46 protein-coding genes, 1 riboswitch and 2 other annotated features (1 of these 49 running past the window's edge) are annotated in these 57,671 nt (G+C 37.2%); of the genes, 44 read left to right on the top strand and 2 right to left on the bottom strand.

Annotated features, from left to right (window positions below):
- The 18 genes from JT739_RS07850 to JT739_RS07770 all read left to right on the top strand — a co-directional run.
- A protein-coding gene (locus JT739_RS07850; protein WP_237660555.1) for a response regulator crosses the window boundary here: on the top strand, positions 1–612 show its 3' end. Its footprint begins 996 nt before the window's first position; only the last 612 of its 1,608 coding nucleotides appear in the window; the start codon falls outside the window, past its left edge; its stop codon occupies positions 610–612.
- The gene (locus JT739_RS07845) at positions 587–1,672 is read left to right on the top strand and encodes a sensor histidine kinase (RefSeq protein WP_237660554.1); all 1,086 of its coding nucleotides are present in this window, start codon (positions 587–589) and stop codon (positions 1,670–1,672) included. Before JT739_RS07850 ends, JT739_RS07845 begins: the two co-directional genes overlap by 26 nt.
- The gene (locus JT739_RS07840; RefSeq protein ID WP_237660553.1) at positions 1,653–3,101 is read left to right on the top strand and encodes an ATP-binding cassette domain-containing protein; all 1,449 of its coding nucleotides are present in this window, start codon (positions 1,653–1,655) and stop codon (positions 3,099–3,101) included. The genes JT739_RS07845 and JT739_RS07840 overlap by 20 nt, the downstream gene beginning before the upstream one ends.
- 179 nt (positions 3,102–3,280) lie before the next feature.
- Positions 3,281–4,774, top strand: coding sequence for a sugar ABC transporter ATP-binding protein (locus JT739_RS07835; protein ID WP_237660552.1), 1,494 nt, complete (start codon positions 3,281–3,283; stop codon positions 4,772–4,774).
- A 52-nt stretch (positions 4,775–4,826) separates the two neighbouring features.
- Complete coding sequence (locus JT739_RS07830; RefSeq protein ID WP_237660551.1) at positions 4,827–5,864, top strand: ABC transporter permease; 1,038 nt, start codon at positions 4,827–4,829, stop codon at positions 5,862–5,864.
- A gap of 47 nt (positions 5,865–5,911) precedes the next feature.
- Complete coding sequence (locus JT739_RS07825; RefSeq protein WP_237660550.1) at positions 5,912–6,877, top strand: ABC transporter substrate-binding protein; 966 nt, start codon at positions 5,912–5,914, stop codon at positions 6,875–6,877.
- Between the two features lie 385 nt (positions 6,878–7,262).
- Positions 7,263–8,279, top strand: coding sequence for an S-layer homology domain-containing protein (locus JT739_RS07820; RefSeq protein ID WP_237660549.1), 1,017 nt, complete (start codon positions 7,263–7,265; stop codon positions 8,277–8,279).
- 1 nt (position 8,280) lies between these two features.
- Complete coding sequence (locus tag JT739_RS07815; RefSeq protein ID WP_237660548.1) at positions 8,281–9,957, top strand: hypothetical protein; 1,677 nt, start codon at positions 8,281–8,283, stop codon at positions 9,955–9,957.
- Positions 9,932–11,692, top strand: coding sequence for a hypothetical protein (locus JT739_RS07810; RefSeq protein WP_237660547.1), 1,761 nt, complete (start codon positions 9,932–9,934; stop codon positions 11,690–11,692). The genes JT739_RS07815 and JT739_RS07810 overlap by 26 nt, the downstream gene beginning before the upstream one ends.
- A 1-nt stretch (position 11,693) precedes the next feature.
- Entirely contained in the window at positions 11,694–12,677 is a 984-nt protein-coding gene (locus JT739_RS07805; RefSeq protein ID WP_237660546.1) for an ROK family protein, read from the top strand.
- Positions 12,678–13,325 (top strand): SIS domain-containing protein, encoded by a 648-nt coding sequence (locus JT739_RS07800; RefSeq protein WP_237660545.1) that lies wholly within the window; start codon positions 12,678–12,680, stop codon positions 13,323–13,325. It abuts the gene before it with no gap.
- A gap of 313 nt (positions 13,326–13,638) precedes the next feature.
- A complete protein-coding gene (locus JT739_RS12935) occupies positions 13,639–13,728 on the top strand; it encodes a YqzL family protein (protein ID WP_370642608.1) in 90 nt (29 codons plus the stop codon).
- Positions 13,725–13,942, top strand: a binding site (T-box leader). Its footprint overlaps the gene before it by 4 nt.
- 52 nt (positions 13,943–13,994) lie before the next feature.
- Positions 13,995–15,011 (top strand): phenylalanine--tRNA ligase subunit alpha, encoded by a 1,017-nt coding sequence (gene pheS / locus JT739_RS07795; protein ID WP_237660544.1) that lies wholly within the window; start codon positions 13,995–13,997, stop codon positions 15,009–15,011.
- Positions 15,012–15,026: 15 nt separating this feature from the next.
- Positions 15,027–17,423 (top strand): phenylalanine--tRNA ligase subunit beta, encoded by a 2,397-nt coding sequence (gene pheT / locus JT739_RS07790; protein ID WP_237660543.1) that lies wholly within the window; start codon positions 15,027–15,029, stop codon positions 17,421–17,423.
- 112 nt (positions 17,424–17,535) lie between these two features.
- Complete coding sequence (locus tag JT739_RS07785) at positions 17,536–17,805, top strand: cell division protein ZapA (RefSeq protein ID WP_237660542.1); 270 nt, start codon at positions 17,536–17,538, stop codon at positions 17,803–17,805.
- A gap of 6 nt (positions 17,806–17,811) precedes the next feature.
- Entirely contained in the window at positions 17,812–19,533 is a 1,722-nt protein-coding gene (polX, locus tag JT739_RS07780; protein ID WP_237660541.1) for a DNA polymerase/3'-5' exonuclease PolX, read from the top strand.
- Entirely contained in the window at positions 19,530–21,896 is a 2,367-nt protein-coding gene (locus JT739_RS07775) for an endonuclease MutS2 (RefSeq protein ID WP_237660540.1), read from the top strand. The genes polX and JT739_RS07775 overlap by 4 nt, the downstream gene beginning before the upstream one ends.
- A complete protein-coding gene (locus JT739_RS07770; protein ID WP_237660539.1) occupies positions 21,893–22,351 on the top strand; it encodes a DUF523 domain-containing protein in 459 nt (152 codons plus the stop codon). Before JT739_RS07775 ends, JT739_RS07770 begins: the two co-directional genes overlap by 4 nt.
- A gap of 67 nt (positions 22,352–22,418) precedes the next feature.
- On the opposite strand, the gene JT739_RS07765 is transcribed toward JT739_RS07770, so the two are convergent.
- On the bottom strand, positions 22,419–24,839 hold the full coding sequence (locus JT739_RS07765) for a transglycosylase domain-containing protein (RefSeq protein ID WP_237660538.1): 2,421 nt from the start codon (positions 24,837–24,839) through the stop codon (positions 22,419–22,421).
- Positions 24,840–25,118: 279 nt separating this feature from the next.
- Positions 25,119–25,356, top strand: a binding site (T-box leader).
- 115 nt (positions 25,357–25,471) lie between these two features.
- On the opposite strand from JT739_RS07765, the gene ileS reads away from it, so the two are divergent.
- The 16 genes from ileS to mgtE (JT739_RS07685) all read left to right on the top strand — a co-directional run bounded on the left by ileS (position 25,472) and on the right by mgtE (JT739_RS07685) (position 45,515).
- Positions 25,472–28,612: an isoleucine--tRNA ligase gene (gene ileS, locus JT739_RS07760; RefSeq protein WP_237660537.1), complete on the top strand. Its 3,141-nt coding sequence runs from the start codon at positions 25,472–25,474 to the stop codon at positions 28,610–28,612.
- 12 nt (positions 28,613–28,624) lie between these two features.
- Complete coding sequence (locus JT739_RS07755; protein ID WP_237660536.1) at positions 28,625–29,128, top strand: nitroreductase family protein; 504 nt, start codon at positions 28,625–28,627, stop codon at positions 29,126–29,128.
- 116 nt (positions 29,129–29,244) lie between these two features.
- Positions 29,245–30,108 (top strand): DNA-3-methyladenine glycosylase, encoded by an 864-nt coding sequence (locus tag JT739_RS07750; protein WP_237660535.1) that lies wholly within the window; start codon positions 29,245–29,247, stop codon positions 30,106–30,108.
- A 359-nt stretch (positions 30,109–30,467) separates the two neighbouring features.
- Positions 30,468–32,297, top strand: coding sequence for a hypothetical protein (locus JT739_RS07745; protein ID WP_237660534.1), 1,830 nt, complete (start codon positions 30,468–30,470; stop codon positions 32,295–32,297).
- 79 nt (positions 32,298–32,376) lie between these two features.
- Positions 32,377–33,306, top strand: coding sequence for an HPr(Ser) kinase/phosphatase (gene hprK, locus JT739_RS07740; RefSeq protein WP_237660533.1), 930 nt, complete (start codon positions 32,377–32,379; stop codon positions 33,304–33,306).
- A gap of 11 nt (positions 33,307–33,317) precedes the next feature.
- Positions 33,318–34,370, top strand: coding sequence for a bifunctional phosphoglucose/phosphomannose isomerase (locus JT739_RS07735; protein ID WP_237660532.1), 1,053 nt, complete (start codon positions 33,318–33,320; stop codon positions 34,368–34,370).
- Between the two features lie 18 nt (positions 34,371–34,388).
- Positions 34,389–35,138, top strand: a complete 750-nt coding sequence (locus JT739_RS07730) for a phosphatase (RefSeq protein WP_237660531.1) — start codon at positions 34,389–34,391, stop codon at positions 35,136–35,138.
- Between the two features lie 174 nt (positions 35,139–35,312).
- A complete protein-coding gene (locus JT739_RS07725) occupies positions 35,313–36,635 on the top strand; it encodes a sugar ABC transporter substrate-binding protein (RefSeq protein ID WP_237660530.1) in 1,323 nt (440 codons plus the stop codon).
- A gap of 92 nt (positions 36,636–36,727) precedes the next feature.
- Complete coding sequence (locus JT739_RS07720; RefSeq protein WP_237660529.1) at positions 36,728–36,988, top strand: hypothetical protein; 261 nt, start codon at positions 36,728–36,730, stop codon at positions 36,986–36,988.
- Between the two features lie 104 nt (positions 36,989–37,092).
- Positions 37,093–38,004: a UDP-N-acetylmuramate dehydrogenase gene (gene murB / locus JT739_RS07715; protein ID WP_237660528.1), complete on the top strand. Its 912-nt coding sequence runs from the start codon at positions 37,093–37,095 to the stop codon at positions 38,002–38,004.
- A gap of 12 nt (positions 38,005–38,016) precedes the next feature.
- Positions 38,017–39,696: a hydantoinase/oxoprolinase family protein gene (locus tag JT739_RS07710; RefSeq protein ID WP_237660527.1), complete on the top strand. Its 1,680-nt coding sequence runs from the start codon at positions 38,017–38,019 to the stop codon at positions 39,694–39,696.
- Entirely contained in the window at positions 39,683–41,011 is a 1,329-nt protein-coding gene (locus JT739_RS07705; RefSeq protein WP_237660526.1) for a histone deacetylase, read from the top strand. Before JT739_RS07710 ends, JT739_RS07705 begins: the two co-directional genes overlap by 14 nt.
- Before the next feature lie 269 nt (positions 41,012–41,280).
- Positions 41,281–41,856 (top strand): hypothetical protein, encoded by a 576-nt coding sequence (locus JT739_RS07700; protein ID WP_237660525.1) that lies wholly within the window; start codon positions 41,281–41,283, stop codon positions 41,854–41,856.
- Between the two features lie 78 nt (positions 41,857–41,934).
- On the top strand, positions 41,935–42,360 hold the full coding sequence (locus JT739_RS07695) for a hypothetical protein (protein WP_237660524.1): 426 nt from the start codon (positions 41,935–41,937) through the stop codon (positions 42,358–42,360).
- Positions 42,361–42,460: 100 nt separating this feature from the next.
- A riboswitch (M-box (ykoK) riboswitch) is annotated at positions 42,461–42,626 on the top strand.
- A gap of 163 nt (positions 42,627–42,789) precedes the next feature.
- Positions 42,790–44,178 (top strand): magnesium transporter, encoded by a 1,389-nt coding sequence (mgtE, locus tag JT739_RS07690; RefSeq protein ID WP_237660523.1) that lies wholly within the window; start codon positions 42,790–42,792, stop codon positions 44,176–44,178.
- Positions 44,175–45,515 (top strand): magnesium transporter, encoded by a 1,341-nt coding sequence (mgtE, locus tag JT739_RS07685; protein WP_237660522.1) that lies wholly within the window; start codon positions 44,175–44,177, stop codon positions 45,513–45,515. Before mgtE (JT739_RS07690) ends, mgtE (JT739_RS07685) begins: the two co-directional genes overlap by 4 nt.
- Before the next feature lie 50 nt (positions 45,516–45,565).
- On the opposite strand, the gene JT739_RS07680 is transcribed toward mgtE (JT739_RS07685), so the two are convergent.
- On the bottom strand, positions 45,566–45,907 hold the full coding sequence (locus tag JT739_RS07680) for a YlbF family regulator (protein WP_237660521.1): 342 nt from the start codon (positions 45,905–45,907) through the stop codon (positions 45,566–45,568).
- 127 nt (positions 45,908–46,034) lie between these two features.
- Between JT739_RS07680 and JT739_RS07675 the strand changes: the two genes are divergently transcribed.
- From JT739_RS07675 to pyk, 10 genes are all read left to right on the top strand, one after another.
- Positions 46,035–46,769 (top strand): PHP domain-containing protein, encoded by a 735-nt coding sequence (locus JT739_RS07675; protein ID WP_237660520.1) that lies wholly within the window; start codon positions 46,035–46,037, stop codon positions 46,767–46,769.
- A gap of 40 nt (positions 46,770–46,809) precedes the next feature.
- Positions 46,810–47,682 (top strand): RNase adapter RapZ, encoded by an 873-nt coding sequence (gene rapZ / locus JT739_RS07670; RefSeq protein ID WP_237660519.1) that lies wholly within the window; start codon positions 46,810–46,812, stop codon positions 47,680–47,682.
- A 4-nt stretch (positions 47,683–47,686) separates the two neighbouring features.
- A complete protein-coding gene (gene yvcK, locus JT739_RS07665; protein WP_237660518.1) occupies positions 47,687–48,625 on the top strand; it encodes a YvcK family protein in 939 nt (312 codons plus the stop codon).
- Positions 48,626–48,685: 60 nt separating this feature from the next.
- A complete protein-coding gene (whiA, locus tag JT739_RS07660) occupies positions 48,686–49,669 on the top strand; it encodes a DNA-binding protein WhiA (RefSeq protein WP_237660517.1) in 984 nt (327 codons plus the stop codon).
- Positions 49,644–49,910 (top strand): HPr family phosphocarrier protein, encoded by a 267-nt coding sequence (locus JT739_RS07655; protein WP_237660516.1) that lies wholly within the window; start codon positions 49,644–49,646, stop codon positions 49,908–49,910. The genes whiA and JT739_RS07655 overlap by 26 nt, the downstream gene beginning before the upstream one ends.
- A gap of 72 nt (positions 49,911–49,982) precedes the next feature.
- Positions 49,983–51,281, top strand: a complete 1,299-nt coding sequence (locus JT739_RS07650; protein WP_237660515.1) for a DRTGG domain-containing protein — start codon at positions 49,983–49,985, stop codon at positions 51,279–51,281.
- A 9-nt stretch (positions 51,282–51,290) separates the two neighbouring features.
- Positions 51,291–54,713 (top strand): DNA polymerase III subunit alpha, encoded by a 3,423-nt coding sequence (locus JT739_RS07645; protein ID WP_237660514.1) that lies wholly within the window; start codon positions 51,291–51,293, stop codon positions 54,711–54,713.
- A 48-nt stretch (positions 54,714–54,761) separates the two neighbouring features.
- Positions 54,762–54,962, top strand: coding sequence for a hypothetical protein (locus JT739_RS07640; RefSeq protein WP_237660513.1), 201 nt, complete (start codon positions 54,762–54,764; stop codon positions 54,960–54,962).
- A gap of 20 nt (positions 54,963–54,982) precedes the next feature.
- A complete protein-coding gene (gene pfkA, locus JT739_RS07635) occupies positions 54,983–55,942 on the top strand; it encodes a 6-phosphofructokinase (RefSeq protein ID WP_237660512.1) in 960 nt (319 codons plus the stop codon).
- Between the two features lie 21 nt (positions 55,943–55,963).
- Positions 55,964–57,373: a pyruvate kinase gene (gene pyk, locus JT739_RS07630; protein ID WP_237660511.1), complete on the top strand. Its 1,410-nt coding sequence runs from the start codon at positions 55,964–55,966 to the stop codon at positions 57,371–57,373.
- Positions 57,374–57,671 lie beyond the last annotated feature (298 nt).

Genomic DNA, 57,671 nt, shown 5'->3' with positions numbered 1-57,671 from the left:
GAAATTTTAGACAAAGATGGTGTCGTTAGAGAAATAGATTTTCTTAGGCATCAAGTTTTAAGAAAAACAAATGTTTTTGGCCAGGAAGTTTTTAATTTAGTTATCGATATATTTAGTTTGTTTTTAAGATCGATTAGAAATTTTCAATTTGACGTAGATAAAATTGAAGATTCTAATTCGACTTTTTATTTACGAGCTGATCTATGTAGTTCTGTATGGGAATTGTTTATTTGTTTGTCTGAATCTATAAGTAAAATTATAGATGTTATTATAAAAGAAAAAATTCAAGCTGATATTAAACCGATATTGATGGCAAAAGAATATATTCATCAAAACTATATGCATCGTATAACTTTAAAAGAAGTTAGTGAATTTGTTGGGTTTAATGAGTCGTATTTTAGTGCCTTATTTAAAAAAGAAAGCGGAAAAAATTTTACGGAATATCTTTCGGAAATTAGAATAAACAAGGCTAAAGAATTATTAAAAGAAACAAATTTGAGCACCATTGATATTTGCCAAACCGTTGGATATAACGACCTAAAGCATTTTACAAAAACTTTTAAGCGGCTTACGGGACTGAAACCTCATGAATATAGAAAACTTTATGCTTAGAATGGAAAATCGAGCTATGAATAAAAATAAGTATTTATTTTACAGGGCTTTTTATATAATTGTAGCTTTGATTGTCTTATCAGCCTATCTTCTTATTTTTTTAACTGTAATTTATTGTAATTCACAAAGTATTTATTTTTTATTATTGATAGTACCCTATTTTGCATACTTGGGCACTTTATATTTGTTTTATAGGTGGTTATTTATACCGTATAAAGAAACTTCTAAAATAATGCAGCTTTTTGTAAAAGGCTATACGGTACAAGGAATGTTTGAATTGCAATATCCTTTTAGCCCCGAAATGGAAGATGTTATCAATAAAGTTAAAGCAATTTATAATACGCAAGAAGTTATGAAAGCTACAAAAAAGCAAGCACAGTACCTTGCTCTACAAAACCAAATCAATCCTCACTTTTTATATAATAGTTTGGAAGGAATTCGAGGAGAGGCTATTCTAGCAGGTTTAGACAGTATTGCTGAAATGGCTGAAGCTTTAGGTAAATTTTTTCGGTACGCGATTTCTAATTATAATAATCTGGTTACTTTAGAGGATGAATTATCTAATATTGAAGATTATTATTATATTCAACAATATCGTTTTGGCGAACGCCTTAGTTTAAGTATTGAAATTGACAGCGAAAATAAAGATGAAGTACTAAAATACCAGTTGCCTAAACTGACACTCCAACCTATTGTTGAAAATGCCATCTTTCACGGTATAGAAAAGAAGATGGGGAAAGGACATGTACGTATAAAGGTTGAAACCACTCCCAAGAGATTAATAATTACTGTTTCTGATGATGGGATAGGAATGAAAGAAGAGCGCCTAATGGAACTTAATGAAAAGCTCAATGTACAGTCTTTTGAATATGTGAAGTCAGATGATGAAAAAAAAGCAGGAATTGCTATGATAAATGTCAATAATAGGATAAAACTTTTGTTTGGAGAACAATACGGTATTAATATTTTTAGCACTGAAAATGTAGGAACAGATGTAGAAATTACTCTGCCCAGAATATTTAGAACAGAAGGTGCTATAGATGAAACAAGAAATTTTTAGGTTAGAGAGAGTAACTCAGATTATTGATGGTGTAACCGTTTTAGATAATTTTAGCATGCACATTTTTAAAGGAGAAATTATGGGACTATTATGCTTAAACGACCATGGCAAAGAAGCACTTATCAAACTTTTCTGTCAAAACGTTCCCATACATTATGGTCATGTTTATTTAGAAGAAAACATGGTTAACAATTATGAACACAGTTCTATGAGTTACAATCCGGTTGCTGTAATTGAAAGACAAAGTCGTTTAGTAGAAAACTTAACTGTGGTGGACAATATTTTTGTAATCAGTAAAGGTTTTAAAGGATACTTAATTAATTCTAATTTTCTAAATGCTAAATTGAAATTACTTACAAAAGACTTAAATATTTCGATAGACGGCAATGAATTAGTTTTCAATTTGTCACCTTTTGAAAAGTGCGTTGTGGAAATTTTAAAGGCTATTGTAGCAAAGGTTAAATTAATCGTTATTCGAGATATTAGCAATTTTATAAGCACGGCAGATTTAAAAAAAATTCATAAAATCATTAGATATTATACAAAACAAGGAATATCCTTTTTATATATCTGTAATCATCATGAAGAAGCTTTTAAAATATGTGATAGAATTTCAATAATGAAAAATGGGAAAGTAATTAAGGTATTAAATAAAAGTGAATTTCGAGATGAGGTGATTGCTTCTTTTAGCCTTGATTTTAGCCATATTGACTTTCCGTTAGTTTCTAGAGAAAGTGAAAATGGTATATTAAAATTCCAAAATATTTCAACAGATAATATAAAGAATTTGAGTTTCACTATACAAAAAGGTGAATGTGTAGTTTTTTTAGATATGAACAATACTGTTTTAACTGATTTTATAGAATTAATTAATGGAGAAATAAAACCATTATCTGGTCAAATTTTTTTTAAAGGAGTAAATTACACTAAAACCCTAAAACATTTAAAAAACAATATATGTTTCATTCAAGAAAATCCAATTCAAAGTATGTTATTTAAAGAAATGAGTTATATCGATAATTTATGTTTTCTAGCAAACAAGAAACTATCTTTCTGGTGTCCAATGAAAAATATCCAAAAAAGTGTAATTCAAGAATATGAGAAATTAATCGGTGAAGATATTTATGCAAGCGATATAAAAAATTTAACGCCCAAATCTTTATATAATTTAGTGTACTATAGGGTTCATCTTTATAAGCCTGACATTGTTATTTTAATACAACCCTTTTCTGATGCAGATATGTATCATAGGCATCATTTGGTACAGCTAATTGATCAATTGAGAAAAAAGCATATAACAGTGATTATTTTAGCAGTTAGTATATCTGATTGCCTTGTTGTAGCAAACCGTTTAATGGTCATAGAACAAGGAAGGCTGCAAAAACAATATTCTAGTGAGAAGTTTTCCTATTTACGAGCCAATCTATGATAAACACCTCTGAAATACTCATCTGAACATTTCTAAAAAAACCCCCATAAATCCAAAAATTCCCCCCTTTTATCAGAAGTTATATATTGGTATGTTAATTATAAATAATTACGCAATAAAAACTATATAAACAATAGCACAAATCATATCAAACAAAAACCTATAACTAGGTGGTATTTATGCAAGAATACATTGTTGAAATGGAACACATTAATAAAACTTTTCCGGGAGTTAAAGCATTAGATGATGTATCTTTCAATCTAAAATCGGGAGAAGTTCATGCACTGCTAGGGGAAAATGGCGCAGGTAAATCCACATTAATGAAGGTGCTAAGTGGTGTTTATACTGCGGACAGCGGTGAGATTAAAATTTTTGGGGATACGGTTACAGAATTGACGCCGAAAAAAGCACAACAATTGGGTGTAGCTATAATTCACCAGGAATTAAATCTTTGTCCGCATCTTTCGGTAGCCGAAAACATATTTTTGGGTCGAGAAATAACTAAGATGGGAATTTTATCAAGTAAGGAGATGAGTAAAGAGGCCAAATGTATTCTTGATAAGCTTAATATTGATATTTCACCGGATGAAATTGTTGGCAATTTGCCTGTTTCAAAACAGCAGTTAGTAGAGATTGCCAAGGCTCTTTCTACAAATTCGCGAATACTGATAATGGATGAACCTACTTCTGCATTATCTGAAAAAGAGATTGATGATTTATTTAAGATTATAAGAAAATTAAAAGGAGAAGGTTGTGGAATAATCTATATTTCTCATCGTTTGGAAGAATTACAACATATCGTGGATCGCGTCACTATTATGCGAGATGGTAGATATATAACAACAATGAATTACGCAGAAACTACTTTGCAGGAAATCATATCCAACATGGTGGGTCGCGAAATAAAACAGAAATTTCCTAGAGTTAACGTAAAAAGAGGGGGAAAAATATTCGAAGTTAAAAATTTAAATGCGGGCAGGCTAGTAAGAAATATTAATTTTGAGCTATATGAAGGTGAAATTTTAGGGATAGCCGGTCTTATGGGAGCTGGTCGGACAGAGACAACACGTGCAATTTTTGGTGCGGAACCGAAAGAATCCGGCGAAATTATCCTAGATGGTAAATCTGTAACTATAAATAAGCCAATAGATGCAATTAATGCTGGCATAGTTTTGGTGCCGGAAGATAGAAAAAGAGACGGTTTGTGCACAAAGTTAAGTGTAAGAGAAAATATTGCTCTGCCAAATTTAGATTTTCTTTCTAAATCATGTGGGATTGTAGACGAAAACGAAGAAAAAGCAATTGCAAATAAGATGGTAAAAGATTTAAAAATTAAGTTGCCAGATATTGACGTGGTAACTGATAGCCTTTCAGGAGGTAATCAACAAAAGGTAGTAGTAAGTAAATGGCTAGCTAGGAATTCGCGGGTAGTAATATTTGATGAGCCTACAAGAGGAATTGACGTTGCAGCGAAAGTCGAGATTTATAATCTAATGAACGATTTAAAAAAGCAAGGAATAGGTGTGATATTCGTTTCTTCGGAAATGCCGGAGATTTTAGGCATGAGCGATAGAATACTTGTAATGTGTAATGGTAGAATTACCGGTGAGTTGGATATTGAACATGCCACACAAAACATGATCATGGAATATGCAACGAAATTTGAAAAGTAAATTAGCATAATTTTGCATGTAATAAACATATCACAATCTAGGGGAGTTAAAGATGAAAAAGAGAGATGATAAAAACATATTAAGAAAAATAATGGCTATAAGAGGAATGGGACAGGTAATTACAGTAGCTTTTGGTCTTGTAGTTTTGTGCATTGTGTTTGGAATATTAAATCCAGTTTTTTTCTCAAACAGAAATATTGCGAATTTGTTACGCCAGATTGCACCGATTCTAATAATTGGCATAGGTCAATCCTACGTATTAATTACTGGCAACATTGACCTCTCCATTGGTTCTGTAGTTGGCATGAGCTGCATGGTTTCTGCCACAATGATGACGAAAGGCGTAAATCCTTGGGTTGCTGTGTTAATTACATATATATGTTGCTTAGCCATTGGAATTATAAATGGTCAGCTCGTTGCAAACTGTAAGTTGCCTCCATTTATTGCAACCCTTGGAACTATGACTATTGCAAGGGGTATAGCACAGATTGTAAACAATAACTATAATACTGATTCGATAGGGGCAGCCGCAAAAGGTTTCAGGGACTTCTTTTACTATGGAAAGAATTTTGGGGTTTTTAATACAATATGGATTGCGGCTGTATTATGGATAATATTCAACTTTATTTTGAACAAAACACGTACTGGCCGTTATATTTATGCAATTGGCAGCAACATAGAGGCGGCGCGACTTTCTGGTGTCAATATTGCTCACATAACAACAACAGCGTATGTAGTAAGCTCATTTTGTTCTTGTACTGTTGGACTTATTACTTGTGCGATTAGTGGTATGGGCACTATGGATGCAGGAAACGGTTACGAAATGTATGCAGTTGCAGCTTCAGTTATTGGTGGTGTAAGTACCCTTGGAGGTCAAGGAATATTATTAGGAACAGTAATCGGTGCTTCTATATGGGGAGTGCTTCAAAATGGTCTACAATTTGCAGGAGCGCCGGTTGCTATTCGAAACATAGCAATTGGAGTTATTGTTGTAGTTTCTGTATTGCTAGATGTTATTATAAGAAAAGGCAGACCAATTAGAAAGAAGAAAAACATTACTACAGTTAATAAAGCTGAAATTAAAGCATAAATGCTTTAATTTTAAACTAAAACTAAAATAATCAGGGGGGAATTGAAGTGTTAAGAAAATTAATAGTAGGGCTTTTATGTATGATCATGGTTGCCAGCCTATTAACGGGTTGTGGCGGCAATCAACCAGCACAGCAGGAAACAACGCCGCAGCAAGAAACGTCTCAAGGGGCAGAATCTGAAAAATATAAGATATACCTTATAACTATGGATCAAATGGACCAACATTGGGTAAATGTTGACTTAGGTTGTAAAAAGGCTGTTGATGAGTTAGGTAATATCGATTACCATTGGCTTGCTCCTGATGTAAAAGATGATGCTAAACAAATCGAGTGCATAAATAATGCTGTAGCAGCTGGCGCAGATGCAATACTTTTAGCAGCAAATGGGCCTGATGCAGTAACTTCTGCTCTTGAAGAGGCTAAAGCTGCAGGAGTTACGATCGTCTATGTTGACTCTCCAGCAGCTTTCCCTGCCGTTCAAACTATAGCAACTGATAACGTTGCTGCAGGTCAAAAAGCCGGTGAGGAGTTGATTGGGGCTCTTAAAGCTAATGGCATTACAGAAGGGAAAATCGGCATAGTTAATGTAAATGCTGCCACAGCGTCTACAGTAGCCCGTGAAGAAGGATTCCGCAAAGCTTTTGCAAATACCAATTTTGAAATACTAGAAACCCAGTATAGCGATGGTGATGCTGCTAGATCAAAAGATATTGCTGCAAACTACATAACACAGGGTTGTGTTGGCATTTTTGGTGCAAATGAAGGATGTACAGTAGGTACAGGAAATGCAATAAAGGAGTCAGGTGGAAAAGTTATCGGTGTTGGGTTTGACAAATCAGATGCTATTCTTAATCTGATAAAAGAAGGATACTTATATGCAACAATGGCTCAGAACCCAGATATAATGGGTTATGAAGGAATTAAAACAGCAGTAAAAGCTTTAAAGGGTGAAGATACTGGCCCAGATTACATAGATACAGGTGTATCAGTGTTAAAGAAAGAAGATGTATAAATAGGTGTAAAGTAGCTTAATTTAAGGGTGGTTTTACATTCGTATAAACCACCCTACTCCTAGTAAATGTCTTAGATATTTAAATTTATGATACAATGTCACTTCTGATCTCACTAACTTTCGGTCAATAAAAAATATACAACGTTATATGTATTCAAAAATAGGTAATTTATAACATATTGCAAATGGTATTAATTAATATATTGCAAAATGTGCTTTTTGCAAATATAAAAATTAAAGTAATTATGCACATTATTTTACAAAAAATTACATATATGGTATGAATTGTAAAAATATAAAATTATTTTATAAGAATTTGTCTGTAGCTGTGTTATATGAACTTTGATAGCAATCGAATGTCTAGTCTATAGAAAGGAGTGAGGATGTGATAAAAAAGGTTGTAGGTATACTAACTTTAATAATATTTATAACAACGCTAGTGCCACTAAATGCACTAGCTGAAGAGACAGTAAACGTTGAACAAATTTCGGACAAGATGCCAGGAGATAAGGTGGTCATAAAAGGTACAACCAATCTAGATGAAGTAACAATAAAAATTTTAAGACCAAACGGCACAATAATGTATGTTAACGTAATTAAAGGGACAGAAAATGGCGACTTTGAAGATGTCATCACATTACCAGGAGATGCGCCAGTTGGTAGATATACAGTAATAGTTGGGAAGGGCAATATAACTGCAATAGAATACTTCGATGTGATAAAAGAAACAATTCCAGAGCTTGAAGCTATAGAACTAGATGTTGATGAAGTTTTCCTAAAAGAGGGCGAGACCTATCGACTAATAGTTAAAGCCAAATACAGTGATGGAACAGAAAAGGACGTGACAGAAGAAGCAAGTTATGAGAGCTCAAATACCAAAGTTGTAACGGTCATCGGAAAAGGTAAAATCAAAGCAATAAGTGCTGGTAATGCTGTCATAACTATAAAGTATCAAGGTAAGGAAGTAACTTGCGAAGTAAAAGTTCTTAAAGAAAGCACTGGTAGTGGAGGAGGATCATCAAGACCTAAAGAACCAAAGGAGCCTAAAGAACCAGAAGAGCCAGAAGAACCACCTATAAAGAAAGCATTTGAAGATATTGAAGACTACCCATGGGCAAAAGAAGCAATAGAAACATTAGCTACCTTAGGTATCATAAAAGGAACTTCGGAAACAACTTTTGAACCCGGTAAAAATATCACAAGAGCAGAATTTATTACTTTGCTAGTAAGAGCGTTTAATCTAGAAAACATGGGAGAAATCGATTCTAACTTTGATGATGTAGAACAACACATGTACTATTATGGACCGATAGGGATAGCCAAAAAAATAGGGATAGCCAAAAAATTAGGCATTGTTAAAGGCGTAGGTAATAACAAATTTAACCCATATGTCATATTCTAAAATGAGTATTGAGTATACAATAAAGCCTGAAAACATTAAGGCAAAAACAATTGCCGTTAGTATTCGACTTTACAAAAAGGAGTTTAATCAAGAAAAACTATCTTTGGCTAAGGGGCTAATAAATGTAATATCGCCAAAATGTGTTGATCAATCTGGAAATGATATACCATTTAAAGATTCAGAGGGGATTATAACTATTGGCCCCATTCCAAATAATACAGAGTTCGTAGAATATAATTATAGGACAAAACTTGGTGAGATGAGCGGCAATAGAGTTGTAGGAGATTTATATGAAGACTTGGTCGTATTTTCAGGAGAAAATGTATTATTACTCCCTTTTTTTGAAAACCGTGAAGATTTATACTCTATAAATGAATATATCGATAAGATTACAATACAAGTAGATGTCGATGAAAACTGGAATGCGGTAATGCCTTACCAAAACAATGTAAATAAAGACAAGAAAGTAACAATTAACCGTCCAGACTGGTATGTATTTTATAATTTAGCTAAGTCTTGTTATGCCTTTGGGAAATTTGAACCCCTTACAATAAACACAGTTGATGGAAGTTTTAACTTCTTAATCGATTCTTCATATAAGGAAAAATTAACGTCAGAAAACGTTAAAACAATACAGAACTTGTACAATTATTATACAGAAAAATTTGGAAGTGGACTTAGAGATTACTCGATTGTTCTTTTGAGGAGAAATTTGACAAATGATTTACTAATTCTAGGTGGTGTAGGTGGCAAATCTTTAGGTATTTCATTTGATATACAAAGTGGAGATGAGTGGTTTACTTTTTCAAATACTTTATATCATGCCTTTTTTGACAGTAAAATTAAGGCGATGAACCTTCACTTCCCACCAAATCTGTGGTTATATAAAGGTTTAGCAAGCTATTATGTAGATAAATCTGCAAGTCAAATTCCTGCTACTGTTCGCAGTAAGTATGGCATTGAAACAAATCTAAATCCTGAAAGTAAGTACGATATTTATTTATATTTTGCCCTAAAAGAACCACTTTTGAAAGTCTCTCCTGCCAATGAGGAATACATGCTAGCGGCACAGAGTGATTTCTATTATAACTATAAAGTGCCTTTTGTAATAGAAGCAATAGAAAATATGGCACAAAAAATAAGCGGATCGAGTGACAATTTATTAAATGTTTTGATGAAATATTCTAACCTGGATACCATAAATTTTGCAGTAATTATGACTGAAATTTTAGGAGAAGAAGAAGCTAAAATACGAGCATATCTGTCCGGAGAAGACATAGTACCGTTTTTATGGGATAAAATCAAAGAACCGAAAATAGAAGAAACTATATTAAACTTAGACATGTATGAAAGGTATTTGACGTTATTATTTCAAACTGAATTAGGAGAATTTCCGTATGATCCTGTAATACTTTTGGAACCGAAAAGTCTATTAGAAGAAATAAAAAATAGCAAGATAAGTTTTGCGACACAAGAAATACAGGAAATGGTCAGAAACTATTCAGAGACTATTTATCTTCTACTAATGCAGAATGCCCTGAGAGCAAAAATTTGCGGTCAAAAAGATCTTTCAAATGCCGAAATAAGATATGTACTGAACAATAGCGAAAACATTGAAAAATGGACAGATTACGTAAGTAAGGTTGGTTTATATGGATCAAGTGAAGGTGCCAACTAAAATTAATGCAACAGTTGTTTTCTTAATATTAATCGCCAGCGTTATAACTTATTTTACATATACTCATTTTCCTGATCAAACACTTTACAATATGTCTTTCGAGATAACGCCCATTTTTTCTGAAGATAATTTACTAAAAGTTAAGTTAAAGGTAGGAATTTCTTCTAAGAACAATCAAAATAAAATTGATTTTTACACCGGTGATAAAAACATTGCTGTTATCCATTGTGTAGATGACAAAGGAAACAAAATTATTTTTAAAGAAGAACAAGGAATTCTTAGCATTCCGACTAAAGACAAATCAAAAATAGAAATTTTATATTATGTAAAAATAGGGGTTTTAGGGAAACACGGTTATCGTGGCAAAATTTACGATGATTTAGTCGTATTTGATGGAGGTCAAGTACTACTTTTCCCGATTGACTTTTATAATGAAGATTTTGATGCAAACCAATGTGAGATTGGCAGCATCGCAATTAAATGTAATGTAAAAGAAAGCTGGGAAAAAGTGATACCTTACGAAAGAATAAATAAACCAACTTGGTTTCAATTATATGCATTGTACAATTCGTGTTTTGCGTATGGCGATTTAGAAAAAAAAGAGTACAAAAAAGGCCCAGCAGTGTTTCGCATCTATCGAGATGTAAAGTGCGATTCAATTCCTAAAGAGGCGGAAGTAGGGTTAAATTATTTATTTGATTATTACGCTTCTTTATTTGAGTTTGTGCCTGACGATTATTCGATAATTTTATTGCGCCGCAACCAAGAAGATCAGCAATATATAATAGGTGGAGCAGGAGCAAAAACAGTCGGTTCAACCTTTGAATATACGGATTTAAGAGATTGGCAACTTATGAGTCACCGCATGTTTCATGGTTTTTTTGAGACAAAGGTAAAATCAAAAAAATTTTTTAAACCTCCTCAGTTATGGTTTTATGAAGGTTTAGCAACCTATTATGAAAATAAATCTATGGAGAGTTTGCCTTACGACTTAAAAACTAGCCTAAGTTTACAAATTGAGGACTTATTTACTAAGCTCTATAGAGAATATATATATATGAGATTAAAATATCATCCCTTGTTAACACTTACTCCAATGAATGAAGAAAATATTATTGCATTTCCTGCCAAAGCTGAGTTTTTGCATTATACTCAAGCACCTCTTGTAATAAAAGCCTTGGAAGATTTATGTGCTAATACAAACGGTTCTAACACAATACTGAAATATATAATAAATAACTACAATAATGATGAAATGTTGTCTGTAAAAAACATTGTATTTCATTGTCTTAAAGATGAACGAAACTTTGATTTTTATAATAGGTATTTTTTAAACGATGAAATATTACCCCTTTGGTACTTGAGCGAAAACAAATCTAATAATGAGGATCTTGAGAATGTGATCAATGACCTAAATTTTATTGAATATACAATATGGAGTTGGCTTAGGGTCGATTTTAAAGATTTACCGCTCTATCAAGTAGAGAAAAATGATATATATAGGTTATCAAAAATAAAGCAGATTGATAACGTGCATTTTGCAGATGAAGATACAGAAGAAAAAGTTAAACAACTGTCTTCAGGCGTATATTATGCCTTAAAAGAGTTTGTTTTGAGGTCACATATTTGTAATGTAGATTATAAAAACCCAATAAGTAAAATTGAAACCTTATTAACTAAAGAAAACATAGATAAATGGCAAGCTTGGATTTCAACTCACTTTGAGGGGGAATAGTATGCGTGCCATCGGAGTCGATATTGGTGGAACAAAATGTAGCGTTTGCTTGGGAGAAATTTTAGAAGACCGTGCTATTATCCTTCATAAGTGTCAACCTCACCTGACTAAAATATACTCTCCACAACAAATGTTAGAACTAATTGTTAAAGATATACTATTATGCAAAGAGCATCTAAAATCAAATGAAGAGATTAAAGGAATTGGCATCAGTTGCGGAGGACCGCTGGATAGTAAAGCAGGGGTGATTTTATCTCCACCTAATCTTCCCGGGTGGAATGATATTCCTATCGTAGATTATATTGAGGAAAGAACTGGTCTTAAAGCATGGCTTTGCAACGATGCAAATGCAGGTGCCTTAGCAGAATGGAAGTTGGGTGCGGGCAAAGGTTGCTCAAACATCATTTTTTTGACTTTTGGTACAGGCTTAGGTGCGGGTATTATTTTAAATGATCGATTATATACAGGTACAAATGACATGGCAGGAGAGCTAGGTCATATAAGACTTGCAGATTACGGCCCAGTTGGTTATGGGAAAATGGGTTCCTTTGAAGGTTTTTGCAGCGGTGGAGGAATAGCTCAACTTGCCAAGATGATGATTATGGAAGAAATACAACTCGGCAATAAACCAGCGTTGGCGGAGGTAGCATCCAGTTTGGAAAGTATTACTGCCGAAGACGTAGGACGTGCTGCAATAGAGGGAGATAAATTGGCAAGGGAGATATTAAAGATTGTGGGCGTACAACTGGGTAGAGGCTTATCCATATTAATCGACTTACTTAATCCTGAAAAAATCATAATTGGTAGTATATTCAGTCGAAGTTATGATTACATATGGCCTTTTGCCAAAGAAGTGATTTGTAATGAAGCTCTTCCATTGTCGAGAAAAGTTTGTCAAGTTGTACCAAGCCAGCTTTCTGAAGCTGTGGGAGATATTGCTGCGCTAATGGTAGCTGAATACTTTTCGAAATGGGAGAGATTTTAAATGAAAGCAAGAACACTAAAATTAGTGAATTCCTTTTTTGATAGCCATAGGGATTTACAGTTTTTGAAGCAAGAAATTTTACAAGCGTGCGAGCTCGTATTAAATACCTATAGAAATGGCGGCAAGCTTTTAATTTGCGGAAATGGAGGAAGCAGTGCAGATTCTGACCATATTGTAGGAGAGTTGATGAAGGGATATCAGTTACAAAGACCTTTAGATAATTCTATCAAAGAGAAATTTAAACAATGCTTCGGAGAAACCGGAAGTAAGGTGGCTGAAAAGTTACAAGGGAGCCTTCCTGCCATATCCTTGAGTGCTCATACTGCTTTTAATACTGCTTTTATAAATGATGTCGACTGTGTGTTAAATTATGCGCAACAAGTTATTGGATATGCTAACAAAAGTGATGCTATAATTGGGATTAGTACATCTGGCAATTCAGAAAATGTCTTTTATGCTTTAATGACAGGGAAAGTAAAAGGTATAAAATGTATTGCTCTTACAGGAAAGGATGGCGGAAAATTGGCTTCCGTTGCTGATTGCTGCTTAAAAGTGCCAGCAGAAGATACATATTTGATACAAGAATATCATTTAGCCATTTACCATTTTATTTGTGCATTTGTAGAATCAGAAGTGTTCGAGAAATAAATTATATATTATTAATAAAATAACTTAGTAATATATGTTAAGTGAGCTCTTTGTAAAATAAAGGTAATTCCATCAATTTTATAAAAGTATATTTTAAAGAAGTAAGTTAATAAGAGTTGAAGTACAGTTTTAACTGCAACTAGCGGAATTGATGTTTATAGAGTAAAACAACTGAAATTATTGTACAGAATGAAAGTTGTGAAGAAATGGCTATAAACTTTTACCTGTCAATAACATTAGAGTTCTTTCTCTTGTAAATACTTTTGTGCTGTGCTATAATAGTGGTAAACCTTACGGGAAAGGGCGTGTTCCGATGCTGACCGCCGACTTTTTTTGGAATATTTTTGAGGTTACAGGTTCTATTACTGCTTATCTTATTTATAAAGAATTATTAACAACATAAAAGCTATGAAGGAGAGAGTAAGTGGAGGAGCCTTTCAGGGAGAGAGGGTCGTTGACTGAAAGCCTTCTTATGGTTGATTCCACCGAAGTTCACTCTGGAGCAGGGGGGCTGAATTTTAGTAGGTCTCCTCGGTTTTCGCCGTTACTGAATAATGAGAGTTTGTTTTTCAAACTGAAAAAGGGTGGTACCACGGAAGGAAGCTTTCGTCCCTAGCAGGGCGGAAGCTTTTTCATTACTATAGATAAATGTGCGGGAGGTATATAAAATTGAAAGAAGATTTAATGCGCTTAAAAGAAGAAGCTATACAAGCCATAGACAATCTACAAAATATAGACGAATTAAATAGCCTAAGAGTAAAGATTTTGGGCAAAAAGGGTGAACTTACACAAATCCTCAGAGGCATGGCAAGTCTTTCGCAAGAAGAGAGGCCTGTTATCGGAAAAATGGCCAACGAAATAAAGGACGACCTTGAAAGCAAATTTAGCGAGAAAATGCAGATTTTAAAGAAAGCACTGAAAGAGCAAAAGATGCAGCAGGAGTTTGTAGATGTAACCATTCCTACAAAAATATCAATAGGTAGCAAACATCCACTGACTTTGGTTATGGATGAAATCAGGGATATATTTATAGGCTTGGGGTATGAAGTGGTAGAAGGACCGGAAATTGAACTAGATTACTATAATTTCGAGGCTTTAAACACACCACCCGACCATCCGGCCAGGGATGTTCAAGACACATTTTATATTACCGAAAATATCCTGCTTAGAACACAGACTTCACCGGTTCAAGTGAGAACCATGGAAAAGCAAAAGCCACCTTTGAAAATCATTGCGCCCGGCAGAGTTTATCGTTCGGATGCTGTAGATGCTACCCACTCACCTATGTTTCATCAGGTAGAGGGACTAGCTGTAGGTGAAGGATTTACTATGGGAGATCTAAAAGGCACCCTTGTTAAGTTTGTGCAGGAAATGTTTGGGCACGATCGAAAGGCGCGGTTTCGCCCCCATTTTTTCCCGTTTACGGAGCCCAGTGCAGAAATGGATATATCATGTATAGCTTGTGCAGGTAAAGGGTGCCGCATCTGCGGCTACACAGGTTGGCTTGAAATTCTTGGATGTGGTATGGTTCATCCGAATGTTTTAAGAAATGTTGGCTTTGATCCGGAAAAAGTTAATGGTTTTGCTTTTGGAATGGGTGTTGAAAGGATTGCAATGCTAAAATATGGAATCAATGATTTAAGACTCTTTTTCGAAAATGATGTGAGATTTTTAAAGCAGTTTTAGAAGGAGGATATTTGAATGCTGGTGCCAATTAGATGGTTAAAAGATTTTGTTGATGTACCCAATGACATTAATGAATTATCAAAAAGGCTAACTATGTCCGGATCTAATGTGGAAGGTATTGAGCACTATGGCAAGGAAATTAGCAACGTCGTCATAGGTCTTATTACAAAAGTGGAAAAACATCCTAATGCAGATAAATTGCTTGTTGTACAAGTAAATGTAGGCACCGAAGAACTACAGGTAGTAACGGGAGCCACCAATATCAAAGAAGGAGATAAGGTGCCTGTTGCCCTGCACGGTGCAACTATTGCAGGAGGCAAAAAAATTAAAAAGTCAAAACTTAGGCAAGTAGAATCGGCAGGAATGCTGTGTTCAGCGGAAGAATTGGGTTTTGACGACCACGGTTTGCCTAAGGAAGTTCAAGAGGGAATCTTCATTCTGCCAGAAAATGCTCCTGTAGGCGCTGATATCAAAGAATACTTAAATTTAGAAGATACGGTTATAGACTTTGAGATAACGCCAAACCGTTCAGATTGTTTAAGCATTACGGGGATGGCTAGGGAAGTTGCCGCAACTTTTAAACTTGATTTTAACGTACCTGCTATTTGCTTAAAAGAAGAATCAGAAAAAACAGCTCAAGACGTAGCTAAGATCTACATAGAAGCTGAGGACTTGTGCCATCGATATGTAGCGCGAATAGTAGAAGATGTGGTAATAAAACCTTCTCCCCTCTGGATGCAGCGGCGATTACAAACATGTGGAGTGCGGCCTATCAACAACATAGTCGATATTACAAACTATGTCATGCTTGAGCTTGGGCAGCCTTTACATGCCTTTGACTTTGACAAAGTAGAAGGCGGTACAATTATTGTGCGCCGAGGCAAGCCACCGGAGAAATTAGATACACTTGATGGTGTCACAAGAGACCTAAATGAAAATATGCTGGTTATCGCAGACATCAATAAGCCTTTAGCTGTTGCTGGAGTGATGGGAGGAGCCAACTCAGAAATAACTCCTACTACCACCCGAATTTTGTTGGAATCAGCTAATTTCTTAGGTTCTAGCATAAGACAGACTTCAAGACAGCTGGGCCTTCGGTCTGAGTCTTCCATGAGATTTGAAAAGGGTATCGACCCTAACTTGTGCTTAAAAGCGGCCGACAGGGCATGCGAATTAATTGAACAGCTTGGGGCAGGAAAAGTATTAAAGGGTTATGTGGATGTATTTCCTCGTAAAACTTCTTCGAAAGTAGTTCCCTTTAATCCTGAGAGAATAAATAAGGTTCTGGGAACCGATATTAGTGCTGATGAAATGGTAGATATACTTAATCGCTTGGAGATTAAGGTGAACACGACCAGCGATGGGTTTGAAGCAATTGTCCCCTCATTTAGAATGGACATTACCCAGGAAGCGGACATCGTAGAGGAAATAGCCAGAATCTATGGTTATGACAGATTGCCGATTACTTTGCCCGAAGGCAATGTAACCCATGGCAGGTTAAATTCACAGCAAAAATACTTAAATGACATAAAGGATTTGTTGGTCCATAACGGATATTCTGAAATTTATACTTATTCTTTTGTAAGCCCTAAGGTGTTTGACAATATAAATGCTCCGAAAGAAAGTGACCTGCGGCAAGTCATAACCCTTTTAAACCCATTGGGTGAAGACCACAGCATAATGCGAACCACCCTTATACCGAATATGCTTGATGTGGTCAGTTTCAATTTAAGCCACAAAGCCCATGACTTAAAGCTTTTTGAAGTTGGAGCAGTTTATCTGCCTAAAAAACTGCCTCTAGAGGAACTTCCCTATGAGAACAAGCGAATTTCCATTGGCTTGTGCGGAGATACAATTGATTTTTATGATTTAAAGCAAATAATAGAAACTATTTTCAACAAATTGCAAATACGAGATTACAAATTTATACAGTCACGACATTTTGCTTTCCACACAGGTCGCTGTGCATGTATTGAAATTGATGGTCAAGAGATTGGATATGCAGGTGAAGTACACCCGGATGTGCTGGAAAACTATGAAATAAGTAAAAAGACCTATCTGGCAGAGTTAAATCTAGATACAATTTTAAGTAAAGCTTCGCGGAAAATTGTGTTCAAGCCACTGCCAAAATTCCCAGCATCAGATAGGGATCTAGCTATAGTTGTAAAGGAAAGGATTTTAGCAGATGATATAATTAGTACAATAAAAGAAATTGGAGGAGAACTGTTAGAAAAAGTAGAGCTCTTTGATGTGTATCAAGGAAGTCAGATAGCCAAAGGATACAAGAGCATGGCTTTTTCCCTGATTTTTAGAGCTGAAGACAGAACACTTACTGATAAAGAGGTTAATGACATTATAGAAAAGATACAGACAGGACTCTATGAAAAATTTGACGCTACTTTGAGAAAATAAAGGATTTTACAGATATTTGAAGAATAATTAAATAACTGCTTGCAAAAATAAGAAGCGGCTACTTGCCGCTTCTTAAAATGTTATGGCATATGAAAAAATTGGGGTGGTCTGCATGTCCAATGAAACTAAGGCAATAAATCGGGTTAAAGTTAAAATTAATGGAGAAGATTATTATATAAAGGGAACAGTATCTGAGGAATATATTAGACAAGTGGCTCGATATGTGGATAAAAAGATGCATGATTTGGAACAAAATTGTTCCAAGTTAAACAGAACCCAATTGGCAGTGCTGGCGGCAATAAACATTACTGATGAGTTATTTAAATTAAAGCAGGAATATGATGAGTTTTTAACCGCTTTTGATAGCGAAACGAAGGGTTGATGGGTTATGCGAAATTTTGAAGTAGCATTTATATTCAATGACATTGCCGACATTTTAGAAATCAAGGGCGAGAACTTTTTTAAAATAAGAGCATATCGCAAAGCTGCACACATAATAGAAAATCTCCCTTTTGAGATAGAAGAATTAGCAAGAAAGTCTCAATTACAGGAAATAGAGGGCATTGGAAAGGCTTTGGAGGAGAAAATCCGTGAAATAATAAATACCGGTACATGCCGGTACTATGAAGAGCTCAGAAAGGATTTTCCCCGGGGCCTAGTAGAAATGCTCAAAATTCCGGGACTTGGTGCAAAGAAAATAAAAGTTATTTACGATAATCTAGGCATTTCATCAATTGAAGAATTAGAAAAAGCTGCACGAGCCCATAAACTCAGGGCATTACCGGGTATGGGTGTAAAGACTGAACAGTCAATTTTAAAAGGTATACAAACCCTAAAGGGTCAGGGAGATAGGGTGCTGCTGGCGATTGCCTTGCCAGTTGCAAATAGGATTGTAGATATTCTTTCCAGTATAAAGGAAATAACCAACATTGGCATTGCAGGAAGCCTTCGTCGTAAAAAAGACACGGTTAAAGACATAGATATCGTAGTTGCTGCGAAAAAACCTGATGCTTTAGCAAAAGATTTGCTAAAGCTTCCGATTATTTCGGAGGTCATAGCTCAAGGGCCAACTAAAATCAGTGTTATGCTCAATATGGGAATTCAGTTGGATTTAAGAGTAGTAAAGCCCCATGAGTTTTATTCTGCTATGCAACATTTTACCGGTAGCAAAGAGCACAATGCGAAGCTCAGGAGTATAGCTTTAAAGAATGGATACACATTAAACGAATACGGGATTTTCGAAAAAGAAAGCGGAGAGGTCTTTTGTCCTAAAAGTGAAGAAGAACTTTACTCAAAATTCGGCATGCCGTATATAATTCCTGAGCTCAGAGAAGATCGAGGCGAGATTGAGGCAGCTCTTTTGGATAATCTACCTGATGTTGTAAAGTTGGAAGATATACGTGGGGATCTTCATGTCCACAGCAACTTCAGTGATGGAATAAGTTCGATAGAAGCTATAGCTGAAAAGGCAAAAGCCCTTGGATATGAATATATAGCTATAACAGACCATTCAAAGTCTCTTAGAATTGCACGAGGCCTTGATGAACGGCGTTTGAGAGAGCAGCTTGAGATAATAAAAGACTTAAATGCCAAAAGTAAAGGCATACGAATATTAACGGGTATAGAAGTTGACATTTTGACTGACGGAAGTTTGGATCTGGGTGATGACATATTAAAGGAGTTGGACGTAGTAATAGCATCGGTGCACAGCGGATTTAAACAGGACCAAAAAACATTAACTTCGCGCATCGTCAAAGCCTGCTACAATCCATATGTAAATATAATAGCACATCCCACCGGCAGGATATTAAACGGCCGGGCACCTTACGATGTGGATATGGATTCGGTTTTAGAAGCTGCAGCTCAAACAGGTACAGTGCTTGAAATAAATTCTTCACCTGACAGACTTGACTTAAACGATGTATATGTAAAGCGGGCGATGGAAAAGGGAATAAAAATTGCCATAAACACAGACGCCCACAGCAGTGAAGCACTAACTGACATAATGTACGGAATATGGGTAGCTAGGCGCGGGTGGCTTACTGCAGAAAACATTATAAACACTTTTTCACTGGAAAAACTTTTAGAATTCTTAAAGGTGATGAAATGAACAAAAAGGTGCAATCCGTATTAGAATATGACAAAATAAAAAACATATTGAAGGAGTATGTAATCTCACCACTTGCAGCAGAAAAAGTCTTACAAATGAGGCCTTTAGATGATATAGATTTTGTAAAAAAACTTCAGCGTGAAACCAGCGAAGGTGTGGCCTTGTTAAAAGCCGGTATTAATTTTCCTCTTTCCGGTCTTAAGGATATAAGAAACGGACTCCGTTTAGCTAAAATGGGTGCTATGCTATCACCTGGACAACTGCTGGAAATGGCGTCCACTATGCGGACTGCCAGGCAAGTAAAAGCCATTTGGAACGAGAAAAAGCTAAATGATATTACCATCATAAATAATATAATAAATAACTTACATTCCTTTCAATCATTAGAGGAGAAGATTGAAATGGCGATTATTAGTGAAGAAGAGATATCAGACAATGCAAGTCCAAAGCTTAGTGCAATCAGACGACAAAAAAAGATGTTGGCTCAAAATATAAAGAATAAACTTAATGAGATAATTTCTTCCCCTCAATATCAAAAAGTATTGCAAGAACCAATAGTTACTGTTCGGCAAGACCGATATGTAGTGCCGGTGAAGCAGGAATTTAAAGGAAGCATTACGGGAGTAATCCATGACCAATCAGCCAGCGGCGCTACGCTTTACATAGAACCTATAGCAGTAGTACAGATGAATAATGAACTTAGGCAGTTGGAGCTTGAAGAAAACAAAGAAATTGAACGGATTTTATGGGACCTTTCTGGAAGAATACAAGAAAATCACGATTTATTAAGGGATACACTTCATAATTTGGCACAGCTTGACTTTATCATGGCAAAGGCCAGCTACAGTATTGACATAAGCGGAGTCGAGCCCATTTTTAATAGCAGGGGCTATCTAAATATATCTCAAGGAAGACACCCGCTCCTTAAAGGTCATGTGGTGCCACTGGATATTTTTTTAGGAGATAAATTTAACATATTGATAATTACAGGTCCCAACACCGGTGGTAAAACTGTGGCACTTAAAACTGTTGGCCTTTTTGTGCTGATGGCCCAATCAGGGCTGCATCTACCTGCCAAAGAGGGTACAGAGATTGCCGTTTTCAAGGAGGTCTTTGCAGATATTGGCGATGAGCAGAGCATAGAACAGAGTCTGAGCACATTTTCCTCTCATATGAAGAATGTAAAAGAAATTGTTGACTTAGCTTCCGATGATTGCTTAATAATTCTTGACGAATTAGGTGCTGGGACGGATCCTACAGAAGGTGCTGCACTTGCTATGGCTATTTTAAACTATCTTTATGAAAAAGGTAGCAAAGTGTTGGCAACTACCCACTACAGTGAACTTAAAACCTTTGCTTTTTCAAAAGTTGGCATGGAAAATGCCAGTATGGAATTTGATGTGAGAACCTTAAGCCCCACTTATAAGTTAACGATTGGCATTCCGGGAAAGAGCAACGCTTTTGAGATTGCGATGCGGCTTGGATTAAAAAAAGAGATAGTGGAGCTCGGCAAAAGCCTAATGGCCGAAGAAAATCTGAAGATAGAAGACATGCTTACACATATTGAAGAACAAAAAAGCAAGGCAGAGGAAGAAAGCGAAAAATTGCAGGCTTTAAAAAGGGAGTATCTAAAAAAACTTGATAAACTAGAAGAAGAACGGAAGAAAATGCGTTTAGAGCAGGAAAGGATTATTAAGAAGGCTAAAGAAGAGGCTCGACTGATACTAAGTAAAGTGCAGAGAGAAGCTGAAGAGATTATTAAAACTTTAAAAGACATGGAGAACGAAGATCAAGTTAGTATGAGGAATAAGGCGGTGCAGGAAGCCAGAGCATGGCTTAGAATGACCGATGAACAGTTGCAGGATTCTAGAGATTCCCTTGTTGTTAAGGTAGAAGCCAAGCAACAGCGGCCTCTCAAAGCTGGTCAGAAAGTTAAGATTTCAGGTTTAAACCAGGAAGGATATATTTTGTCTATTGATGATGTTTCTAAAGACGCTCAAGTACAAGTAGGCATTATGAAAATAAACGTTCCGGTTGCAAGCCTTCTACCTATTGATGAAGAGCGAGAATCAGAAATTGAAAAAAGCAGGTTTGCATCTATAGCGTTAACAAAGGCTAGAGAAATATCTAGAGAACTTGACTTAAGGGGTCTTACCGTTGACGAAGCCTTAATTAAAATTGACAATTACCTGGACGATGCCAAACTGGCCGGCATGAAAACAGTAACCTTAATTCATGGTAAAGGCACCGGTGCTTTGCGCCGTGGGATAAATGAGATGCTCAAAAACAGATCAGATATAAAGTCATTTAGATTGGGCAATGTGGACGAAGGAGGCACTGGCGTTACGGTGGTGGAATTATGAAAAGGGTCTTGATAAGTGCGTGTTTAGCAGGCTTTAATACCAAGTATAATGGCGGCCATAATTACAATGAGATTTTTGCAGATATGGTAAAAAAGGGGAAAGCTGTTCCATTTTGCCCTGAACAGGCTGGAGGTTTAACTACCCCCAGAAATCCATCTGAAATAACGGGCGGTGACGGTCGAGATGTATTGGAAGGCAAAGCTAGAGTGATTACGGATAAGGGAGAAGATGTAACAGAAGCTTTTATTAGAGGTGCTGAAGAAGCACTGAAACTTGCAAAGCTCATCGGTGCGGATACGGCTATTTTAAAATCCAGAAGCCCTTCCTGCAGTACAAAATGTGTGTACGATGGCACTTTCAGCGGTACATTGCGCGATGGCATGGGAGTTACAGCTGCTTATTTAAAGGCCCACGGCGTAAAAGTTATAGATTCGTCTCATTTTATTGAAAGATAGGTTTCGCAGAAGATATTTAGATACAAAAAGCACCTTTTGGGTTTTAACCAAAAGGTGCTTTTTGACATTAAAATCCCTGCAATTCGTTGCTGTTAAACCAATTTTCTATCCATTCATTACGATTATTTCTGTGTTCGTTAGGATCGCTATGCTTATTGCGGTTATCCTGTTTATTATTGCCTTCTAAACCATTGTTCTCATTTTCATGTTCGTTTTCACCAGGAATTGTCACTTCAGGCGCTGACACATGCTGATTACAGTATTCTGTAGGCAATTCATACTTAGCATCTAACGGTATCTGCCCTGTGGGGGAAGGTTTGTAAGGTTCATGCCGTTTTATAAATACTTGTTTTTGAACAACTTCTTCAGGACAGAATTCTGTTGCAAGAAGACCGGTTGTAGTGTCAATAAATTCTTCAACATGCACATCACAGGTTTCTGTAGGCTGAGTTCCTCTTATAAAATATTCTCCTCGAACTCTGTGTCCCCTGGGGTCTTTTTTACAAAGTTCCGTAGGGAGTTTACCAGAGTCTATGCAAACCTGTATAGGGCCTACAATACCTTCGGGTTTGGCAAATTGAGCCTTTGGCAGGTCTTTATGAGCAACTGCCATTATCTGTTTCCACATTAAGGCCGGCTGATAGCCTCCTGCCACATTGCGCATAGGTGTCGGATCATCGTGTCCCATCCATACTACTCCTGCAAGGTGTGGAGTATAACCTACCCACCAAACGTCTTTGTCGTCGGAAGTAGTACCTGTTTTTCCTGCAACCGGGAATGGGAAATCCGCCAGTCTAGTTCCTGTACCTTCGGTTACGACGCTCCTTAGCATATCAGTAATTATGAAAGCTACCTGTTTGCTGATCGCACTCCACTGTTGAGGTTTATTTTCCAAAATAGTCCTGCCGTTTTTATCTACAACCTTTAAAATAGCCACTGGTTCTACATGTATGCCTTCATTTGCAAAAGTGCCAAAGGCAGATACCAGCTCCAAGGGTGTTACTCCTTTTGTAATACCGCCGAGAGCAGCTGACAGCTGCCTGTCATTTTTAGCTCCTGTCAGAATCAGGTTTTTTATGCCAAGCTTTTGAGCGTATTCAATACCCCTGTCAACTCCGATATCATTAAAAACCTTAACAGCTACAATATTTACTGAATCTGCAATGGCCTTTCTTATGGTGGTTAAACCCTTGAAGTTGTTTGTATAGTTTTTGGGAGACCATACCCCTCCAGAACCCGAAGGATAAGATACAGGAGAATCATCAACTACAGTTGCAGCGGTATATCCCATATCCACTGCAGCTGTATATACCAATACAGGTTTAAAGGTAGAGCCAGGCTGCCTAAAGGCTTGAGTGGCACGGTTAAAACCAAGTCTTTTCTGATGCTCCCGACCGCCTACTAAAGCCTTAATATACCCTGTATGAGGATCTATGATCACTGCAGCAGCCTGGGGCTGCACAACTCCATTTTCATCCTCTTTAGAATAAGGGTAATTTTTAGGATCAGATAATACCTTCTCAGCTGCTTCCTGGATTTCCATATCTACCGTAGTATATATTTTTAAACCACCTGTATATATCTTGTTATACGCTTCACTTTCCGAAATGCCTAATTCTTTTTGTAAAAGACTTGCCAATTCCTGTATCACATAATCTGTAAAATATGGAGCCTTATAATCTGCTGCCACATTTTTCAAACCAACAAGCTTTATTTCTTCTTGTTTTGCATTTCTGGCTTCCTCTTCGGTTATAAAACCTAGTTCAGCCATAGTATTTAGGATAATCTCCTGGCGCTCTTTTGCCCTTTCAAAATTATTATATGGTGAATAATAATCAGGGCCTTTCGTAATACCGGCCAGCATTGCTGATTCTGCTAAAGTTAGCTGATCAACGCTTTTACCAAAGAAAGTATCGGCTGCGGCTTCAACGCCGTAAGCTGAATGACCGAAGTAAATCTGATTTAAATAAAATTCCATTATTTCATCTTTGGTATAGTGTCTTTCCAATTGTATGGCGAGCCATGCTTCCTGAGCTTTTCGCTTCCAAGTCTGTTCAGGAGATAAAAAGGCGGTTTTTACCAACTGCTGTGTGATGGTGCTGGCACCGCGCTTAATATCGCCGTGGAGCATATTCGTAATTAGTGATCCTATAATAGATCGGATATTGATACCTTTATGGGAATAAAAGTATTGATCCTCAATTGCTATGAAAGCATTTATTAAATCTTTAGGTACTTTTTCGAGTGGTACCGGCTTTCTGTTTTGCTCACCGTGAAGCTCAGCGATAACTTGACCGTTTTGATCTAAAACTATGGAAGTTTCACTAGGTTTCAATTTTGTGGGATCAAATTCTGGGGCATCTTTTACATAATATAAAAAGACTCCTAAACCTGTCCCAAAACCGATTGTAATTAGTATTAGGGCAAAAATGATTATATAATACCAAGAGAATATCTTTCGCTTTTTTTGAGTTTTTTTGTTTGACATTTTAAGTCCCCCGATCTCCGTAAATAAGTGAAATGCAATATTCGGGAAATCCATAATTAAATTAAGCTATTTAAATACAGCATCTGTCCAACAAAAACATTATACCATACAAAAAAATATATGAAAACTATGTAAAAAGGCAATGGAAAGGCCAAAGGGGCCAACAAAATTAACATCTTATATAATAAACAAAGTGTCTTAATATATCAAGTATGTGTATGTGCAAAATCGTTGACATCACGTTTCAAATAATATATCATAATAAGGTAATAATATATATTTAAAGCGATGATGGGGCCAGTAGGCATCATGAAGCCTTACAGCGAATCGGGGACGGTGGGAGCCCGGTAGGTGATGATGGCTGAATATCCCCCCTGAGTGCCACCTTGAAACTTTCGGAGTAAAGGTGGACGGCGTATTTGCCGTTATTTGAATGAAGAGGTAAAGGTACTACTTATTATTATAAGTGGTCTTTTACTATTTGGGTGGTAACGCGGGAGAAAATCTCGTCCCTTTGGGCGAGATTTTTTTATATCTATCGTTTTTTGAGAACTACCATTAACTTACAAATGGTTAATAGCTTCTTAAAATTTTAAGGGCAGAATATATACTGTTAGAACAGGAGGATCTTGATGTTTAAGAAAGTAGAACCAACAATGAATTTTGTTCCTATCGAAGAAAAAATCTTAGATTTTTGGAAAAAGGAACGGATATTTGAAAAAAGCATCAAAAATCGTGAAAACGCACCCAACTATGTCTTTTATGAGGGGCCTCCCACTGCCAACGGTATGCCCCATGCAGGTCATGTCCTTACACGGGTAGTGAAAGATTTGATTCCCCGTTACAAGACCATGAGAGGTTACAAAGTTGACAGAAAAGCTGGCTGGGATACACATGGACTGCCGGTAGAACTTGAAGTAGAAAAACAATTGGGCATAAGCGGGAAGCCACAAATAGAGGAATATGGCGTTGAAGATTTTATTAAAAAGTGTAAAAACAGTGTTTTTACTTATGAGCAGGAATGGCGCAAGATGACCGAGCGAGTAGGATTCTGGATTGATATGGACAATCCATATGTAACATATCACAATACCTACATTGAATCGGTCTGGTGGGCCCTTAAGAAAATTTGGGAAGATGGACTGCTCTATAAGGGAAACAAAGTTGTCCCATACTGTCCGCGTTGCGGAACTTCTCTTTCCAGCCATGAAGTTGCCCAGGGATACAAAGAAGTAGAAGATCCTTCAATATTTGTAAAATTTCCTGTTGCGGGCGAAGAAAACACTTATTTTCTGGTTTGGACTACAACACCGTGGACCCTTCCGTCTAACGTAGCCCTTGCGGTTAAAGATGATTATACCTACGTAAAGGTAGAGCATAACGGTGAAAAGTTGATCTTAGCTGAAAGCAGGCTAGAAGTATTAGACGGGGAGTACACAGTCATTGATAGATTTCCGGGAGAAAAACTGGCTTCACTAAAGTATGAACCCGTATTTCCGTTTTTTGAAGAAGAAAGAGATAAGGCCTTCTTTGTAGTTACAGCAGATTTTGTAACCCTTGATGATGGAACCGGCATAGTTCATATAGCTCCTGCTTTTGGTGAAGATGACTCTCGCGTAGGGCATCAATATAACCTGCCAGTGATTCAGCCGGTAGATGCTCAAGGCGAATTCACAGAAAAGGTAACTCCTTGGAAAGGCATGTTTGTTAAAGAGGCGGATAAGGGTATAATAAAAGATTTAAAAAATCGCAACATCCTTTATAAATCACAAAGATATAAACACACTTACCCATTCTGCTGGCGCTGTGACACTCCGCTTTTGTACTACGGCCGCAGCAGCTGGTTCATAAAAACTACTGCAATAAGAGAAAAACTCCTTGAAATAAATAAAGGGATAAACTGGCATCCAGAGCATATTCGGGACGGCCGCTTTGGAAATTTCCTTGAAAACGTCATAGATTGGTGTTTGAGCAGAGAGAGGTATTGGGGAACACCCTTAAACATCTGGATCTGTGATGATTGCGGCTGTCAGCATGCGGTGGGAAGCATTCAAGAATTGAAAGACATGAGTAAAGAACCATTAGACGATATAGAGCTTCATAAGCCATATGTAGATAATGTAGTTCTTAAATGCCCAAAATGTGGTGGTGACATGAAGCGTGTACCAGAGGTTATCGACTGCTGGTTTGATTCCGGTGCTATGCCCTTTGCCCAACTGCACTATCCCTTTGAAAATAAGGAGTATTTTGAGAAACACTTCCCGGCAGATTTTATTTCGGAAGCCATTGACCAGACTAGAGGTTGGTTTTACAGCCTTTTGGTAATCTCGACTTTGCTGTTTGGCAAATCTCCATATAAAAATGTCTTAGTAATGGGTCATGTCTTGGATGAGCACGGAATAAAAATGAGCAAACATAAAGGCAATGTGCTTGACCCATGGAAGGTGTTAAATGAGCAAGGCGCAGATGCCATGCGTTGGTATTTATATGTGGCAAGTCCACCATGGAATCCCAGCCGATTCTATCAGACTGCTGTAAGTGAATCCCAGCGCAGATTCTTGGGGACTTTATGGAATGTATACTCGTTCTTCACCCTTTATGCCAGTATTGACGATTTTGATCCGAAGCAGTACAATATAGCTCCTGAGGATAGAAGTGAAATGGACCGCTGGTTGCTGTCTAAGATAAACAGTACAAATAAAAAGATACGACAGGAATTAGATGATTTGAATATAACTGATGCAGCACGGACTATGGAATCCCTTATAGACGACATTAGCAATTGGTATGTGCGCCGCTCTCGGGAGCGCTTCTGGAAATCCGTGATGGATGATGATAAGATAGCAGCGTATTTGACTTTGTATGAAGCTCTGGTCGATTTTATAAAAATGGCTGCGCCCTTTGTACCTTTTATTACCGAAGAGATTTACCAGAACTTAGTGCGGACAGCATATACGGATGCTCCTATTAGCATTCATCTATGTGATTTTCCTGAAGTAAAAGAAGAATTAATCGATGAAACACTTGAGCATAAGATGGAGCTGGCAAGGAAAATAGTAGAATTGGGCAGAGCTGCCAGAAACAAAGGCAAAGTCAAGAACCGCCAGCCACTCCAAAAAATGATGGTTCAGCTTAGAAATGTTGATGAGAAAAATCTGATCTTTGATTTATCAGATGTCATCAAAGAAGAATTAAACATTAAAGAAATTGAATATATTGATGTAGCTGAAGAATATTTCACGTATACTGTAAAACCGAGATTTGATTTACTAGGCCCTAAATATGGAAAACTCATGTCAGCAATTGCCAAGGCAGTATCCTCTGCTAAAGCTACTGAGCTTTTAGCTACCGCCAGGGAAAATGGTCATATTACAATTGATGTAAATGGCCAGTCACTAACAATTTTGGAAAACGAGCTGGATATTAGAGCTCAGGACAAAGAAGGTTTCTGCGCAGAAGGTGAAGGCGGATATTATGTAGTTTTAGATACTACAATCACTCCTGAACTGATGCTTGAAGGTATTGCTCGAGAGTTAGTGAGCAAAATACAAACCATGAGAAAAGAAGCAGGTTTTGAAGTTGAAGACAAAATATACCTTTACTGCGTAGGAGATGATACTATAGATAAAGTATTAGAAATACATGGCGAAGATATAAAGGCAGATACGTTGGCCATAGCCATTGAAAAGACTTCACTGCCGGTAGACGGCTATACCAAAGAGTGGAACATCAATGACCATAAGGTCAAAATTAGTGTAAAAAAAGCTAAATAAGGAGTGATGTCTTTGGCGGCTAATGAGGTGATAAGGGTCATAAAGGAGCGAAGAAGTGTTAGAGAGTATATTCCCAAACCCATACCCAGGGAAGTGCTGGAAGATATCGTAGACTGTGGGCGCCTGGCACCAAGTGCTAGAAATCTTCAGCCTTGGCTGTTCGTTGTATCTACGGAAAAACAGATAAAAGAAGAAATATCAAAACTCGCCCTTTATGGTAAATTTATTGCAAATGCAGGTGCCTGTATAAGCGTCTTTTGTGAAAAAGACGCAAACCACTTAGTGGAAGACGGTTGTGCTGCAACTCAAAATATGCTCATTGCTGCTAAGGCCTATGGCATAGATTCTTGCTGGGTTGCCGGATATGAACGACCTTACAGTGAGGATATAAGAAAACTTTTAGGAGTGCCGGAAAAGTATAAGCTAATATCCTTAATTTCTCTGGGTTATTCAGACAAAAAGGTAACAAGAGACAAAAAGACCTTAGACGAAATTGTTCGCTGGGAAAGATATTAAGTAAGTATAGCATAATTAATAAGCGGTCAGGGCTTTTTACAGTAGTCATTACTGTAAAGGTAGTCTTGACCGTTATATTTTAAAAGAAATAGCTTTAGATAAACGGAGAGATTTTTATGCCAATAGTTTTAAATGGTGTTTATCCTTTTAATTTTGATTTGATAGCCAACGGGGGTCAGGCTTTCCGTTGGAATCGACAAGCAGACGGAAAGTACACTGGTGTAGTAAAAAAAAGTGTTTTTGAAATTTATCAAAGTGGTGATGTGATAACAATTGAATCTAGTGGCGGGGATAAAGAAGAGGCGTTTATAAAAGACTATCTGGACATTCCTAGGGACTATAATCAAATAGAACACGAAATAAAGAAGTTTAAGGAGCTTGTCCCTGCTGTTAGTTTAAGCAGCGGCTATAGAATACTGTTTCAGGATCCCTGGGAGACTACCATATCTTTCATCATTTCGGCAAACAATCACATACAAAATATTAAAAGGACCATTGAAAATATATGTATGAAGTATGGAGAACCAATAGATTTCAAAGGCAAAATCTACTACGCTTTCCCATCTCCAGAAAGTTTAGCCGATGTTTCTGAAGATGAATTGAGATTGACAAAATGTGGTTACAGGGCTAAGTATATTATCGAGACTGCTAAAATTATTTCTAGCGGGAAAGTTGACATTTATAACTTTAACAATATATCTACGGAAGAGATGCGAAAGAAGCTGGTAACGCTACCTGGTGTTGGCAGGAAAGTTGCGGATTGTATTATGCTTTACTCGATGAGAAAATTTGATGCTTTTCCTATTGATGTGTGGATGCAAAGAATCCTTGAACATATATATTTTAATGATAGACAAGTTTCACTAACAAAGCTTCAGAAGTTTGCAGAAGAAAGGTTCGGTGAAATAGCTGGTTTTGTACAACAGTATCTATTTTGCTATGCAAGAAATTGCTGGCAGGATATAGTTACTGAGAGATAAATTTCAATAAGTATAGCATAATTTCGCATAATGTGCTATAATTATAGAGTAAAAACAAAGCGGAGGGATGAAATTTTGAGCCCGGAGCAAACTATTATTGTAGCGAAATTATGTGAGGCTTATAAAAAAGGTAACACTTTTAGATACCCTGCTGATTATATAACCCAATATGAGTCCTGTAAAAATTGTGTAAATTGGCAGGTTGGTTGTTGCGAAAAAGCCCAAGAGCTTTTAAACAGTGTATATTAAAAAACTAAGTACTACGATGGCATTCGATTGATTAATTGAATGCCATTTTTTATTTGAAGTATTGCTGGGTTAATTATTTTAATATAAGATAAAGAGGGGGGGCTATTTGGGTGTTCAACAGCATTGGAAAATCACTTATTGTAAGCACAATAAAAAGGTTATGGCCCATTATCTTTGTGCCTATATTTTGGGATATATTTAAAATAGTTGCAATTTATATGAGCAAGTTCTTGGGTTATAACCTTTATCTGCATGAAAACTTTGGCCTCTGGCCTTTAATAACAAATCAGTTAAATGTTTCAGTTGTACCGCCTTTTATTTTACCTTCTGTACAGAACTTAGATTTATTAAGAAACATCTCCAACCAAAGTCTAAGTTTTTATAACAAATCTTGGGAGGGGCTTCTTGCTTTTGGAGCTTATCTTTTTTTAAACGGCCTTGTTGTGGGTGGTTTTTTTGGGACTTTAAAAGACAGTTTTAGAAATCGCAGACCTACCTTAAGGACCTTTATTCAATTTGCTTGGTACTATGGGCCCAGATTATTTATAATGCTTCTTTTTTATAACCTGTTTGCTTTATCTGCTATCGTATTTGCTAATCCGGGCAAAGTAGACAGGATTATTTTTGTATTAAAAGTTTTATTCATTTTTTTGCCATATTTAATAGTTATGGAAGATTTCGGCTTTTTTGAAGCTTTGTTAGCTGCGCCACAAGTTTTTTTAAAATATGTTAGGTATTTTATCGCCATATTGGCTAAAATTTTAACTATCAACACAGTTATTGGTTTGCTCTTTAAATTGTCAGGAAATTTCGGATTGATTTTAGCATTATTTTTGTGGCCAATTGCAGGAACCTGTGTAATATATGCGATTATGTTATTCTTTAATGATATAGTCATGAAGGAACCGGTTGCAGAGAAACCCAGGGAGCATATTAGAGGATATGGCAAGTCTATGCTTAACACTGCTCTGACTGTATTTTTAATGGCAATAGTAGCAGGTATGCCTACATTTATAGCCAAATTTGGTTATGTGCAAGGTTTTATGCCCTGGCATAGACCGGTAATAAGCAGGGAAGGCTTAATTTATCAGACAGAAGGTGGGCGTGTCTATGCAGCGAAGAACAATTTAAGCAATATGAAGCTCGTAATAGACAGTCTCACTCCATCAAAAGATGAGATTTTATACGCAAAACCAGGTTTAATACGGGGTAAGGGGCGGCTTCTTGGAAAACATAAATCCATATATTTTACTTTTGAACTTACTAAAACTATAAACAAACAAGACAATATAATATATAGCCTTGAAAATGGGGGCAAGGTGGAAGCTACAGATGCTTTGTGGGGAAACCCCGTGGACAGGGGCATGATTCTTGTAATAGACGGCACTTTTGATAATATTTCTGGTATTATTTACGACAAGGCCAATTACTCCGAATTTGACACATTGTGGTCTCCTAACGGCACATCAGTATTTTTAGGCCCTATGCCAAATAAAGATGAGTTGTATGGTTTTTATACTGCTATAGAAACACCAAAAAATCCTATAGAATTTCAATGGATCTATAACTCATCTCTTCCCATTTTTGCTGAAGGTGAGAGAAATTATATTAAACTTATGGATAAATTAAATGTATCTTTTGAAACTTTAGATAGAGACTTGTTATTAAAACTTCTGTATTATGTAAATGACCTTACACCTGACAACGTTCAGGCAAAATTGGAAAAGGAGTTTAAAAAGTGCCTATGGCTTATGGAAGCAAAAGGCCTGCAAAACTGGGAACAAAATATTAGAACCGATGTGAGTTACTACTACAATTCCAATGGGAAAATTACCCTTATGGGAGATTATTATTTTAACTCACACAAAATAGGTTACAGAGCTGAATTATTCAAAATAGGACAGCGGTGGAAAATTACGAAAGTGTCAATTAAAGACTGATTGTAAAGAAATTTTATTAAAAATATTATGTGTTATAATAATAATGGATTTTTTTCTCAAGATAATTCCGGAGGTTTTTATGCAAAAAGTTAATCTTCGAAAAGTAATAGATAAATTAAATTTAAAAGTTATCGTTAATTCCTGTGAAGTACTGCCCGATATTTCTGTGCCGGATTTAAATCGACCCGGCCTTGAGCTCTCAGGTTACTTAAAATACTTTGCTTATGAAAGGATACAAATACTTGGGAAAACCGAGATAAGTTTTTTAAACAGTATTTCACCACAGATTCGTAAGACTCGCCTTGAAAAACTATTGTCATATGATATTCCATGTATAATAATTACCCGCAATCTAGAACCTCCAGAAGAGCTTATTTCAGTTGCTAATCAAAAAAATAAACCTATTTTAAGCACATATATGCCAACAACGCGCTTTATAAGTTTGTTAACAAGTTTTCTTGAAAGTGAATTAGCACCTTGCACAACCATGCATGGCGTATTAGTTGACATTTATGGGATAGGGATACTTATCATAGGCGAAAGCGGCATAGGCAAAAGTGAAACAGCCATAGAACTTGTTAAACGGGGCCATCGCTTAGTAGCTGATGATGCTGTGGAAATTAAACAATCGGCTGAAAATATCTTAATTGGCACGGCTCCTGAAATTATAAGGCATTTTTTGGAAGTAAGAGGATTAGGGGTTATTGATGTAAGGACTATTTTTGGCGCCGGTAGTATAAGAGAAAATATCAAAATTGAAATGGTTGTTGAGCTGGTAGAGTGGGAGAAATATAGAGAAAGTGACAGATTGGGTCTTGATGAAGAAAAAATAAAAATTCTGGATTCATACGTACCAAAGAAAACTATACCTATAAGGCCTGGGAGAAACATTGCAGCTATTTTAGAAGTAGCTGCAATGGACTTTCGCTTAAGAGCACTTGGATATAATTCGGCACAGGAGTTTAGTAAAAGACTTTTTGAAAAGATTAATAAAAATAATAAACAGTAGGAGGGTATTTTATGTTAGACAATTTAGATAAAATCAAGGAATTTGATCCAGGAAATATGTTTGAGCTAATATACAGGTTTCCCGACCACTGCAAAGAGGCAATTGAAATTGCTCAGGAGGCCGTCCGGGGACTCAGGCTAAACAACATTATCAACGTAGTTATAACAGGTTTGGGTGGTTCTGCCATCGGCGGGGATTTAATCCGCATGCTAACCACTCATAGTGCACAGATACCAATTATTGTAAACAGAGACTATACTTTACCTGCATTTGTAGATGAACGGACTCTCGTTATTGCGTCTAGTTATTCAGGCAATACAGAGGAAACCTTAGCGGCATATGATAATGCAAAGAGCAAAAATGCTAAAATTGTAGCTATTACAACTGGTGGCGAGCTTAAGGAAAAGGCCATGGCAGATGAAGTTCCCTGCATTACGATTCCTGGAGGCTTGCCACCGCGAGCGGCTTTAGGGTATTCTTTTTTTCCCATATTAGTATTATTTAAGGAACTTGGAATAGGCTTCGGAAAGCAAGACATTAAAACTGCTCTTGACCTATTAGAAGATGTCCGAAATCAATTAAGTATTAAAGTGCCTGAAAAAGACAATCCGGCAAAAAAACTGGCTAGAAAAATCTACGGCAAGATTCCTGTAATTTACGGTTCTTCAGGCCTAACAGATATTATTGCGGTTAGATGGAAAGGTCAATTTAATGAAAACTCCAAACATCCTGCTTTTTATAATGCCTTCCCTGAGCTCAATCACAATGAAATAATGGGATTTGAAGGTGACAAGGAATTATTAAAACACTTAGAAATCATAATATTACGGTCAAATCTTGAAAGCGACCGTATTAAAAAACGGATAGATATTACAGCAGATATTATAAAAGACAGTGTAAGCGGCATAACTCATATATGGCCAAAAGGAGAAACTCACTTAGAGCAAATGCTTTATCAAATAATGTACGGTGATTATGTCACTGCATATCTTGCAATTCTAAATCAAAAGGATCCTGTAGAAATAGATTTTATTGATGAATTAAAAGAGCGGATGAGAGGATGAGATTATGGGGTGGTCATTTTGAAATATGAAGTGGATTTTCACTGCCATACTATAGCCAGTGGGCACGCTTACAGCACAATTAAAGAAAATGCAGAAGTTGCAGCAGAAAAAGGCCTAAAGATGATAGCTATAACTGACCATGGACCCGCTATGGGCGAGGGTACTAATTACTACTATTTCGGAAACATGACCGTTGTACCAAGGCAAATTAATGGAGTGTATATACTCAGAGGAATAGAAGCAAATATCATAGATTGTAAAGGGACTTTAGATTTACCTGAACGTTTTTTAGCAAGGCTTGACATAGTTTTAGCTGGACTTCACACAGGCTGTTTTTCTGGCCAATCAGTGGAAGACAACACAAAAGCGGTTATAGGGGCTATGAAAAATCCTTATGTAGATATAATAGTACATCCTGGGAACCCTGAATTTCCTTTGGATATTGACAGATTTGTGGAAGCTTCTAAGGAATTTAATGTTCACATAGAAATAAATAACAGTTCGTTTACTAACAGCCGAAAGGGCAGTGAGAAAAACTGTATACTGATTGCGAAAAAAGCAGCAGCTATAGGAGCAAAAGTGTGTTTAGGAAGTGATGCCCACATTTGCTTTGATGTAGGCAACTTTGATAAAGCTCATGAGATAATTGAAAAAGCTGGGATATCAGAAGAAAACATATTAAATATATCTATAAATAATGTCATTGACTTTTTAAAATCCAAGGGCAGAGAAATTGTTCCCAAGCACAAAACCTCAACTCAAATGTGATACACTTGTGACTGTTAAATGATAGAATATATGAAGTAAGAGTAGATTCATATTTGCATTAAGACTAAAGAAAACAATACTAAAAATATAGGTTATAAAGATACATAAAACTTTGAATAAAGCATGTAAAATTTTAATATAAATAGGATATAAGGTCTGAAGGAGGAGGTTTAAATGCGCCACAGACCCATTATCCTATTTTTATGTACACTTTTAGTTATAGCAACAGTTCAATTGTGTTTATTAACAGGCTGTGGAGATGAAAAAAAGCAACAAGCAGATAAATCAGAGGATTTGTGGCAGGGCGTGATTACACTATGGGACTTTCCTCGCTGGCCTGACCAAAATGGCAATCGCTTTGGATGGATTGAAAGCAAAATACGTGAATTTGAAAAGGCCCACCCGGGAGTATTCATACATCTTAGGCCGTTAAAGTGGGAGTATGGATATGTTGAGCTTCGTGCCGCGGCAGCTGCAGGTACCTATCCTGATATAGCACCCATTGGAGCAGATTATGATTTTATTTCAAAGGGCCATCTTGAACCGGTAGATGAGTATTTAACTCCTGAGGAGCTTGAAAAGTATGAACCTAGAGCAATAGAAGCGGTTACCTACAATGGACGCATATATGGGTTTCCTTGGTTTATCACTACATATGGACTTTTTATAAATAGTGAAATATTTAAAGCTAAAAATGCGCCAATTCCTGAAAATGGTATTTGGACATATGATGAATTTGTATCCGCACTTCAAAAAGTGGTTGATAAGAATAAGAAGGGGAACTATGGCTTTAATCTGTTTTTATCACCTGGCAGTTTCCAAGTATGGGGCTTTTTAACAATGGACGGAGCAGAAATTTTTAATGAACAGGGAAATTTTGTGTTAAATTCCCCAGAAGGCGTGTCAGCTTTGACTAAATTGGTAGACCTGGCAACAAAATATCAGGTAGCACCTTTAGAGGAATTCGGAAATTTGGAAGAAACTAAGGTTTGGGGCGATTTTTGCGAAAAGCAGAGAATTGCAGTATATCCCGCCGGTCCTTGGGCTATAAAGATTCTCAGAGACATGCACAAATCCGGCAAAGGATTTGAATTTGATATTGCCCACTATCCAAGAGGCAAAGGGAATGGTACTCCCATTGCGCTGGTATCTGGATACGGAATTTTCAAACAGCAGGACGAAAAGAAAAAAGATCTCTGTGCCAAATTCTTAAAGTACATTACTTCAGAGGGCGAACAAGAAGTATTGGCAAATTATGGGGTGTTTCCCGTATATAAAAATGCCCTAGAAAATAGCATTGAAGATCCGCTAATGAAAAGAATGAAAGAAATCCTTGATACGGCTAAAAATCAACCTAAAATAAAAAATTGGTATAAAATTGATGAGGAATTAACTGCTCAAATTCGCCTTGCATTGCTTTCTCAAAAAACGCCATCCCAGGCTCTAGAAGACGCAGAAAAAGCCATCAATGCAATTTTAGGTCAACAAATTGACTAAAATTTTCATAGTGTGAATAATGAAAAACTGTAGGCAAAAAATAACAACAGCATAAGTTTTTTACAAGGTCGAATTGGGCAGGGAGTCTCAATATGAGTTTTAAAAATTATGCATTTTATGATAAAATAATGTTAAGTAAGCCAGTTACTGTTAAAGGTTTAACATTCATTAGTGTGGTTGGTATTACTATCCAAGCTTATGGTAAATATGGAGTATTCTTGTGGAGCACTATTACTCCTAAAGCATTAATAGTAGTTGATAGCAGCGGAGATATAAGTTTTTACCAAATATCGAATGATACTGCTACCTCAGAATTATTGGAAAGTATTACATTATTATTCGCAGAAGAATAAATATAGTTATTAATGAAACATAAATAGCAGGATTTATAACCTTTTTATAGAAATAATATGTTGGAAGAGAAAAGGTTTTTGGTGACAGAAGAAGGGAAGGTACCATGCATTTGGAAAAAATATATAATATCATGAGAGAATTTTTGCCTGAAAATCAAATTAAACTAAACGAGCCTATGAAAGAGCACACGTCTTTTCGCATTGGCGGACCTGCTGATATTATGGTATTGCCAACAAATATAGAACAGGTAGCAAATATAATAAAAGCTTGCAAAGAATACAGCATTCCCTTTTTCGTTATGGGCAATGGGACAAATCTCTTGGTAAAAGACGAAGGTATCAGAGGTGTAGTAATGAAACTGGCCCAAAATTTTAATGATGCCCTTGTCCAAGGAAATATAATGAAATGTAAAGCAGGAATGCCGATGTCAATGGCAGCAAAAATAGCTCTAGAAAATAGGCTAAGCGGTCTCGAATTTGCCCATGGTATACCTGGTACCATCGGTGGAGGAGCTGTAATGAATGCAGGGGCTTATGATGGAGAAATGGCTGACATAGTTAGAAATGTCACCGTAATTGATAGAGATGGAAATATTTTTGAAATGCATAAAAGTCAGTTAGAATATGATTACCGCAGCTGTAACCTTCAAAAGGGCGATAAAGTGTTGCTTGAAGTGGAGATGGAGTTAAAACCGGGTAATTATGATGACATAAAGAGAAAAATGGACGATTTTTTACTTCGCCGCAAAGAAAAACAGCCCCTTAATTTGCCAAGTGCTGGCAGTGCCTTTAAGAGACCTCAGGGTAACTACGCTGGCGCACTTATAGAAAAGGCGGGTCTTAAAGGTTATAGAATAGGGGATGCCATGGTTTCTGAAAAACATGCTGGCTTTATAGTAAACGTAGGTAATGCAACTTTCCAAGATGTGGTAAATCTCATACAATATATACAGAGGCAGGTGAAAGAGAAATTTAACATAGAACTAGAGTCGGAGATTAAAATTTGTGGTGATTAGGGGGAAGCAAGATTGATCGTCGGACTTGATATGGGTGGAACTCACATTGATGGAGTTTTAATTCATCAAGGTGAGATTATGAAAGTAACCAAAAGTCCCACTGATCCCAGCAATATGCTAGAATCCATCTTGGAGGCCTTAAAACATTTACTGGCTGGACAAGACCCTTCGCAAATTGAGCGGATAATTTTAAGTACTACCATTTGCACTAATGCTATTGTGGAAAATAAAACAGATCCTGTAGGAATGATAATAGAGTGTGGACCCGGCCTTGCAAATGACTTTTTGCGTTGTGGCCGGGAAAATATATTTATATCAGGGTATATAGACCACAGAGGTAGAGAGGTAAGCCCTATTGATCCTGGCGAAATTCGACATGCAGTAGAAATTCTTAAAAAACACGGCATATCCGCAGTAGCAGTAACGGGCAAATTTTCTGTGCGCAACAATGAACACGAAATAAAAATCAACGAAATGATAAAAGATAAGTTTTCACCCATTACATTAGGCCATACTGTTTCGGGGAAATTAAATTTCCCGCGCCGAGTTTTTACATCATATTACAATTCTGCCGTATATACGATCTTTCAAAACTTTTGTAATAATATTCACCGTGCTCTGCAAAAACAAAGCATTAATTCTCCTGTGTTTGTCTTGAAAGCTGATGGCGGCACTATGAGTATAAAAGCCGGTGAGAAATATCCGGTAAATACCATACTGTCTGGTCCGGCAGCAAGTATTATGGGTGGCCAAGCTTTTCTTAAAACCTCCAAAGACGCAGTATTTCTTGATATTGGTGGGACTACTACAGATATTGCATTTTTAGCCGACGGTGTGCCGTTATTTGAACCTTTAGGAATAAAAATTGCCGGCTTTCCAACACTTGTTAGAGCTCTTTACAGTGTTTCCATAGGAGTAGGTGGAGATAGCAAGGTTAGTGTTGAAAAACAAAGATTAGTAATAGGCCCTGAACGGCTTGATCGACCTAAAGCCTTAGGTGGCAGATATCCCACGCCAACCGATGCTATGATAGTATTGGGACTGATGGATATCGGTGATAAAAAGAAGGCTGCTTATGCTATGAAAGAAATCGGACAGATCCTTAACCTTTCGGCAGAGTCGGCGGCAGAAAAAGTTTTGGACACGATGGCAGATATGATTAAATGCAAAGTGGACGAGTTGCTTGATGATATAAATTCACATCCGGTTTATACAGTAAAAGAACTCCTTTACGGTAAAAAGGTTAAACCCCAATTAATACAGGCCATAGGCGGGCCAGCAAAAGCCTTAGCTCCGGTTCTTGAAGAAAAATTCCGCATTCCATGCATATACCCAAAATTTTATAAAGTAGCCAATGCAGTGGGAGCCGCATTAGCACGAACTACCGCAGAAATTACAATGTTTGTAGATACTGAACAAAAAACCCTTTCAGTGCCTGAAATGGGCCTATATGAAAAAATAAGTTCGGCATATAGCCTTGAAGAATCAAAAATGCGTGCTTTGGATTTGATAAAGCAGCAATCTAGGCTGCTTGGAGCTAAAGATGATGAAATAGAAGCAGAGATATTAGAAGAGAGCAGCTTTAACATGGTGAGAGGTTTCTATACTACTGGTAAAAATATAAGGATTAGAGCCCAAACTAAACCTGGTTTAATAAGCCAGTTGTGGAGTGAGCAAAATGTTAAAAGCTGAGCACCGGTTGGGTTTAGTCTTTTTTCCCGCCTTTGACTGGGCTATCAGTCCATCACACCCTGAGCGAGAAGAAAGGCTGCTTTATACGCAGGATCAAATTTTTGAAGAAGGTATCATGGATATAGAAAATATAAAAACATATAATCCTGAGTTGGCTTCATTAAAAGACGTACAGAGGGTGCACTTTTGCGTGCCTGATGTTGAGGAAAGAGTAACAAAATCTCATTTGATCTCTGCAGGAGGAGCAATAAAAGCAGCTCATGTGGTAATGGAAAAGGAAGTCGATAAAGCATTTGCTCTTGTACGACCACCGGGTCACCATGCCCAAAGAGTAGTATATGGTGATCGAGGATTTTGCATAATCAATGTTGAAGCGATTATGCTGGAAAATCTAAGGGCAAAATACGGACCTTTGCGTATTGCAATAGTAGATACGGACTGTCATCATGGAGACGGCACTCAAGATATTTATTGGAATGATAAAAACACCCTTTTTATTTCTTTACACCAGGATGGTAGAACCCTTTATCCTGGAACGGGATTTTTGGATGAATTTGGCGGTCCCGGAGCAATAGGATACAATATAAACGTTCCTTTACCGCCGGGTACTGGAGACGAGGGTTTTTTATACGTCCTTGACAATTTGGTTTTACCAATTTTGGATGAGTTTAAACCCGATTTGGTTATAAATTCAGCGGGACAAGACAATCATTATACGGATCCACTTACAAATATGAACTTTACTGCCAGCGGTTATGCCGAATTAAATCACAGATTAAATCCTGATATAGCAGTTTTAGAAGGTGGGTATTCTATAGAAGGTGCATTGCCCTATGTAAACCTAGGAATAATCCTTGCTATGGCAGGCCTTGATTACTCGCACATTTGCGAACCTGATTTTGATGCCAAAAAATTAAAACAATCGCCCCAAATCACTGATTACATAAAAAAGCTATGTAATAATGTATATTATCGTTGGAAACAAAAAGAGCAAATTGCTCAAGAATTGCTTAAAGGGAAAGATTACATAAAAAGACAGCGGCATATATATTACGATACAGACGGCATTATGGAATATCAAACACAAATATTTAAAGTTTGTAAAAAATGTTCCGGTGTAAATATTATAGAATCTAACAGCGATATAGGAATGCCTATTTTTGCAGTAACAATACCCTATGATGCCTGCCAGTCATGTGTAGACGAAGGCTATAAAACTTTTAATGAAGCAGATGTGCAAAAATACTATAAGATATACTTGCAAGACCGCCCAAATGATGTATACTTGACTAAAAGCCCTGATCTGATAAGTTAGGTCAACTGATATAGTTGACTTAACTTTTTTTATTGTGAAACAACAAGGTTTCCAGAACCCGACAGCAATCTTTTTTTGGCGTGTCGGTTGTTTTTAGTGAATTGTAATTAGTTTTGCTGCTTGCTATTTTGAGGTTAGAGTGCTATAGCTTTTATTTTTTAGGAAACTATTAATCCCGTAAAATGAATGTAAAAATTTACCGAAAAAAGGATGAAGAACAGAACGTATAAAGGATACACTATTTATTAGGAACAAAAGGAGGTGTCAATTTGGATAATTTTAGTCTCGACACTAATTATTCAGATCAAATTTTAAAACTGGAAAATTTTGTAACCCAAAACCAATCTAGTATCAAGAATTTGAACAATCAATTAAATAATGTTCAGCAGGATTTACTTCAATTTAAAAACAATATAGAGAAAACTTTTAATGAAATTAAAAATGAACTCAACAACAGTCAAAACTTTTTAACCAAATTGGTTTTCGGAGCGAATACTAAACTAATCCAGGAGCAGATTTATTATAGGCAAATTGATTTAACAAATGAAGTACAAAAAATAAATGATACATTAGGGCAGATTTCCCAGGAAATAGATAGAATAGTAAATGAATTCCTAAAATATTTTCAACAAATTATTGCTGATTATAAAAGTGCAGATGGCAAGCTTAAGTTGATGTCACAAGCTAATCAGACAACAAGTACAGTGCCTCCTAATTATGCTAATTTGCAGCTACAACAGAGTATAAGGCAGGCAATAGACGCGTTAAACGCAGCGCGGCAAGGCATTGAACAGCAAAAAATATTTAGTGAATTAAGCAAATCCCTTGAAAATTTGCTTCAGTAATGGAAAAAATTCATATAGTAAAACTCAATCCACAGGGCATGCTAATACGGGAAGTTAAATTTTTGAGGAGGTGTTGACTTGACCCACAAAAAGGATTTTAACGATTTTTTATTGGAGAAGAAAACAGATACTGAGGTTTCTCAAGCAATAGATAACAAAATGCAAGGTGCAAACCAACAAGCTCAGGGGGGAGCAGCACAACAAAACACAAGTCAAATAAGCCAATCTCCTCAACAATTACAACAGCTTTTAAACCAGCTAAAAAATCAGGCACAGACTCAACAACAGCAGACTGATGGCAAGGTAAGTCAAGCAATACAACAAGCCATAAATGCTCTCTCTCAGGCTCAACAGAGCATTCAGGCAAACCAGGTATACTATCAAATGAATCAATTGCTTGAGCAATCAACAAAGCAGCTGGAGCAATTAAATCAACAAGTTCAACAGTCCCAACAACAGCAGCAACAGCAACAGACGCAGCAGACAAGCCAACAGCTACTATAAAAATTGTGAGGAGGCTGGAAACAACCTCCTCTTTTTGTTGAGGCTACCTTGACATATATTTCATCAAAGGATTAAAATAAAGATGAAAATAAAGTCTATATTTGCTTCCCGTTAGGTGAGGCTCCTGTGCGAATATAAGCCACTGCCCGGAAATGTCGAGAGACACCAATGGGTCAACAGGTTTTACCGGATTAAGGTAAATCTAATGTGGCTGGAACTGTGTTCCAAAGTCGCCCAGTGCTAAAACCGAGACGAGGGGAACTAATATTTTTATGCCCTTTCGTCCGGAAGGGCTTTGTTAATTTTAAGATAAAGGGGGCGGTATGGTGGACCCAGATCCTAGTCAATACTTAATAAAACATAATATTAAAGAGGTCTATCTTACCGCTGCTGCTGCGGTGTAGATGGACCTCTTGAAAAGGAGGGACAATGTTGCTTCCAAAAAAGGACATACTTCTTATTAAGCACCTCGTGCTTAATAAGAGTGCCGAAGCACATAAAATACTGGCCAATCTTCACCCGGCAGACATAGCCCAAATACTTAGTGAAATCAAAAACGGCAACAAAAAGCTGTTTTTTCAAATGATGACAAGTTCTAAGGCTGCAGAAGTATTGGAAGAATTTGAGCCTCATGATCGGCTTTCCATCATTGAAGAGATGACCGAGGCAGAAACCATAAAAATTTTGGAAAACATGTCAGTAGATGAAATTATAGACCTTTTTCAAGAAATGCCTACGGCCCAGGCTGAAAGTCTTTTGAGAAAGCTTCCCAAAGAAGACTATGAGGAGCTAAAATCCCTTCTTAAAATGGCAGAAGATACCGCCGGCGGCCTTATGACTACGGACTACGTATATGTTTTTTCAGACGCCACTGTTAGTCAGGCTATTTCAGATGTGCGCCAGTTTGGCAATAAAGCAGAAACAATTTATTACATCTATGTGGTTGACAACAACAAACATCTAAAAGGGGTACTGTCTTTAAGAGAACTGATTACAGCTCCAAGGGACAAAAAAATTGAAGAGATAATGCATACAAATGTCGTATCCGTAAATGTGGATAAGGATCAGGAAGAAGTAGCTAAAATCATATCCAAATATTCTCTACTTGCTGTTCCGGTGGTGAATGAATCAAATCGGCTGCTGGGCATCGTAACGGTTGACGATGCAATGGAGGTATTGGAGGAAGAAGACACCGAAGACATTCACAGGCTAGCAGGTATTACTCCTGAAGAAGATATAGCTTTTTCAAAGACTATTTGGGGTGCTTCAAGGAAGCGGATTTTGTGGCTTGTCGTATGCCTTATAGGCGACTTGTTATCAGGCAAAGTTATAGATGGGTTTTCTCATGTACTTGAGTCTGTGGTTGCCTTGGCCTTTTTCATTCCGGTCCTTATGGCCACAGGCGGAAATGTAGGCACTCAATCACTGGCATTATCTGTTCGCAGTATGGCTACAGAAGAATTGACCAGAAAGAATTTATTCCGATTTATCGCAGGAGAAACTCTGGCAGGCTTACAACTTGGTGTAATATGTGGAGCAATAGTATCAATTCTAGCATATGTATGGCAAAATAATGCTCAGTTAAGTATGGCTGTAGGCCTTTCAATGGGCCTTTCCTTAATACTTGCATCACTAATAGGAATTCTTGTGCCTTTAATATTTCGCATTTTAAATATTGATCCCGCTGTGGCCTCCGGTCCTTTCATAACCACAATTGTGGATATATCAACCCTTGCAATATATTTTACAATTTCAACTCATCTTATTGACGTAATCTCACCGGCTGTTGTCAGCACCGTAAAGGAGGTGCTGGCATGAGTCAAATTGAACAAATTCAAGCTGCTCTAGAAGAAAAAAATTATGACCAATTAAACTCGATACTTGAGCAATATCATCCTGTTGATATAGCCCAAATAATTGAAGAGCTTTCAGAAGATGAAAGCATAAATCTGTTTTCAGCATTAGAATTCGATGCTGCCCTTCAGGTTTTAGAAGAAATAGACTCGCACAGAAAATACTTTATTTTGACAAATGTAGAACACAGTTATGCACGTAAGCTCATCCGGGAAATGCCAGTAGATGATGTGGCAGACTTGCTGGGTGATTTAGAAGATCAAGAAAAAAGACGAATACTATCTCTACTAGGAGAAAACAAGCAGACTGACTTAATAGATTTATTGGCCTATGCAAAAAACTCTGCCGGAGGCCGAATGACAACAGAATATGTTGCATTCCCCAAAGAGGAAAGGGCCAAAGATGTCCTAAACAAATTGGCAGAGATGGCCATTGATGCAGAGACAATCTATTATGTTTATGCGGTAGATTCTCAGGGAAGACTTGTAGGCGTCGTTTCGCTTCGTGATTTAATTTTAGCTCCGGAGGAAACTCCTATTGAAGATTTTATGCAGACAGATGTAAAAAAAGTAAACGCCTTACAGGACCAGGAAGAAGTCGCAAGACTTATTAAAAAATACGGTTTTTTGGCACTACCAGTTGTAGACGATGACGATGTCCTGTTAGGCATAGTTACTGTTGATGATGCGATGACGGTAGTTGAAGAAGAAACCACAGAAGACATACTGAAGTTATCAGGATCTAATGCAGATGAGCGAATTGATGTGGGAGAGGTTTCACCCTGGGCACGAGCAAAGCGCAGGCTGCCGTGGATTTTATTAGCTATAGCTGGCGAGATTATTTCAGGCAGGGTCATTGATGACTTTTCTGCTGCTTTACAGACTATAGTGGCTTTGTCGTTTTTTATTCCAGTACTTATGGATATGGGTGGAAATGTAGGTACACAGTCCGCAGCTATTATGGTAAGAGGGCTTGCCACCGGAGAAATGAACACTTCCTCCATAGCAAAAAATGTTCTTCGAGAAGCTACCGTTGGGATAATTTTAGGAATTGCAAACGGGTTTTTGGTGGCTGCTATAACATATACCTGGCAAGGTGAAATGTTATTGGGCGTTGTAGTAGGACTCGCAATGATCTTTAATCTAACCCTTGCCGCCATGTTAGGTGCATTTATTCCCCTTGTATGGTACAAACTGGGGCATGATCCTGCCGTAGCTTCAGGGCCGTTGGTAACCTCCATCCTTGATATTGTAGGGCTTTTTGTCTATTTTTCTACTGCTACATGGATTTTAAAGCTTTGAATTGGTGATAAGCCGCCAGACTTCAAGAACTTGGAAGTCTGGCGATATTTTTATTTGTCTAAATCTATGTCCAGATCTATCCCTTTCATAATTATGTTTTGAATATCTGAAAACAACACAGCAAATCGTTCTTCTGCTTCTAAATAACGTTTTAACAGTGAATTGTGGGAAATAATATTGTATAGATTTTGTAGCATTTTTTCAGCTTCATCGGCAGGTTTTCCTGTAAGCTTAAGGGTCTGTACCTCAATTTGTTTGCTTCTTAGGTCTTTTAACATTTTTTCCGCTTGAGCATCTTGTTTTAGACTTTCTTTTGCTCTCTTAAACTCTATGTACTCGGGACATTCAATTAAACTCCTTGCAAGCTGATGTGCAGCGTCATAGACGTTCATACAACAGCCTCCTTAACATCAAAGCTTCTAGTTTAATTATAGCAAATCTTAAGCGTTTACCAAGCCTAATTTTTTTCTCATAGATTTTACAGATGATATATATTATACTGTTATAAGGAGGACTTTTATGAAAATATGGGCCGATTACCATACGCATACTAGATACAGCCATGGTACAGGCACAATCGAACAAAATGTAAAGGCAGCTATTGAAAAAGGGCTACGCGCTGTTGGAATTTCTGAACACGGCCCCGGCAACATAGGCCTACGCATAAAGCTTAAAGATTTTTACAAAATGCGCGATGAGATAGAGAGATTAAAGTCAAAATATAAAAATATAAAGATACTTTTAGGCTGTGAAGCAAATGTAATAAGTCTCGACGGCGACTTAGACATTCCCAATGAGGTTCTTTCGATACTTGATTATACAATGGTAGGCTTGCATCCTTTAATCTGGCCACGCAGCTTTAAAGATGGTCTTAGTCTCCTTTTTGAAAATGTCCTCGCTAGGGCGGTAGGAAGTAATTGGCTTTTGGAAAAGGTCATGAGGCAAAATACTCTAGCCCTTATAAGAGCAATTAGCAAAAACAAAATAAAAATTATTACTCATCCAGGGCTACACCTGCCTATAGACACTGCTAAACTGGCACAAGCTGCTGCCAAATATGGTACGGCGCTTGAGATTAATGCGGGCCACGGATACATGACAAAAGAGTATATTGCGATCGCTAAAGCTTGTGGAGCAAAATTTGCAATTGGCAGCGATGCACATCACCCTAAAAATGTGGGTAATTTTAAAAGGGCCTTGGAGATCGTTAAAGAAGTGGGATTAAGTGAAGATGACATAATCAACGCTGAATAATTTGTTGAGAGATTGGAGCTAATGTAAAGGGGTGAAACATATGAATGATTTAAAGCTTATGATTATTACAGGCCTTTCCGGGGCAGGCAAGACACTTGCTATGAGAGTATTTGAGGATCATGGCTATTTTTGCGTAGATAATCTACCACCTGCCTTAATTCCTACTTTTATCGAACTTTGCAGTCAGAGTATAAAACGAATCAGCAAGATAGCTTTAGTTATAGATATCAGGGGCGGAGGTTTTTTTGACAAGCTTTTTGAAAGTTTAAAGGAAATTTCGGACTTAGGATTTGATTATGAAATATTGTTTTTAGAAGCTTCAGATGAAGTGCTTATAAAACGGTACAAAGAAAGTCGCCGGCGCCATCCGTTAGCACTTGAAGGACGTATTGTCGAAGGCATAACTTCCGAACGACAGATAATGTCGAAACTGCGTGAAGCGGCAGATTATATAATTGATACTTCCTTTAAAAAACCCTCAGAGCTTAAAGAAGAAATTATTATGAGATTTATTGAGCGGGAGAAAGAGGAACAGCTCATAATAAATCTGGTATCATTTGGCTTTAAACAGGGAATTCCTTTAGACGCAGATCTGATTTTTGATGTGAGATTTATACCAAATCCTTACTATATAGAAGATCTACGGCCATACTCAGGTAAAGACCAAAAAGTAAGAGATTTTGTGATGAAATGGCCTGAAAGCAGACAATTTCTCAAAATGTTATTTGATATGATACAATATCTCATCCCATATTATATAAGAGAAGGTAAGGTTCAGTTGGTGATAGGAATTGGCTGTACCGGGGGAAGACATCGCTCTGTAGTATTTGCAAATGAAATAGCAGCAATGTTAAAGGCGAGCCATCATAGAGTCATTGTGGATCATAGAGACATAAATAAAGATCGGAGTTGAAACTATGTTTCCTAAAATAGTATGTTTAGGGGGAGGCACTGGCCTTCCTAATCTACTCAGAGGTTTAAAGTTCTATACAGATAGTCTGACAGCTATTGTAACTGTAGCAGATGACGGAGGAAGCTCAGGTAGACTTAGAGACGAGCTAAAGATACCTCCACCTGGAGATATTAGAAATTGTCTATTAGCTCTTGCCTATACTGAACCCCTTATGGAGCAGTTATTTCAGTATCGTTTTAGCAGCGGTACTTTAAAAGGGCACAGTTTTGGAAATTTATTTTTAGCTGCTATGACAGAAATGTTAGGCGACTTTGAACTTGCCATAAAGGAGTCAAGTAAGGTCCTTGCTGTTAAGGGAACAGTTTTACCTTCAACTTTAGATGATGTTATTTTAGAAGCTGTGTATGAAGACGGTGACAAAGCGAGTGGTGAGTCTCAAATTCCTAATTCAAGAAAGCGAATTAAACAGATATTGTTAAAACCTTCTGATGCCAAACCTTTAGATGAGGCTTTGGATGCTATACAAGCAGCCGATGCCATAATATTAGGTCCAGGGAGCCTTTACACAAGTTTAATTCCAAATCTTCTCGTAAAAGATATCACTTTAGCCATATCAAAATCAAAGGCAAAAAAAATTTATGTGGTAAATGTAATGACACAGCCAGGAGAGACTGATGGATATTCAGCTTCAGATCATGTTAAAGCTGTTGTTAATCATTCAAGTCCCGATGTGATAGATTCTGTAATCATCAATTCAGGCCAAATTCCAGATTATCTATTGTCGCGCTATTTGTTAGATGGGGCTACCCCTGTTGAGTGTGACAGAGAAGTTATAGAGGCAATGGGATATAAAGTCGTTACGGCTTCTGTGATAAATCCTACTGATGTGGTGCGCCACAGCCCAGAATTGTTGTCAAAAGTTATTATGGAATTAATTAAATAGATATTGATATTATTGAAGGTTTTTAAAAATTTATGTAGAATTAAGGAATGAGGTGAGGGTGTGTCTTTTTCTTATGATGTCAAAGAAGAGTTATCCCGTCAACCCTCCGAAAGCTGTTGCCAGAAAGCAGAGCTGGCGGCGCTTGTTCAAATGGCCGGAACTATTAGAATAGTGGGCGGTGAAAAGAAGGTATTACTTCAAGTTCAAACTGTACACCCCCCTACAGCTCGAAGAGTTTACAGGCTATTTCGCAAAAATTTTCCATCTCCTATTCAGATTGCCGTTAAAAGAAATAGTTTTTTGAAGGATAAAAGATTGTACATCATTACAATTGATACGAAATATTGTAAAAGTCTATTAGAGGAACTTGGAATAATACCCCAAAAAGAAAGCATAGAGCTTAATAAAGCTATTATGAATCAAAACTTAATAAAAAAAGACTGTTGCAAAAGGTCTTTTTTGCGGGGAGCTTTTTTGGGCGGTGGTTCCATTAGCAATCCCAAGGGGCCTTATCATATGGAATTTGTAACCCAAGATGAAGATATGGCTAAGACTTTAATTAAAATTATTGATTATTTTGGCTTAAAGTCAAATGTTGTTGAGCGCAAAACCAGTTATATGATTTACCTAAAAGATGGGGACCATATTTCAGACATTCTTGGGCTTATGGGCGCACATAATAGTCTTTTAAAATATGAAGATGTTAGGGTATTAAAAGACATGCGAAACAGCGTCAATCGCATAGTAAACTGTGAAACGGCCAACCTCAACAAGACCATAGATGCTTCGGTTAGGCAAATCGCAAGTATTAATTATTTTAAGGAAAACAACCTCTTTGATAAATTACCCGAAAAACTAAGACAGATTGCGGAACTCAGGCTTGAATATCCGGATTTGAGTTTAAAAGAATTAGGTCAAATGATGGACCCAGTTTTGGGCAAATCCGGAGTGAGTTATAGATTAAAAAAAATTGAAGACTTAGCTTCCAAATTACAGTCTACGAAAGGGGAATTATCTAATGTTTCAACAAAACGTAATCGTTAAAAACAAAACAGGGCTTCATGCAAGACCCGCAGCACTTTTTGTTCAAACAGCCAACAAATTCAAGTCCGAAATTTTTATAGAAAAGCAGGGCAAAAAGGTAAACGCTAAAAGTATTATGGGTGTTATGTCTCTTGCAGTAAGCCAGGGAACTGAGATTACTATATCCGCTCAAGGTGAAGATGAACAAGATGCAGTAAAAAAATTAGTGGAACTAATAGAAAGTAAATTTGGTGAGGAATAAATTTAAAAGCTACCGTGACACCGTGACGGTAGCTTTTAACTTGAGTATAATGGTTCAAAGGTGGATTGTGTTATGACAAAACACGCCCGAATAATTGAATACATCAAAAATTTAAAAGTAGGCACCAAGATATCAGTTAGGCAGCTGGCAAGTCATTTAGATGTAAGTGAGGGTACAGCATATAGAGCTATTAAAGACGCCCAGCTGGCTGGTTATGTTTGTACAATGCCTAGACAAGGTACTATTCGCATAGAAAAAAAGACCGATGAAGCAATAATACATTTATCTTTTGCAGAAGTTGCAAATATTGTAGAAGGCAGTGTTCTAGGCGGAAAAACCGGCCTCCATAAGACCCTTAGCAAGTTCCTTATAGGTGCTATGGAAGTAAAAGAAATGGACAAGTTTATTGAGCCTGAAAGCCTTTTAATAGTTGGCAACCGCAAAGATGCACAAATGCTTGCTTTGAAATTGGGGGCTGCAGTGCTGGTAACCGGTGGGTTTGGCGTAGATGATGAAGTTATAAAGCTTGCAGACAAAACCGGACTGCCACTACTTTCCTCATCATATGATACTTTTACAGTAGCTACTATTATAAACAGGGCTCTTTATAAGAGATTAGTGAGAAAAGATGTGGTCAGAGTTAAAGATGCTATGGTTCCAGATCCTGATTATTTAACTATAGATGCTACTGTTGGTGATTGGCGAAAGTTGTACAAAGCCACAAGACACAGCAAATTTCCCGTTGTCAACAAAGACATGAGAGTCTGCGGTATTGTTACCAATAATGATATTTCTAGTCTAGATGACAATGTTTTAATAAAGGATATAATGAGCAAAGACCCAATAGTACTTACAAAAGATACCCCTATTGCCCATGCAACGCGATTGATGGTGTGGGAAGATATAAAGCTCATACCAGTAGTGGAGAACAAAAAACTGGTAGGAATTCTGACCAAAAAAGATGCTATAAAAGCCTTCCAACAATTGAGTTTTCAACCTCAAATAGGCGAAACCGTAGATGGTATAGTCATGAATCGATTTTCTTTGACCAAAATCGAAAATGGAGTAAGGCTCAGAGGTAAGACAGATCCTGTCATGTTAAACCCACAGGGCGTCGCAAGCAGTGGAGCACTTATGACCATTATGGCTAATGCGGGTTCTGAAGTGTTTAGAGTGCAAAAGAGGCTGGATACTGTCTTGGATAGTTGCACAGTATATTTTACAAAACCCGTTCAATTGGAACAGGATATAGAAGTTGAAGCCAAAATAATTGATATGGGCCGAAAGTCTGGAAAAGCTGAAATAAATGTAATCTACGAAGGAAATTTAGTTGCTAAATCTATCATTTCTGTGAGGGTAATTGACAGGTAGGTGAGTTCCGTGGGAGATTTTGTACATTTACACGTTCACACAAATTACAGTCTCTTGGACGGTGCTTGCGAAATAGACAAGCTGGCTAGACGCCTGTCAGAGCTGGGCATGGAAAGCTGTGCTATTACCGACCACGGAGTAATGTATGGCGTAATAGATTTTTATAAAACCATGCATTCCTACGGCATAAAACCAATTATTGGCTCTGAAGTATATGTAGCAGAGCGAACCATGCACGATAAAGAGCCCGGTGTTGATGAAGAACAGTACCATTTAGTGCTTTTGGCAAAAGATAATCAAGGTTATAAAAACCTGATGAAACTCGTTTCACTGGGGTTCACCGAAGGTTTTTATTATAAGCCTAGAGTTGACATGTCGGTTATCGCCAAATATTCAGAAGGTCTTATTGCATTAAGCGCTTGTCTTGCTGGCAAGATTCCTTCTTTACTTTTAAAAGGTAATTACGAAGGGGCAAAAAGCACTGCTTTACAGTTTAAATCGATTTTTGGAGATGATAATTTTTTCATAGAAGTTCAGGATCACGGCCTCTTGGATCAGCGGAAAATAATTAATGACCTGATTAGCTTGAGCCAGGAAACCGGAATTCCTTTAGTTGCTACAAATGATGTTCATTATATTCAAAAAGATGATGCCCTTGCACAAGATGTACTGTTGTGCATACAAACAGGAAAGACTTTGGACGATGAAAATCGAATGAGATTTGAAAGTTCTGAGTTTTATTTAAAGTCTTCTGATGAGATGGCAAGTCTTTTTTCGTATATTCCTGAAGCTATTGAAAATACCGTTAAAATAGCCGAAAGGTGTAACGTGACTTTGGATTTTGGTACCATACATTTGCCAAGCTTTCAAGTTCCAGATGGATATACCCAAGACGAATATCTGGAACAACTTTGTTACAAAGGGGCTAGAGAAAGATTTCCAGAAATAACATCGGAAATAAAAGAAAGACTGGATTATGAACTTGATACTATAAAAAAAATGGGGTATTCCAGTTACTTTTTAATTGTGTGGGATTTTATCAACTATGCCAGGCAAAAGGGCATAATGGTGGGACCCGGAAGAGGGTCAGCTGCTGGTAGCCTGGTTGCTTATTGTTTATATATTACAAATATTGACCCGCTAAAGTATAATCTTCTGTTTGAACGCTTTTTAAATCCAGAAAGAATATCCATGCCCGATATAGATGTGGATTTTTGTTATGAGCGCAGGCAGGAGGTCATAGACTATGTGGTCCAAAAGTATGGCCAAGATAGAGTAGCTCAAATCGTAACATTCGGTACCATGGCAGCTAGGGCTGCCATACGAGATGTAGGACGAGTCATGGGGTATCCTTATGCTGAAGTAGATAAAATTGCAAAAATGGTACCTGCAGAACTTGGAATAACTATTGAAAATGCCCTGTCATTAAATCCGGAGCTAAAAAAGCTATACGATGAAAATGAGAGAGTAAAGCGGCTTATTGATATAGCGAAAGCCCTTGAAGGTTTTCCACGGCACGCTTCAACCCATGCAGCAGGTGTGGTCATATCCAAAGATCCAATTGTTGAACATGTTCCTTTACATAAGCTAGGCGACTCAAATATAACGACACAGTATACCATGACTGCCCTTGAAGAGCTGGGGCTTTTAAAAATGGACTTTTTAGGTCTGCGGACCCTTACGGTGATAAGGGATGCTATTAACATTATCCGTCGCACCAAAAATAAAGATATAAATCTAGATAAACTTCCTTTAAATGATAAAAAAGTATATGAGATGCTGAGCCAAGGAAATACGGCCGGGGTTTTTCAATTGGAAAGTTCCGGCATGAGAAATTTGCTTACAGAGTTAAAACCGGAAACCTTTCAGGATGTTGTAGCAATTATTGGCCTATACCGTCCAGGGCCTCTCGGCAGTGGTGCTGCTGACGATTTTATAAAAAGCAAAAACGGCCTAAAACCCATTAAATATTTACATCCAAAGTTAGAACCTATTTTATCCGAAACCTATGGTATCATTCTCTATCAAGAACAGGCCATGAAAATTGCTCAGGAGTTGGCCGGTTTTTCGTTGGCACAGGCGGATATTTTGAGAAAAGCCATGGGCAAAAAGAAGCAGGACGTCATGGCTGCCCAAAGGGAATCTTTCATAAACGGCTGTATAAAAAACGGTATAGACAAAATAACGGCTGGTAAAATTTTCGATGAAATTTCGTATTTTGCCGGTTACGGTTTTAATAAAGCCCACACAGCCGCTTATGCAGTTATAGCGTATCAGACGGCATACTTAAAGGCTCACTTTCCCGTTGAATATATGGCAGCGCTTTTAACTAGTGTTATGGACAACACCGATAAAGTGGCGTATTATATAAATGAGTGTCGTCACATGGGTATAGAGGTCTTGCCTCCGGATATAAATGAAAGCTACGAAGCCTTTACGGTAGTATCGGACAAAATACGCTTTGGCCTTACTGCAGTAAAAAATGTAGGACAAAATGTAGCAAAAGCTATTATTCAAGCCAGGAAAGAAAAAGGCAGGTTTACCTCGCTAGCAGATTTTATAGAAAAAGTTTCCGGAGAAGTTAACAAAAAGGCTTTAGAAAGTTTAATAAAAAGCGGTGCTTTTACATCTTTGGGAGCAAAACGCTCACAACTTCTAAGTATTTACGAAGAAACATTTGCAAGGGTTCAAAAACAGCAAAAACAAAACATGAAAAATCAAATATCCCTTTTCCAAATGCTAGACGATGTTTCTATAGCACAAGAGACTTTACCTGACTTACCCGAATATTCAACTAGCGAGCTACTTGCAATGGAGAAGGAAATGCTTGGTATATACGTTAGCGGTCATCCTTTATCTGAATACAAAAGTGAACTTGCAAAAAATGTTACTTATTACATCGCAGATAAGGATAAGGTAAACAGCGTAAAAGATAATGAAGAAGTAGTAATAGGCGGCATTATAACCGGAATTATTACAAAAACCACTAAAGATGAAAAAATTATGGCTTTTGTAAATATAGAGGATCTAACCGGGAATATGGAAGCTATAGTTTTTCCCACAGTATTTGAAAAATACAAAAACTTATTGCTTCCCGATTCCAAAGTGTATATAAAAGGCAGAATTAATTGTAAAGAAGATGAGGCACCGAAATTGATTGTGGAAGAAGTAAGACCTTTAGACAAAGACATCATGGGAGGCGTAGTTGTTTTTATAGTTTCAAATAAAGATAACATAAATGTAAATGAAGTTAAAGAAGTTATATCTAATAATTTGGGAAACTCCCAGGTTGTTATATACGTTAAAGAGACAGCAAAAAGTTTCCTATTAGACAAAAAAATAGACGCATCTGTTGATAATTTAAACCTATTGGCTAAAAGAACAGGTTTGAGAAATTATGTATTTTGGGATAAATTTATGGTAAAGAGCTAGTAAATACGTTTTGTTTTTAATAAAACCACTAAAAGGAGGCCGGTCGGTTTGTGGGCAGTAATATATATTGCTACTGATAGAGAAACAGCTGATAGGGTAGCAAAGGCAATAAAGGAAGAAGGCATACTGGTGAAGACCAGAGAAGTTATGAAAAGCAAAAGACGCGGTTGTTGCATAGAAATTATTGTCCCCGAATCTGAGGCTCAAGAGGCTCAAAATGTAATTTTGGAGAAGAACCTTTTAACCTGAAAGGAGAGAAAATATATACTATGAAGAGAATTGGAATAATTACCAGTGGCGGGGATGCACCTGGAATGAACGCAGCTGTTAGAGCTATAGTTCGAAAAGCAGCCCATTATGGCATAGAAGTTTATGGTGTTCACAGAGGCTTTATGGGACTTATTAATTCTGATTTTGTTAAGCTCGATATTAGCTCGGTAGGTGATATATTACATCGAGGCGGAACAATACTGCTTACTGCCAGGTGTGATGAATTTAAAACAAAAGAAGGTCAAGAAAAGGCTTTAAAAAACTTAGAGGCTTTCGGTATTGAGGGCGTTGTAGTCATAGGAGGAGATGGTTCCCTAAGAGGTGCAAATGTCCTATCTAATATGGGCATTCCAACTATTGGTATTCCAACCACCATCGACAATGATATAGCTTTTACTGACAACTGTATAGGTTTTGATACTGCTGTTAATACGGTTGTTGATGCTCTAAACAAAGTTAGAGATACCGCTACATCTCATGAAAGAACATTTGTCGTAGAAGTTATGGGCAGAAATGCCGGCCATTTAGCTCTATACACTGGTCTCGCAAGTGGCGCAGAAGCTATCTTGGTGCCGGAGATACCTTTTGATTTAGACGCTATTTGTGAAAAAATTAAATCAGGCTACAAAAGAGGAAAGTTACACAGCATTATAGTTGTTGCAGAAGGCGCTGCAAGTAGTATTGAAGTAGGCAAGGTGATCAAAGAAAAGACCAATTTAGAAACAAGGGTTATCATACTTGGCCATTTGCAAAGAGGAGGCACCCCTACAGCCTATGACAGGATATTAGCAAGCCGTTTTGGTGGAAAAGCGGTTGATTTGTTAAAAGAAAATGTAAAAGATAAGATGATTGGTTTAATAAATGGGGAGCTAGTTTTAACAGATATAGATAGAGTACTTTCGACTCCAAAACCATTAGATATGGAACTATACCAACTGGCTGATATACTGTCATTATAAGTGTAAAGGGAAGGGATTGCAATGCTTAGGACAAAAATTATATGCACCCTTGGTCCTTCCAGTGAAGATAAGCAGACAATAAAGCAACTGATTAAGGCAGGCATGAATATAGCACGAATCAACCTGTCACACGGAACCCATGATGAGCATAGAAAAAGAATTAATGCACTGAAAGAGGTTTGTGGAGAATTAAAAGTTAATGTGGCCTTATTACTTGATACTAAAGGTCCTGAAATAAGATTGGGGACTTTTTATGGAGGAAAAATTACTCTAAAAAAGGGTCAGGAATTTATACTTACTTCTAAACCCTTAATTGGGGATGAAAAAATAGCTTTTATTAATTTTGATAATATCGCAAAAACAGTTGAGCCAGGTGAAAAAATACTTTTGTCAGATGGTCTAATAGAGCTTTGTGTAAAAAAGATAGAAGGGGAAAATGTCATCTGCACAGTCTTAAATAGCGGAGAAATAGGTGACAGGCAGGGCGTAAATATCCCTAACAAATCATTGCCTTTACCAGCATTGACACAAAGGGATATAGAAGATTTACAGTTTGCTGTAAAGGTGGGTGCAGACTTTGTAGCAGCTTCTTTTGTTCGAAAAGCTGATGATGTGCGGGAAATAAGGCGAGTATTAGATAAAAACGGCGGCAGTGATATACACATAATTGCAAAAATAGAAAATCAGGAAGGTATAAACAATATAGACGAAATAATTGATGTAGCAGACGGCATTATGATAGCCCGTGGAGACTTAGGTGTTGAAATTCCGGTTCAAGAAGTGCCTTTAGTTCAGAAACAGATTATTTCCAAATGCAATATTGCAGGAAAACCGGTTATCACTGCTACGCAGATGCTTGATTCCATGATAAGAAATCCAAGACCTACAAGGGCTGAAGCTACGGACGTTGCCAATGCTATCTTTGATGGTACCGATGCTATCATGCTGTCGGGTGAGACCGCTGCAGGTAAATATCCGGTAGAAGCAGCGACAATGATGGCTAAAATTGCGGAAAAGGCAGATATCGCCGCACTCGAAGCTGGAAAGCAAAGACAGATTACTGTAAAATCCATAACCGATGCTATAAGCCATGCCACGTGTTCAATTGCTTCTGAGCTTGGAGCAAAAGCCATTATCACTTCTACCAAATCTGGATATACAGCTAGAGCAGTGGCAAAGTTTAGGCCAAAAGCCCCCATTATAGCTGTAACTTATAATGAGAAAGTCATAAAGACACTTCAGCTTATACGAGGTGTGATGCCTCTTAAAGTAAATAAAACATCAACAACCGACGAAATGTTTCACGAAGCATTAAAAGGGGCAGTGACTTCTGGAATGGTTAAAAGCGGTGATCTGGTTGTAATAACAGCTGGAGTACCTGTTAATGTGACTGGCACCACAAACCTGATTCGGGTGCACGTGGTAGATTAATGATTTCTCATGGACTAATATCCTGTAATCTATTTTTTAAAGTTAATATAGGTTCAACAAAAGAACTGCAAAAGTTACTTCCACTCCATAAAATCTAGGGGTGGAATTTACTTTTTCAAATAACGAATCTCTGGCTCATCTATACAAATTATTAAAAAGCCTCTGTCAATAATCTTTGAAAATGTCACCTAAAAGGCGTGATTTTTATTCAGTGAAAATGTCACCTTTGGCATAAAATAAAAACAACAAAACACGTTACAAATTTATTAAATATTGTATTTAACAGCAAAAGAAAAAA

The sequence above is a fragment of the Tepidanaerobacter sp. GT38 genome (genome assembly GCF_021991635.1).
Lineage (GTDB): Bacteria > Bacillota > Thermosediminibacteria > Thermosediminibacterales > Tepidanaerobacteraceae > DTU063.
Note: the sequence above shows the minus strand (reverse complement) of the source record. Positions and strands in the feature narration are given on the sequence as shown.

Bases quoted from the DNA above. Each gene is read 5' to 3' on its own strand.
- mgtE (WP_237660523.1), top strand. From the start codon at position 42,790: ATGTTGCTTCCAAAAAAGGACATACTTCTTATTAAGCACCTCGTGCTT.
- hprK (WP_237660533.1), top strand. From the start codon at position 32,377: ATGCAAAAAGTTAATCTTCGAAAAGTAATAGATAAATTAAATTTAAAA.
- JT739_RS07650 (WP_237660515.1), top strand. From the start codon at position 49,983: ATGACAAAACACGCCCGAATAATTGAATACATCAAAAATTTAAAAGTA.
- JT739_RS07815 (WP_237660548.1), top strand. From the start codon at position 8,281: ATGAGTATTGAGTATACAATAAAGCCTGAAAACATTAAGGCAAAAACA.
- JT739_RS07720 (WP_237660529.1), top strand. From the start codon at position 36,728: ATGAGTTTTAAAAATTATGCATTTTATGATAAAATAATGTTAAGTAAG.
- JT739_RS07770 (WP_237660539.1), top strand. From the start codon at position 21,893: ATGAAAAGGGTCTTGATAAGTGCGTGTTTAGCAGGCTTTAATACCAAG.
- JT739_RS07680 (WP_237660521.1), bottom strand. From the start codon at position 45,907: ATGAACGTCTATGACGCTGCACATCAGCTTGCAAGGAGTTTAATTGAA.
- JT739_RS07810 (WP_237660547.1), top strand. From the start codon at position 9,932: ATGGATCAAGTGAAGGTGCCAACTAAAATTAATGCAACAGTTGTTTTC.
- JT739_RS07785 (WP_237660542.1), top strand. From the start codon at position 17,536: ATGTCCAATGAAACTAAGGCAATAAATCGGGTTAAAGTTAAAATTAAT.
- JT739_RS07725 (WP_237660530.1), top strand. From the start codon at position 35,313: ATGCGCCACAGACCCATTATCCTATTTTTATGTACACTTTTAGTTATA.
- JT739_RS07835 (WP_237660552.1), top strand. From the start codon at position 3,281: ATGCAAGAATACATTGTTGAAATGGAACACATTAATAAAACTTTTCCG.
- JT739_RS07655 (WP_237660516.1), top strand. From the start codon at position 49,644: ATGTTTCAACAAAACGTAATCGTTAAAAACAAAACAGGGCTTCATGCA.
- JT739_RS07765 (WP_237660538.1), bottom strand. From the start codon at position 24,839: ATGTCAAACAAAAAAACTCAAAAAAAGCGAAAGATATTCTCTTGGTAT.
- JT739_RS07735 (WP_237660532.1), top strand. From the start codon at position 33,318: ATGTTAGACAATTTAGATAAAATCAAGGAATTTGATCCAGGAAATATG.
- JT739_RS07840 (WP_237660553.1), top strand. From the start codon at position 1,653: ATGAAACAAGAAATTTTTAGGTTAGAGAGAGTAACTCAGATTATTGAT.
- JT739_RS12935 (WP_370642608.1), top strand. From the start codon at position 13,639: ATGCTGACCGCCGACTTTTTTTGGAATATTTTTGAGGTTACAGGTTCT.
- rapZ (WP_237660519.1), top strand. From the start codon at position 46,810: ATGAATGATTTAAAGCTTATGATTATTACAGGCCTTTCCGGGGCAGGC.
- JT739_RS07705 (WP_237660526.1), top strand. From the start codon at position 39,683: ATGTTAAAAGCTGAGCACCGGTTGGGTTTAGTCTTTTTTCCCGCCTTT.
- JT739_RS07750 (WP_237660535.1), top strand. From the start codon at position 29,245: ATGCCAATAGTTTTAAATGGTGTTTATCCTTTTAATTTTGATTTGATA.
- pyk (WP_237660511.1), top strand. From the start codon at position 55,964: ATGCTTAGGACAAAAATTATATGCACCCTTGGTCCTTCCAGTGAAGAT.
- JT739_RS07775 (WP_237660540.1), top strand. From the start codon at position 19,530: ATGAACAAAAAGGTGCAATCCGTATTAGAATATGACAAAATAAAAAAC.
- ileS (WP_237660537.1), top strand. From the start codon at position 25,472: ATGTTTAAGAAAGTAGAACCAACAATGAATTTTGTTCCTATCGAAGAA.
- murB (WP_237660528.1), top strand. From the start codon at position 37,093: ATGCATTTGGAAAAAATATATAATATCATGAGAGAATTTTTGCCTGAA.
- JT739_RS07800 (WP_237660545.1), top strand. From the start codon at position 12,678: ATGAAAGCAAGAACACTAAAATTAGTGAATTCCTTTTTTGATAGCCAT.
- polX (WP_237660541.1), top strand. From the start codon at position 17,812: ATGCGAAATTTTGAAGTAGCATTTATATTCAATGACATTGCCGACATT.
- JT739_RS07830 (WP_237660551.1), top strand. From the start codon at position 4,827: ATGAAAAAGAGAGATGATAAAAACATATTAAGAAAAATAATGGCTATA.
- yvcK (WP_237660518.1), top strand. From the start codon at position 47,687: ATGTTTCCTAAAATAGTATGTTTAGGGGGAGGCACTGGCCTTCCTAAT.
- pheT (WP_237660543.1), top strand. From the start codon at position 15,027: ATGCTGGTGCCAATTAGATGGTTAAAAGATTTTGTTGATGTACCCAAT.
- mgtE (WP_237660522.1), top strand. From the start codon at position 44,175: ATGAGTCAAATTGAACAAATTCAAGCTGCTCTAGAAGAAAAAAATTAT.
- pfkA (WP_237660512.1), top strand. From the start codon at position 54,983: ATGAAGAGAATTGGAATAATTACCAGTGGCGGGGATGCACCTGGAATG.
- JT739_RS07675 (WP_237660520.1), top strand. From the start codon at position 46,035: ATGAAAATATGGGCCGATTACCATACGCATACTAGATACAGCCATGGT.
- JT739_RS07845 (WP_237660554.1), top strand. From the start codon at position 587: ATGAATATAGAAAACTTTATGCTTAGAATGGAAAATCGAGCTATGAAT.
- JT739_RS07805 (WP_237660546.1), top strand. From the start codon at position 11,694: ATGCGTGCCATCGGAGTCGATATTGGTGGAACAAAATGTAGCGTTTGC.